At 63.3% G+C, this 55,316-nt stretch carries 59 protein-coding genes (1 of these 59 running past the window's edge); 30 read left to right on the forward strand and 29 right to left on the reverse strand.

Going from position 1 to position 55,316, the window contains the following annotated elements; genetic code table 11:
- The 3 genes from bamA to APH28_RS20015 form a co-directional block, all read left to right on the forward strand.
- The coding region (bamA, locus tag APH28_RS20005; RefSeq protein ID WP_082432349.1) for an outer membrane protein assembly factor BamA at positions 1-1,509 on the forward strand (1,509 nt) is incomplete at its 5' end.
- Positions 1,510-1,611: 102 nt separating this feature from the next.
- Positions 1,612-1,950 (forward strand): hypothetical protein, encoded by a 339-nt coding sequence (locus tag APH28_RS20010; protein ID WP_060512258.1) that lies wholly within the window; start codon positions 1,612-1,614, stop codon positions 1,948-1,950.
- A 136-nt stretch (positions 1,951-2,086) separates the two neighbouring features.
- Positions 2,087-2,473, forward strand: a complete 387-nt coding sequence (locus tag APH28_RS20015; RefSeq protein ID WP_060512259.1) for a hypothetical protein — start codon at positions 2,087-2,089, stop codon at positions 2,471-2,473.
- On the opposite strand, the gene APH28_RS20020 is transcribed toward APH28_RS20015, so the two are convergent.
- The 5 genes from APH28_RS20020 to APH28_RS20040 all read right to left on the reverse strand — a co-directional run bounded on the left by APH28_RS20020 (position 2,470) and on the right by APH28_RS20040 (position 6,224).
- Positions 2,470-3,246 carry a DUF2063 domain-containing protein gene (locus APH28_RS20020; RefSeq protein ID WP_060512260.1) on the reverse strand — a complete coding sequence of 259 codons (777 nt, stop codon included), beginning with the start codon at positions 3,244-3,246 and terminating at the stop codon, positions 2,470-2,472. The genes APH28_RS20015 and APH28_RS20020 overlap by 4 nt on opposite strands.
- On the reverse strand, positions 3,239-4,084 hold the full coding sequence (locus tag APH28_RS20025; protein ID WP_060512261.1) for a DUF692 domain-containing protein: 846 nt from the start codon (positions 4,082-4,084) through the stop codon (positions 3,239-3,241). The genes APH28_RS20020 and APH28_RS20025 overlap by 8 nt, the downstream gene beginning before the upstream one ends.
- A gap of 63 nt (positions 4,085-4,147) precedes the next feature.
- Positions 4,148-4,675 carry a hypothetical protein gene (locus APH28_RS20030; protein WP_060512262.1) on the reverse strand — a complete coding sequence of 176 codons (528 nt, stop codon included), beginning with the start codon at positions 4,673-4,675 and terminating at the stop codon, positions 4,148-4,150.
- 207 nt (positions 4,676-4,882) lie between these two features.
- Positions 4,883-5,647, reverse strand: coding sequence for a hypothetical protein (locus APH28_RS20035; protein ID WP_060512263.1), 765 nt, complete (start codon positions 5,645-5,647; stop codon positions 4,883-4,885).
- Between the two features lie 88 nt (positions 5,648-5,735).
- A complete protein-coding gene (locus APH28_RS20040) occupies positions 5,736-6,224 on the reverse strand; it encodes an isochorismatase family protein (protein ID WP_060512264.1) in 489 nt (162 codons plus the stop codon).
- A gap of 184 nt (positions 6,225-6,408) precedes the next feature.
- Here APH28_RS20040 and APH28_RS20045 point away from each other — a divergent pair, with 184 nt between their 5' ends.
- Positions 6,409-6,705, forward strand: coding sequence for a DUF3144 domain-containing protein (locus APH28_RS20045; RefSeq protein ID WP_060512265.1), 297 nt, complete (start codon positions 6,409-6,411; stop codon positions 6,703-6,705).
- A gap of 3 nt (positions 6,706-6,708) precedes the next feature.
- Here the strand turns inward: APH28_RS20045 and APH28_RS20050 are convergent, their stop codons facing one another.
- The 8 genes from APH28_RS20050 to APH28_RS29220 all read right to left on the reverse strand — a co-directional run bounded on the left by APH28_RS20050 (position 6,709) and on the right by APH28_RS29220 (position 16,756).
- Positions 6,709-8,334 carry a methyl-accepting chemotaxis protein gene (locus tag APH28_RS20050; RefSeq protein ID WP_060512266.1) on the reverse strand — a complete coding sequence of 542 codons (1,626 nt, stop codon included), beginning with the start codon at positions 8,332-8,334 and terminating at the stop codon, positions 6,709-6,711.
- A gap of 211 nt (positions 8,335-8,545) precedes the next feature.
- Entirely contained in the window at positions 8,546-10,507 is a 1,962-nt protein-coding gene (locus APH28_RS20055; protein ID WP_060512267.1) for a heavy metal translocating P-type ATPase, read from the reverse strand.
- A gap of 37 nt (positions 10,508-10,544) precedes the next feature.
- Positions 10,545-11,585: a protease modulator HflK gene (gene hflK, locus APH28_RS20060; RefSeq protein ID WP_060512268.1), complete on the reverse strand. Its 1,041-nt coding sequence runs from the start codon at positions 11,583-11,585 to the stop codon at positions 10,545-10,547.
- Positions 11,572-12,609, reverse strand: coding sequence for a protease modulator HflC (gene hflC / locus APH28_RS20065; protein WP_060512269.1), 1,038 nt, complete (start codon positions 12,607-12,609; stop codon positions 11,572-11,574). Before hflC ends, hflK (APH28_RS20060) begins: the two co-directional genes overlap by 14 nt.
- A complete protein-coding gene (gene hflK / locus APH28_RS20070) occupies positions 12,606-14,585 on the reverse strand; it encodes a protease modulator HflK (RefSeq protein ID WP_060512270.1) in 1,980 nt (659 codons plus the stop codon). Before hflK (APH28_RS20070) ends, hflC begins: the two co-directional genes overlap by 4 nt.
- A 213-nt stretch (positions 14,586-14,798) precedes the next feature.
- Complete coding sequence (locus APH28_RS20075) at positions 14,799-15,503, reverse strand: SDR family oxidoreductase (RefSeq protein WP_060512271.1); 705 nt, start codon at positions 15,501-15,503, stop codon at positions 14,799-14,801.
- Positions 15,504-15,604: 101 nt separating this feature from the next.
- Positions 15,605-16,498: a LysR substrate-binding domain-containing protein gene (locus tag APH28_RS20080; RefSeq protein ID WP_060512272.1), complete on the reverse strand. Its 894-nt coding sequence runs from the start codon at positions 16,496-16,498 to the stop codon at positions 15,605-15,607.
- Between the two features lie 126 nt (positions 16,499-16,624).
- Positions 16,625-16,756 carry a hypothetical protein gene (locus APH28_RS29220; RefSeq protein WP_256250157.1) on the reverse strand — a complete coding sequence of 44 codons (132 nt, stop codon included), beginning with the start codon at positions 16,754-16,756 and terminating at the stop codon, positions 16,625-16,627.
- Positions 16,757-16,799: 43 nt separating this feature from the next.
- Here APH28_RS29220 and APH28_RS20085 point away from each other — a divergent pair, with 43 nt between their 5' ends.
- Positions 16,800-17,732 (forward strand): LysR family transcriptional regulator, encoded by a 933-nt coding sequence (locus tag APH28_RS20085; RefSeq protein WP_060512273.1) that lies wholly within the window; start codon positions 16,800-16,802, stop codon positions 17,730-17,732.
- A gap of 10 nt (positions 17,733-17,742) precedes the next feature.
- On the opposite strand, the gene APH28_RS20090 is transcribed toward APH28_RS20085, so the two are convergent.
- From APH28_RS20090 to APH28_RS20100, 3 genes are all read right to left on the reverse strand, one after another.
- Positions 17,743-18,933 carry an MFS transporter gene (locus APH28_RS20090; RefSeq protein ID WP_060512274.1) on the reverse strand — a complete coding sequence of 397 codons (1,191 nt, stop codon included), beginning with the start codon at positions 18,931-18,933 and terminating at the stop codon, positions 17,743-17,745.
- 347 nt (positions 18,934-19,280) lie between these two features.
- Complete coding sequence (locus APH28_RS20095) at positions 19,281-20,621, reverse strand: MFS transporter (RefSeq protein WP_060512275.1); 1,341 nt, start codon at positions 20,619-20,621, stop codon at positions 19,281-19,283.
- A gap of 69 nt (positions 20,622-20,690) precedes the next feature.
- Positions 20,691-22,430, reverse strand: coding sequence for an IlvD/Edd family dehydratase (locus APH28_RS20100; protein ID WP_060512276.1), 1,740 nt, complete (start codon positions 22,428-22,430; stop codon positions 20,691-20,693).
- Between the two features lie 194 nt (positions 22,431-22,624).
- Here APH28_RS20100 and APH28_RS20105 point away from each other — a divergent pair, with 194 nt between their 5' ends.
- On the forward strand, positions 22,625-23,296 hold the full coding sequence (locus tag APH28_RS20105) for a GntR family transcriptional regulator (protein WP_060512277.1): 672 nt from the start codon (positions 22,625-22,627) through the stop codon (positions 23,294-23,296).
- An 18-nt stretch (positions 23,297-23,314) separates the two neighbouring features.
- Here the strand turns inward: APH28_RS20105 and APH28_RS20110 are convergent, their stop codons facing one another.
- Positions 23,315-23,731 carry a tetratricopeptide repeat protein gene (locus APH28_RS20110; RefSeq protein ID WP_256250158.1) on the reverse strand — a complete coding sequence of 139 codons (417 nt, stop codon included), beginning with the start codon at positions 23,729-23,731 and terminating at the stop codon, positions 23,315-23,317.
- Positions 23,732-23,844: 113 nt separating this feature from the next.
- On the opposite strand from APH28_RS20110, the gene APH28_RS28235 reads away from it, so the two are divergent.
- The gene (locus tag APH28_RS28235) at positions 23,845-24,018 is read left to right on the forward strand and encodes a DUF2986 domain-containing protein (protein ID WP_082432350.1); all 174 of its coding nucleotides are present in this window, start codon (positions 23,845-23,847) and stop codon (positions 24,016-24,018) included.
- A gap of 39 nt (positions 24,019-24,057) precedes the next feature.
- On the opposite strand, the gene APH28_RS20115 is transcribed toward APH28_RS28235, so the two are convergent.
- Positions 24,058-24,321 carry a DUF3077 domain-containing protein gene (locus APH28_RS20115; protein ID WP_060512279.1) on the reverse strand — a complete coding sequence of 88 codons (264 nt, stop codon included), beginning with the start codon at positions 24,319-24,321 and terminating at the stop codon, positions 24,058-24,060.
- A 96-nt stretch (positions 24,322-24,417) separates the two neighbouring features.
- The gene (locus tag APH28_RS20120; protein ID WP_060512280.1) at positions 24,418-24,660 is read right to left on the reverse strand and encodes a hypothetical protein; all 243 of its coding nucleotides are present in this window, start codon (positions 24,658-24,660) and stop codon (positions 24,418-24,420) included.
- 146 nt (positions 24,661-24,806) lie between these two features.
- On the opposite strand from APH28_RS20120, the gene APH28_RS28725 reads away from it, so the two are divergent.
- The 6 genes from APH28_RS28725 (at position 24,807) to APH28_RS20145 (ending at position 30,610) form a co-directional block, all read left to right on the forward strand.
- Positions 24,807-24,977, forward strand: a complete 171-nt coding sequence (locus tag APH28_RS28725; protein WP_156340928.1) for a hypothetical protein — start codon at positions 24,807-24,809, stop codon at positions 24,975-24,977.
- A gap of 171 nt (positions 24,978-25,148) precedes the next feature.
- On the forward strand, positions 25,149-25,646 hold the full coding sequence (locus APH28_RS20125; RefSeq protein ID WP_060512281.1) for a GNAT family N-acetyltransferase: 498 nt from the start codon (positions 25,149-25,151) through the stop codon (positions 25,644-25,646).
- A 28-nt stretch (positions 25,647-25,674) separates the two neighbouring features.
- Positions 25,675-26,028 (forward strand): hypothetical protein, encoded by a 354-nt coding sequence (locus tag APH28_RS20130; protein WP_060512282.1) that lies wholly within the window; start codon positions 25,675-25,677, stop codon positions 26,026-26,028.
- A gap of 720 nt (positions 26,029-26,748) precedes the next feature.
- On the forward strand, positions 26,749-28,494 hold the full coding sequence (locus tag APH28_RS20135) for an alkyl/aryl-sulfatase (RefSeq protein ID WP_256250167.1): 1,746 nt from the start codon (positions 26,749-26,751) through the stop codon (positions 28,492-28,494).
- Positions 28,495-28,599: 105 nt separating this feature from the next.
- Positions 28,600-29,898, forward strand: a complete 1,299-nt coding sequence (locus APH28_RS20140; protein WP_060512283.1) for an OmpP1/FadL family transporter — start codon at positions 28,600-28,602, stop codon at positions 29,896-29,898.
- 43 nt (positions 29,899-29,941) lie between these two features.
- Positions 29,942-30,610 (forward strand): DUF3313 domain-containing protein, encoded by a 669-nt coding sequence (locus tag APH28_RS20145; protein WP_060512284.1) that lies wholly within the window; start codon positions 29,942-29,944, stop codon positions 30,608-30,610.
- Between the two features lie 204 nt (positions 30,611-30,814).
- On the opposite strand, the gene APH28_RS28240 is transcribed toward APH28_RS20145, so the two are convergent.
- From APH28_RS28240 to APH28_RS20175, 6 genes are all read right to left on the reverse strand, one after another.
- Positions 30,815-31,828, reverse strand: coding sequence for a GNAT family N-acetyltransferase (locus APH28_RS28240; protein WP_082432352.1), 1,014 nt, complete (start codon positions 31,826-31,828; stop codon positions 30,815-30,817).
- A 61-nt stretch (positions 31,829-31,889) separates the two neighbouring features.
- Complete coding sequence (locus APH28_RS20155) at positions 31,890-32,408, reverse strand: hypothetical protein (protein WP_156340929.1); 519 nt, start codon at positions 32,406-32,408, stop codon at positions 31,890-31,892.
- A 91-nt stretch (positions 32,409-32,499) separates the two neighbouring features.
- Positions 32,500-33,135, reverse strand: a complete 636-nt coding sequence (locus tag APH28_RS20160; RefSeq protein ID WP_060512286.1) for a LysE family translocator — start codon at positions 33,133-33,135, stop codon at positions 32,500-32,502.
- Positions 33,136-33,188: 53 nt separating this feature from the next.
- Positions 33,189-33,389, reverse strand: coding sequence for a DUF1289 domain-containing protein (locus tag APH28_RS20165; RefSeq protein ID WP_060512287.1), 201 nt, complete (start codon positions 33,387-33,389; stop codon positions 33,189-33,191).
- Between the two features lie 90 nt (positions 33,390-33,479).
- Positions 33,480-34,226, reverse strand: a complete 747-nt coding sequence (locus tag APH28_RS20170) for a cache domain-containing protein (RefSeq protein ID WP_060512288.1) — start codon at positions 34,224-34,226, stop codon at positions 33,480-33,482.
- A 42-nt stretch (positions 34,227-34,268) separates the two neighbouring features.
- On the reverse strand, positions 34,269-35,018 hold the full coding sequence (locus tag APH28_RS20175; protein WP_060512289.1) for a FadR/GntR family transcriptional regulator: 750 nt from the start codon (positions 35,016-35,018) through the stop codon (positions 34,269-34,271).
- A gap of 216 nt (positions 35,019-35,234) precedes the next feature.
- On the opposite strand from APH28_RS20175, the gene APH28_RS20180 reads away from it, so the two are divergent.
- The 8 genes from APH28_RS20180 to APH28_RS20215 all read left to right on the forward strand — a co-directional run bounded on the left by APH28_RS20180 (position 35,235) and on the right by APH28_RS20215 (position 43,051).
- Positions 35,235-36,659 carry a gamma-aminobutyraldehyde dehydrogenase gene (locus APH28_RS20180; RefSeq protein WP_060512290.1) on the forward strand — a complete coding sequence of 475 codons (1,425 nt, stop codon included), beginning with the start codon at positions 35,235-35,237 and terminating at the stop codon, positions 36,657-36,659.
- A 142-nt stretch (positions 36,660-36,801) separates the two neighbouring features.
- The gene (locus APH28_RS20185) at positions 36,802-37,407 is read left to right on the forward strand and encodes a dimethylamine monooxygenase subunit DmmA family protein (protein WP_060512291.1); all 606 of its coding nucleotides are present in this window, start codon (positions 36,802-36,804) and stop codon (positions 37,405-37,407) included.
- The gene (locus APH28_RS20190; protein WP_060512292.1) at positions 37,404-38,372 is read left to right on the forward strand and encodes a PDR/VanB family oxidoreductase; all 969 of its coding nucleotides are present in this window, start codon (positions 37,404-37,406) and stop codon (positions 38,370-38,372) included. Before APH28_RS20185 ends, APH28_RS20190 begins: the two co-directional genes overlap by 4 nt.
- A 17-nt stretch (positions 38,373-38,389) precedes the next feature.
- Positions 38,390-39,436: a DUF3445 domain-containing protein gene (locus APH28_RS20195; RefSeq protein WP_060512293.1), complete on the forward strand. Its 1,047-nt coding sequence runs from the start codon at positions 38,390-38,392 to the stop codon at positions 39,434-39,436.
- Between the two features lie 72 nt (positions 39,437-39,508).
- Positions 39,509-40,714: an MFS transporter gene (locus APH28_RS20200; RefSeq protein ID WP_060512294.1), complete on the forward strand. Its 1,206-nt coding sequence runs from the start codon at positions 39,509-39,511 to the stop codon at positions 40,712-40,714.
- A gap of 148 nt (positions 40,715-40,862) precedes the next feature.
- The gene (locus APH28_RS20205) at positions 40,863-41,540 is read left to right on the forward strand and encodes a histidine phosphatase family protein (protein WP_060512295.1); all 678 of its coding nucleotides are present in this window, start codon (positions 40,863-40,865) and stop codon (positions 41,538-41,540) included.
- Positions 41,541-41,542: 2 nt separating this feature from the next.
- The gene (locus tag APH28_RS20210; RefSeq protein WP_060512296.1) at positions 41,543-42,361 is read left to right on the forward strand and encodes a phosphatase PAP2 family protein; all 819 of its coding nucleotides are present in this window, start codon (positions 41,543-41,545) and stop codon (positions 42,359-42,361) included.
- A gap of 27 nt (positions 42,362-42,388) precedes the next feature.
- The gene (locus tag APH28_RS20215; RefSeq protein ID WP_060512297.1) at positions 42,389-43,051 is read left to right on the forward strand and encodes a class I SAM-dependent methyltransferase; all 663 of its coding nucleotides are present in this window, start codon (positions 42,389-42,391) and stop codon (positions 43,049-43,051) included.
- A gap of 9 nt (positions 43,052-43,060) precedes the next feature.
- On the opposite strand, the gene APH28_RS20220 is transcribed toward APH28_RS20215, so the two are convergent.
- Entirely contained in the window at positions 43,061-43,939 is an 879-nt protein-coding gene (locus tag APH28_RS20220; protein ID WP_060512298.1) for an SMP-30/gluconolactonase/LRE family protein, read from the reverse strand.
- A gap of 193 nt (positions 43,940-44,132) precedes the next feature.
- Here APH28_RS20220 and APH28_RS20225 point away from each other — a divergent pair, with 193 nt between their 5' ends.
- The 4 genes from APH28_RS20225 (at position 44,133) to APH28_RS20240 (ending at position 48,148) form a co-directional block, all read left to right on the forward strand.
- A complete protein-coding gene (locus tag APH28_RS20225) occupies positions 44,133-45,104 on the forward strand; it encodes an aliphatic sulfonate ABC transporter substrate-binding protein (protein WP_060512299.1) in 972 nt (323 codons plus the stop codon).
- A 16-nt stretch (positions 45,105-45,120) separates the two neighbouring features.
- Positions 45,121-46,485 carry an LLM class flavin-dependent oxidoreductase gene (locus APH28_RS20230; RefSeq protein WP_060512300.1) on the forward strand — a complete coding sequence of 455 codons (1,365 nt, stop codon included), beginning with the start codon at positions 45,121-45,123 and terminating at the stop codon, positions 46,483-46,485.
- 132 nt (positions 46,486-46,617) lie between these two features.
- On the forward strand, positions 46,618-47,454 hold the full coding sequence (locus tag APH28_RS20235) for a bifunctional allantoicase/(S)-ureidoglycine aminohydrolase (protein ID WP_060512301.1): 837 nt from the start codon (positions 46,618-46,620) through the stop codon (positions 47,452-47,454).
- Between the two features lie 91 nt (positions 47,455-47,545).
- Positions 47,546-48,148: an START domain-containing protein gene (locus APH28_RS20240; protein ID WP_060512302.1), complete on the forward strand. Its 603-nt coding sequence runs from the start codon at positions 47,546-47,548 to the stop codon at positions 48,146-48,148.
- Between the two features lie 65 nt (positions 48,149-48,213).
- Here APH28_RS20240 and sodC read toward each other — a convergent pair whose 3' ends face one another.
- The gene (gene sodC / locus APH28_RS20245; RefSeq protein ID WP_060512303.1) at positions 48,214-48,729 is read right to left on the reverse strand and encodes a superoxide dismutase family protein; all 516 of its coding nucleotides are present in this window, start codon (positions 48,727-48,729) and stop codon (positions 48,214-48,216) included.
- A gap of 129 nt (positions 48,730-48,858) precedes the next feature.
- Between sodC and APH28_RS20250 the strand changes: the two genes are divergently transcribed.
- From APH28_RS20250 to APH28_RS20270, 5 genes are all read left to right on the forward strand, one after another.
- Positions 48,859-49,722, forward strand: coding sequence for a LysR family transcriptional regulator (locus tag APH28_RS20250; protein ID WP_060512304.1), 864 nt, complete (start codon positions 48,859-48,861; stop codon positions 49,720-49,722).
- A gap of 99 nt (positions 49,723-49,821) precedes the next feature.
- Positions 49,822-50,739 (forward strand): AEC family transporter, encoded by a 918-nt coding sequence (locus tag APH28_RS20255; RefSeq protein ID WP_060512305.1) that lies wholly within the window; start codon positions 49,822-49,824, stop codon positions 50,737-50,739.
- A 48-nt stretch (positions 50,740-50,787) separates the two neighbouring features.
- Entirely contained in the window at positions 50,788-51,396 is a 609-nt protein-coding gene (locus APH28_RS20260; protein ID WP_060512306.1) for a cell wall hydrolase, read from the forward strand.
- 165 nt (positions 51,397-51,561) lie between these two features.
- Positions 51,562-52,413: a CAP domain-containing protein gene (locus APH28_RS20265; protein WP_060512307.1), complete on the forward strand. Its 852-nt coding sequence runs from the start codon at positions 51,562-51,564 to the stop codon at positions 52,411-52,413.
- A gap of 75 nt (positions 52,414-52,488) precedes the next feature.
- Positions 52,489-53,100: a LysE family translocator gene (locus APH28_RS20270; protein WP_060512308.1), complete on the forward strand. Its 612-nt coding sequence runs from the start codon at positions 52,489-52,491 to the stop codon at positions 53,098-53,100.
- 4 nt (positions 53,101-53,104) lie between these two features.
- Here the strand turns inward: APH28_RS20270 and APH28_RS20275 are convergent, their stop codons facing one another.
- Together APH28_RS20275 and APH28_RS20280 are read right to left on the reverse strand one after the other, a co-directional pair.
- Positions 53,105-54,304 carry an MFS transporter gene (locus tag APH28_RS20275; RefSeq protein ID WP_060512309.1) on the reverse strand — a complete coding sequence of 400 codons (1,200 nt, stop codon included), beginning with the start codon at positions 54,302-54,304 and terminating at the stop codon, positions 53,105-53,107.
- A gap of 114 nt (positions 54,305-54,418) precedes the next feature.
- Positions 54,419-55,316, reverse strand: the 3' portion of a protein-coding gene (locus tag APH28_RS20280; protein WP_060512310.1) for a LysR family transcriptional regulator. The gene runs 2 nt beyond the window's last position; only the last 898 of its 900 coding nucleotides appear in the window; its start codon straddles the right edge of the window (only 1 of its three bases is visible, at position 55,316); its stop codon occupies positions 54,419-54,421.

The following is a 55,316-nucleotide window of genomic DNA, read 5'->3' on the forward strand; positions in this document are numbered from 1 at the left end:
CTGCTGCTGGTGCAGCCGGGCCAGGTGTTCTCGCGCAAGGTGATGACCACCACCTCCGAGCTGATCACCCGTCGTCTGGGCAACGAAGGCTACACCTTCGCCAACGTCAACGGCGTGCCACAGCCGAACGACCAGGATCACACCGTCGACATCATGTTCGTGGTCGACCCGGGCAAACGTGCCTACGTCAACCGCATCAACTACCGTGGCAACACCAAGACCGAAGACGAAGTGCTGCGCCGCGAAATGCGCCAGATGGAAGGTGGCTGGGCTTCGACCTACCTGATCGACCAGTCCAAGACCCGCCTGGAGCGCCTGGGCTTCTTCAAGGAAGTCAACGTCGAGACCCCGGCGGTGGCCGGTGTCGACGATCAGGTGGACGTCAATTACAGCGTCGAAGAGCAGGCTTCCGGCTCGATCACTGCCAGCGTCGGTTTCGCCCAGAGCGCCGGCCTGATCCTCGGCGGGTCGATCAGCCAGAGCAACTTCCTCGGCACGGGCAACAAGGTGTCCATCGGCCTGACCCGCTCGGAGTACCAGACCAAATACAACTTCGGCTTCGTCAACCCCTACTTCACCGAGGACGGCGTCAGCCTGGGTTACAACCTGTTCTACAGCAGCACCGACTACAGCGACTACTACGATGACGGCGTGTCCTACTACGCCATCAACAGCTACGGCGCGGGCGTCAACTTCGGCTACCCGATCAACGAGACCTCGCGCCTGACCTACGGCCTGACCCTGCAGCACGACGACATCAACCCAGGCACCTACAGCGCCGACGAGATCTACGATTTCATCCAGCGCGAGGGCAAGAGCTTCAACAACCTCAAGGCCTCGATCGGCTGGTCCGAATCGACCCTGAACAAGGGTGTGCTGGCCACCCGAGGCCATTCCCAGGCCCTGACCCTGATGGCGACCACGCCGGGCAGTGACCTGTCGTTCTACAAGCTCGACTACAACGGCCAGACCTTCCTGCCCCTGAGCAAGGACACCACCCTGCGCCTGCACTCAACGCTGGGCTACGGCAACGGCTACGGTTCCACCGACGGCCTGCCCTTCTACGAAAGCTACACCGCTGGCGGCCAAGGCTCGGTACGGGGTTTCAAGGACGGCACCCTCGGCCCGCGCAGCACGCCCGCCACCGGTACCTATTCAAGCGCCGGCCAGGCCTATTACTCCGACCGCGACACCGACGTGCTCGGCGGCAACATCCTGGTCACGGGCGGTGCCGAGTACATCTTCCCGATGCCGTTCATCAAGAACCAGAGCCAGCTGCGCAGCTCGGTGTTCGTCGACGCCGGCAACGTCTACTCCGACAAATGTTACCTGTCCACTACCCAGGGTTGCGGCAACGTCGACCTGAACCAGCTGGCCGTGTCGCTGGGCGTGGGGGTGACCTGGTACAGCCCGATGGGGCCGCTGAGTTTCAGCCTGGCGGCGCCGCTGAAGAAGCCGGACAACGCCGAAACGCAGATCTTCCAGTTCTCCCTGGGGCAGACCTTCTGATTCGGCGTGCACACATTACCGGCTTTTACCCTCGCTTAACCCAAGTTGACAGTCACCTTGCCTAAGCTGAGATCTATATGAACATGCCTTGCAGGTAACCCCATGCCTCCCTTCGCCCCCACCGCCCTGGCCTCGGCGCTGCACGACGACTGCCCCGCCTCGCTGCTGGACTTGGTAAAGCAGCGCCTCAGTTGCGTGCTGGGCCCTCGCTACACTGTGATTCTCGCCGCCAGCGGCGACAACGCCGGCCATTACCACCTAGCGATCCAGCACAGCCAGAGCGGCCTGTCGCTGGAAGACAACGGCGCCATCGGCCCGGGCTTCGCCGAGCGGCTGCTGGCCCTCGGTGAGCAGGTCAGGGCCATGCTCGAGTCTGATACGTTCGCCCGCATGGGCAGCGACGAGCCGACACGGCCGCTGGTCTGGCTCAGCGGGCTTTAGCCACTAAAGCGCTGAATGAACAGAACTTTTCCCCAATAACTTGTCTATCTGGACATGCTCACGCAGGCGGTGGGCGCGGCCCCAAGGCGCTGCGCAACCGCCTGTCCAATGACAACCTTGGGGGTTGCCTAAGCTCATGAAGTTCTCTATCCCGAAATACCTGCTCGCCGGCCTGTTCGCCCTGGCGGCCGTCGGTTCTGCCTCCGCCATGCCACTCCACGCCAGTCAGGCGGGCCTGGCGAGTGAAACCAACATTCAAGCGCCGGCCAAGCCTGCTTCGAACCCATGGCCAGACCTGGCCAGCGTCGCCGATGGCCAATCCGGGCCTTTGCTGGCCCACGACGACCGCTACTGGCGCGACGGCCGCTGGCATTACCACAGCGAAGACCGCCGCCGCGAAGAATGGCGCCGCGCGCAATGGCGCCGGGAACAGGCCCGCCGAGAAGCCGAACGCCGCCACGAATGGGAGCGCCGCAACGAGCGCGCCCACCATTACGATGATCACCGCTACTATCGCCGCTAAGCCTTGACGGCCATTTGTGCCCGAAACATCGGTTCCCTGCCACAGCGGGTGCCGAGCACGACGCCCTGGGCTTTCAGGCTGAGCAACAGCGCAAGGCCCGGTGCCTCGGTGGCGGCGGGTGCAACGCCGGCTGCTTCGGCCAGTGCCGCCAGGTGCTCACGACCACTCAGTGGCTGAGCTAGCAGCGATTCCAATAACGCATGGGCCAGCGGCGCAAGCCGCGAGAAGCTGACCTTGTGGCCGGCACCGCGATGGGCCAGCAGCAATGTCGGCTCGACGGGCGCCTCATCCGGCAGATGCTCCGGTCCGATATGGCTGACCGGCCAGGCATAGGCCAGCGGCACGGCGAGGCTGGACAGCACCGGCACGCCATCAACCAGATCACCTTGCGGGTCATGCTCAGGTTCGACGGCATCGCTCAGCAGCAAGGCCGTCTCGATCCATTCGTAATGGGCAAGTTCGGCAATCCAGCCGGGCTGGTCGTAGCGCCCCTGCAGGTACGCCACCCACTCACCGCCCACTTCGGTGAACAGCGGCGTGTGGCAACGGTGGTTGGCATAGAAGTCTTCGCACAAGCCCAGCCAGTGCTCGGCGGCGAGGCTGGCATGCAGCACAGGAAAGCTGCCGGCCAGCAGTGATTGCAGGTTGCCGAAGAACAACTGCCGGTACACCGCCAGGCGCCGCGCCTCAATGCCGGGCGGCGGCGGATTGGCCTGGGGGTCGCGGATATGGCTGGCCATACGCAGCTGTTGCTCACGCAGCGAGTCAGCCATGGCGCACCGCCAGGGCCTGCGCCATGGGTTGCAGGCTGCGAATCTGTTCAACCTCAGCCAGCAGTTCGGCCAGCGGTGGCAGGTTGAAGTCGCGTTCCAGCAAGGTCGGCACCGGGCCCAGGTGCTGGTAGGCACTGGCCAGCAGGCCCCAGACATCAGGCTTGACGCTGGCGCCGTGGGTGTCGATCTTCAAGTCCGGCGCTTCGTCGTAGTGCCCGGCCACATGCAGGCACACCACCCGCTCGGCCGGCACCTGGGCAAGGAACTGCGCGGCGTCGTAACGATGATTGCAGGCATTGACCACGATATTGTTGATGTCCAGCAGCAGGTCGCAGTCGGCCTCGCTCAACACCGCCTGGAGAAACTCGATTTCGCTCATCGCCTGGTACGGCGCGGCGTAATACGAGATGTTCTCTACGGCGATGCGCCGGCCTAGGGCATCCTGGACTTCAGCAATACGCCGGGCAGTATGGTGGACGGCTTCTTCGGTGAAGGGCATCGGAATCAGGTCGTACAGATGGCCGTCATCGGCGCAGTAGCTCAGGTGTTCACTGAACAGCGGTACCTGATGACGGTCGAGAAAGGCGCGGATCTGGCGCAGGAAGCCATGGTCCAGCGGTGCAGGGCCGCCCAGCGACAGAGACAGGCCATGGCAACTCAGTGGATAGCGCTCGGCCAGTTGCGCCAGGCCTTCGCCGAAGGCACCGCCGACACCGATCCAGTTGTCCGGCGCGCATTCGAGAAAGTCCACGGCACCGGAGTCCATGTTCAGCAGCTCAGGCAACAGTGCGCGGCGAAGGCCCAGGCCCGCGCCCTGCAGGGTGAATGAAGGGTTCATCGGCATGCTCCATGTGCTGCAGCCCCCTCCCCGAAACACGCCTAGGGAAGGGGCCAGCGAGGGTCAGTTCTTGGCCTGGCTCAGTTTGCTGTACAGGTCAGTCGGGAATGGATTGCCATTGGCGTCGAACTGGTGCTTGCGGAACTGGTAGACCTCAGCCTCGGAAAGGTAGCCGTCGTGGTTGGCGTCGATCGCATCGAACTCGGCACCGGCCTTTGGCGCCACCGCCAGCAGTTCGGCACGAGAAACGCGGCCGTCATGGTCGGTGTCGGTGCGGGCGAACGATGCGTCGCCACACTTGCCTTCACCGCATTTGCCTTCGGCCTGGGTGGCCTTGGCCTTGGCACCGCCGGCGCCGCACTTGCCTTCGCCGCATTTGCCTTCAGCCTCGGTGGCTTTGGCCTTGGCGCCGCTGGCGCCGCACTTGCCTTCGCCACACTTGCCCTCGCCGGCCTTTTCCGCGGCCGCCAGTTGGTAGCCTTGTGGCAGTGCCTCGACGGCGAACGCCGAAGACGCCAGGTTGATACCACCCACCAGGGCAATGCTCAGCAGGCCGAGACGGGTCTTGTTGGGGAACTGGATACGGGTCATGGTGTTTCTCCTGATTGTCGTACGGTCATGCCTCAAGGGCGTAAGAAGCCAGGGAACGCAGGCCGTAGGGCTTGTTCGTTCGGGCTGACTCATTTGGCCCCAGGGATGTATCCCGGGCGTATCAGGAGAGCGAAGGATTTGTAAGCAAGTAGGCGTGGCAGGCGCCTGGATACAGAACGATACAAGCGCCTGCCAGCGGGGAAGTGGTCAGCGGCGGTCCAGCAGCTTGGCCAGGGCAAAAGTGGCAACCACGGCCAGCACCACGGCAGCCGCAATGGCCGGCACGGTGCCCCACTGCTCGATGAAGTGGTTCACCGTCAGGTAGAAACCCAGCACGCCCACCCCGCCAATGGCGTTGCCGCGCACGATTGCGCCCAGCTCGTGGTGCCCGCCCTGAACATGAGCGAATACCGCCAGCGGCCAGGCGATCACCGGAATCGGCGCCAGCAGGCCGCTGGCCACCGGCCCGAGCCATTCGGCGCTGGCGGTGATGGCCACCAGCAACGCGGTGGCCGTGAGCATGCGCATCGGAATCACCCAGCGCGGCAGTTGCACCACCTTCGCATCGCCGGTGGGTGCAGGTTGTGAGGTGACGAAGATGATCAGGGTCAGCAGGACCAGCGTCACCAGCACCGACAACACCACCGACTCCAGGTGGCTCATCAGTGCCGCCATGGCCGCATAAACCGCCAGCGCGGTGATGCAGCCGGGCAAGGCGCCGATCCGCCGCGTCACCTGGTAATAGAACAGGTAGGTCGCCTGGACTGCCGCCAGGCCGGCCAATGCGCCGGGCACTGCCTGCAGGGCAAAACCCGGGCCCTGTTCAAGGCTGAGAAACAGCACGACCAAGGCCGAAGTGACCGGCAGGCCGGAAAGCAGGCCGCCAATCTGTGTGCCCCAGCGCTTGGCTGCCAGCGAAATGGCCAGCATGAGCGTGGGGGTGATGAGGAACTTGAGGTAGAAGGCAGTCATGGGGAGCTAGCGCGTTTCGACAAGGAAGGGAGCCAGGTGCATCGGTGTCCCCATGCTAAACGATGCGCGCTGGCTTTTCGCGGTTTTCTCAGTGGCCCGACTGCACAAGCTCGGCCATGACCTCGGCCCGCGTGGTCACGTTACCGAAGTGGTGCTTCCAGAGGTCAGTGCCCAACTTGCCGGAGCGGTCCAGCGATGAGCCGACGGTGAGGTCGGTCACCAGTGTCGGGCAGAGCCCGGCATCGAACAGCGCAAAGCCTGCCGCCAGCACGCAGGTCTCGGTCTGCATGCCGCACACCAGCACACGCTCCACGCCCAGTTGCCGGATGTGGGCAATGGCCTCGGCGGTCTGACCATAGCCATGCTTGACGAACACCTGGTCCACTTCGACCAGGCACTCGTCTTCGGCGGCCGGGTACCAGCCAAGCTGGCGCTGGAACGGCGTCACCTGCTCATCGTGCAGTTCGACCGAGGCAATCGAAGGAATGCTCGCTGATAACAGACGAATCCCGTCCACCAGCCATTCGGGTGGGCTGAAGGTGGACTGGACATCAACAATGAGCAGAACCTGCTGCATGAACGACTCCTGAATGCGCAAAACGGTCGCGGAGTATATCTGTTTGAATGGCCGCAGGTGGAACCAACCCTGCCCTGTGCAGGCTGGCGACGGCCAGATAAGCCACCACCGGTAATTGCTGCCGGCGAGGTACTGCTGTGGCATCCTTGCGCCCCGCACGACAAGCCCACACAGGTATCCTGCCATGACCCAAGCCACCGATCAGGCATTCTACGACCGCGCCGATGCGCATATCGATCTGGCCAACCAGCAGCTCGACACACTCGCCGACATCGGCAAGGTCAGCGCCTCGATGACCTTCGCCGCCAGCCGCTTCAGTGCGTGGCTCAGCGCACGCAACTTCAAGTCCGGCGCCGAAATGGCCGCTGCCCGCGAGGAAATCCTGAAGTACTTCAGCGACCAGTACCGGATGATGCTGGAAGACAACGTCGACGAGTACATCGAGCAGTTCGACCGCTACGTACTCGGCAAAGAAAGCTGAGCCTTAGACCCTGAACCGCCCCACAAGCGCCGTCATCTCCGCAACCAGCCCGGACAACGCCTGGCTGGCCTCGCTGGTCTGCTGCGCCCCCGCCGCCGAATGGCTCGACAGCTCGCGGATGTTCAGCAGGTTGCGATCCACCTCCCGCGCCACCTGGGCCTGTTCTTCGGCTGCACTGGCGATCACCAGGTTGCGCTCGTTGATCTCGCCGATGGCGCTGTAAATGCCCTCCAGCACCTGGCCCGAGGCCAGGGTGACGTCGAGCGTCGACTGGGCCCGACTGGTGCTGGCCTGCATCGAGGCGACCGCCGCTTCGGTGCCCTGCTGCACACGGCCGATCATCTGCTCGATCTCCTGGGTCGAGGCCTGGGTCCGGTACGCGAGCGTACGCACTTCATCGGCCACCACGGCAAAGCCGCGCCCGGCATCCCCGGCACGGGCCGCCTCGATGGCCGCATTGAGTGCCAGCAGGTTGGTCTGTTCGGACACCGATCGGATCACCTCCAGCACCTTGCCGATATCCCGCACTTGCCCCACCAACTGCTCCAGGTGAGCACTGCTGGTCTGGATTTCGCGGGTCATGGCCTGGGTACCATCGAGATTTTCGCTGACTTGCTGACGGCTTTTTGCCGCCAGCTGATTGGACTCATGGGTCGCCTGGGAGGTGGTGACGGCATTGCGCGCGACCTCCTCCACCGCCGTGGTCATTTCGGTGACGGCGGTGGCGGCCTGCTCCAGCTCCTGGCCTTGCTGGCGCAGGTTGTTCGCGCTCTCTTCGGTAATGGTGTTGAGCGCACCAGCCGCATCGGCCAATTGCCGGGTGCAGTGGCTGATCCTGCCCAAGGTTTCGCGCTGGCTCTGCTGCATGCGCTCGAGCTCATGGAACAGCTGGCCGATCTCGTTGCGCTGGCGCGCCGCCACCGGCACGCTCAAGTCGCCACCGGCAATCCGCTGAAAGTGCTGACCAGCCTCACGCAGCGGGTGCAGCACACGCTGCGCGATGAACGCCCAGCACAGGCCGGCGAGCAGCAATGTCACGGCTAGCAACCCCAGGCTCAGCAGCTGCGCACGCGCCAGGCGACGGTCGGATTCCAGCATGATCTGCTGGCCCCGTTCGCCCAGGGCAGCGACCAGTTGCTGACGCAGCGCCTGCAGCCGGCCCATGGCGTTGCCGGCTTCGGTGTTGACCTTGAAGTAGTGCTCCAGCGAGCGTTGACGCGTGGCTTCGCGCTGCCCGGCCACCGCCTTGGCGTACTCGCCGAAGGTGGCCTGCAGCGCTTCGGCCACCGCGTGCAATGCAGGGTCCTGCATATTCATGACGAATTCATTGATCAGCTGCTGGCTCTTGTCGTTCAGCTCGACCGACAGCGCCATGCGTTTGTTTGCACTTTCGTCGTGGCCGCCCAGTTGCTCGATGAATCCCGAAGACACGTTGGCACTGGAACGGATCGCCATCAGCAGCGCATTGTTCAGCCGGTCCGACTGATGCGCGGTCTGGTCCAGCTCGGTGATCTGCGCGTCGCTGCCCAGCGCTGCCCGCCAGGCACTGACGGTGGAAAACAGCAAGGTCAGGCTGAACAACAACAGCACCCAGAACATTCCGGTACGGATCTTCAGGTCGGCAAACATGCGGGCAGTACTCCTTGTTGGCGCCACTTCTGGTCGAGATTTCGACGGTGGGTGAGCAGCTATCGGAGTGGCCGTGGCAGGCTTGAGTGCGTGAAGGCGGCTTGTGTTCGGTAACCGAACGGATGTTGCTGGCGCCTTGCATCTACGGAGGCGTAAACGCAAGGGTAAGCAACGTGGCCAGGCACATGCCTGGCCCTGTCACCATGCTCAGCTAAGGCTGCAGCGCCTGTGCCGCAGTGCTCTGGCCAAGCCGTTCGTCATAGCGCAACAGGCGCCCGGCGTTGGTCAGCACCAGCAGCGTGCTGAGGTTGTGCAGCAGCGCGGCGATCATGGCCCCCGCCGCGCCCAGCAGGCCGAACGCGGCGGCGACGACAATCGCCAAGGTCCAGCCCAGGCCGATCAACACATTCACCTGGAGTGTGCGACGGCACTGGCGGCTGAGGCGGATGCAGGTGGCCAGGCGCCGCAGGTCGCCGTTGATCAGCACGATATCCGCCGCGGCCAGGGCGATGTCGGCACCGTTGGCGCCCATTGCCACGCCCACCACGCCAGCCTTCAGGGCCAGGGAGTCATTGATGCCATCGCCCACCACCAGCGGGCGGAAGCCCAGCTGCAGTTCCTGGTTGACGTGGTGCATCTTGTCTTCCGGAAGGGCTTGCGCCACCACGCGGGTCATGCCGACCTGCTCGGCAATGGCCTCTGCTACACGGCTGCGGTCACCGGTCAGCAACAACTGACGCTGCAGGCCGAGCTCGCGCAACTGCTGCATGGCCTCGGCAGATTCTGCGCGCACGTTGTCGGCCAGCAGCAGCCAGGCTAGGAACTGGCCGTTCAGGGCCAGGCCGGCAATCGGGCCGTCGTGCTCGGGCACCGGCGGCACTTGCATGCCCAGCTGGCCGAACAGCTCCGGGCGGCCAAGTGCCGCTTCACCTTCGGCCGTCTGCGCCACCACACCAAAGCCCTGGCGTTCGTGGATGTCCAGCAGTGCCAGATGCTGCTCATGGGGCACCAGCGCCGCGAGTGCCCGGCTGACCGGGTGGCTGCTGGCGGCGCCGAGGCTGGCCGCGAGATTGACGATTTCGGCCTGGGGCACTGCCGGCGCAATGCCGACCACGCTGCGCAGGCGCAGGTCGCCGTAGGTCAGCGTGCCGGTCTTGTCGATCACCAATGAAGACAGGTCGGCCAGCTCCTCGAGGAAGGCCGAACCGCGAATCAGGATGCCATGCCGGGCTGCGACGGCAATCCCCGCCACCGCCGTCGCCGGCGCCGACAGCACCAGGGCGCACGGGCAGGCCGCCACCAACACGGCCAGCATGGCCTGGGCGTCGCGGGTGATGAACCAGGTCACGGCGGCAATCAGCAGGACCAGCACCAGGTAGCGCCCGGCATGGCGTTCCAGCAGCCGGGTGATCGGCGGTTTGGCTTGCTCGGCGCGCTGCATCAGGGCGATGACCTTGCCCAGGGTCGAGTCATCACCGACCCGGGTAACCTCCACCCGCAGCAGACCGTCGAGGTTGATCGAGCCACCATGGATGTCCATGCCATTGGCCACTTCCAGCGGCACCGCTTCGCCGGTGATCGGCGCGGTATCGAGGCTGGCCTGGCCCTGCAGGACTCGGCCGTCGGCGGGCACACGGTCACCGGCGCGCACCTCGACTTGGTCGCCCGGTTTGAGGCTGGCGTTATCGACCTCACGCACCTGGCCATCAGCGTCGATCAACCGCGCATGGCTGCGGGTCAATTGCCCCAGTGCGGCAATCGCCTCTTGCGAACCCAGCACGCTGCGTTCTTCGAGCATGTGGCCAAAAATCATGATGATCGGCAGCAGTGCCGCAGTGGCCAAGTCGCCAGTGGCCCAGGCGCCCAGCATGGCCAGGGCGATGAGCTGATCGGTAAGGCCATGCAGGCTGGGGTGCAGCAGGCTGTACCAGGCCGAGCGCAATACCGGAACGGCCACCAGCAGCGAGGCACCGCCCAGCAGCAATTGACTGACCCCCTCCTGGGTCGGTGCCAGCCAGCGCCAGGCCAGCCCCAGCGCCAGCAACCCGAGGGCCAGCATCGCCAGGCTCAACTGGCGTGCAGCAGTACGCTGCTCGGCCTGGGACAGCAGGCCGGACGTAAGGTGGGTATGGGCATGGTGATGATGCGCGTGACCACAATGATGGGTACTCATCGCGAGCAGCTCCAGAAAGGGGAAAAAGGCGGGGTGCTCATTGTGTCGGCCCCTGCAGAATCATGTGCCCGGCGTCATCCTTGTTGACGGTGGTGACCGACCCGGCGCGCGCCAGTATCGCTGGCACCCGCTCACGGTAGAGGCGCAGCAGCAACTGCGGATCCTGTTGCTGGCTCAGGCCAACGATGGTCGCGGTAGCGGCCTGGGCACGGGACAGCCGCTCGCTGGCTTCGGCCTCGGCCACTTGCACGGTACGGTCGGCGGCCTGGGTGGCCTGCTGCAGTTGCCGAGCGGCCTCGTTATGGGCCTTGGCCACGGCCTGTTCAGCCTGCTGGCTGGCGGTGAGCACGGCGTTGAACGCGCTGACGGCCGACCATGGCAACGACGACTGGATGTCGACCCGCACCACCTCGATCCCCAGGCTGGCGCCCGCCGAACCCAGCCGCGCCAGGCTACCGTTGATGCCCTGCTGCAGGTCGCCACGCAGCCGCTCACGCTGGTCAGCAAGCCCGGCATCACCACCCACCAGTTCCGGGCGCGCGACCAGGATCGCATCCATGTCGCGCGAGGCGCAGATCTGCACGGCGTTGCGTTCCACCAGGCGGTCCAGCGCGGGTTGCACATGCTGCCCTTGGCGCGCGTAGGCGTAAGGGTCACTCACGGTATAGAACACTCGCACGTCCAGCTGCACGGCCCCGGCATCCCCGGTCAACAGATAGCCGGAGCCTGCCGTGGCATCGCTGGCCAGCGTGCCGTCCTTGTCGGACTTTTGCGCAAGTTCCGAGCGCAGCAGCAACGACACCCGGCGTTCGGTCACCCGCGCTGCCGAGGGCAGCATCACCACCTGCTCGAAGGGCTCAGGCCAGGCCAGCAGCAAGCCTGCGTTCTGGATGCGTTCCTCGGCACCCAGGCGCAAGACCACCGCGCGGTTTTCCGGGCCTATCTGCCGCACATTGCCGAACAGCCAACCCACCGCCGCCAGCAACGCCACGGCGTACAGTGCCAGGAAGCCGATGCGCCCCGCCTGCAGCCAAGGCCCGGCAGGCAGCCTGGCCACCAACTGCTCATTGCTGGCCATGGTCAGCCCCCGCTGGCAGCGCAGGCCCCTCCACCAGGGCGCGGAACGGCGCCGCGTCAGTGCGCAACACCAGCTTGGTGCCGGGGTTGATGACCGAACCGAGGGTGTCGAGCGAGCGCAGCAAGGTGTACAGCTGCGGCGCACCGGCATAGGCCTTGCCGTAGATGTCCGCCGCCTGTACCTGCGATTGCGCCTGGATCTGAGCGGCCTTCACGCTGGCATCGGCCTGCAGGATGCGGGCATCCCGCTCGGCGGCCGACTGGATCTCGGCGGCCTTGCGTTTGCCTTCGGCCGTGCGCTCGGTGGCGATGGTCTCGCGTTCGGCGCGCATGCGGTCAACCGTGGCTTCAAGGGTAACCTTGGGCAAGGTCAGGCGCTCGATGCCGACTTGCACCACGCGCACACCATAACTCTTGATCAGTTGCTGCTCGATCTGCTCGCGCAGGCGCTGCTCGAAATCATCGATGCGCACCCGGCTGGCATCGACGTTGACCAGGTCGGCCAGTTCGAAACCGCTGGCCGTGGTTTCCAGGGCCGAGCCCACCAGCGTGCGGATCTGCCGCGCCGCCTCGTCGGGCTGGTTCTGCACCGCGCGCATGAACAGCTGGATGCTTTGCGGGTCGGCCGCCACCTGCCAGGCGACGTAGGCCTGGACGATGATGCGCAGGCCATCCCGCGTGCCGACGTCCTGCAGCCCGCTGGAAGTGGTGCGCAGGCGCAGGTCGACCGGCACTGCGGCCTCGAACGGCACGGGCCAGCGCCAGTCGAGGCCGGGTTCGAGCAGCACCCGCGACGGGTTGCCGAAACGGGTGATGACCGTGGCTTCGCCGACACGAACCTGCACGAAACAGGCCGTGGCGGCCATGATCAGCACCAGAAGCAGCGCTACCCCGACACGCAGCCAGGCGGGACGGGCACGGCCTTGAGTATCGGCATGATCGTGATGGTGGTGGTCGTGGTCGTGGTCGTGGTCGTGGTCGTGGTCGTGGTCGTGGTCATGACCATGGGCGGTATGGGAACTCACGGGTTACGCTCCTGGGTACGGCCGGATGCGGGTTTCGGCTGCGAAGGGTCAATGGGCGCTGCATAGCTGCGCAGGTCCAGGGTCGGTGCCTGGTTCGCCGTCAGGCGGTGATCGATGATCAGGCTGTTCGCCTGCGCCATGCCTTGGGTCAGCCGCTCCAGGTACTGTTCGAGGATGAACGCCTGGCCGGCGTGCTGCCAGCCGGTGTGTTCGGCATCGAAGCGCAGTGACGCGGTATCGGCTTTGGTCTGGATTTCATGGGCTGCGGCAGTGGCCTTGTCGGTCACGCTGGTGGCGTTCTGCCTGGCCTCGGCCACCTTCAGCGTGGCCTGCCCACGGTCACGGGCGACCAGTGCCTGGGCGGTGATCTGCGCCGCCTGCACGGCATGGTAGGCATTGGCCGCACCGGCTGGCGGGTGGATCGCCTCTACCGAGGTCGCCAGCAGCTCCACCCCGGTCTCCATGCGGTCCAGGTCAGCCTGCACCGCCCGGCCGATGTCACGGCCCAGCGCGGCACGTTCGGCACCCAGCAGCCCATCCAGCGAGCGGACGGCAAAATCGTGCACCAGCACGCGGTTGGCAATGCTGCGCAAGAGCTGTTCGACGTCCGCCGTGTGATAGGCGCACGCCAGCGCGGCCGCATCGCTCAGGCCGATACGGTAGATGAAGCGCACGTCCATGTTGACGATCTGGAACCCTTGGCGCCCGCCATCGGTACCGGCAATCACCTGCGAGTTCTCGCTCAGGTGGGTGGCATCCCACAGCCGGTTGGCGGTTGTTGGTGGCGCACCGTCGGCAGCTGCCAAGGGTTCGCTGCCCCCCTGGGCAGTGGTGGTCGCCAATTCATGGATAATGCTGTTGTCCACCCACAGCACCTTGCCAAAGGGCCAGGGCAAGCCGACGTGAAGGCCCGGCGGATACACCGCCAGCGGATTGCCAAAGCGTTCGTAGACCGCACGATTACTGGTGGGCACCTCGACGACGCCGGTCAGCAACCAGCCGACCAGCGCCACCAGCGCTGCCACCGGCAGGAATGCCCGCCGCATGAAGGCGAATGCCCATACCTGGCGCAGGTCGATGCCCAGGCGCTGGTGCAGCTCGTCCTGCAGCACGGCCAAAGGCCGCGGCGGCCATTGCAGGAAGTCACCCACCAGGCTGCGCGCCACCAGCGCCGGCTCTTCAGCCGGGCGCGAGGGGCGGAACATCGCCAGCACGGCGCGTGTCAGCAGTTCGAGCGCTGCCAGGCCAGGCAACACGCCGATCAGCACCGCCAGCCGAGCCGGCCACAGCCGTTCGCCGTCCACGCACACCAGGCAGGCGATGGTCAGCACCTGCACGGCGATGGCCAGCCGCAACGTCGCGGCAAGCGCGCCGGCTTCGGGCCAGGTCGCCTCGTTTTCAGCCATCAGGTGGCGTTCGAGCACGACCAGGCTGAAGGCAAAAACGGCCAGCAGGCCGATGGCAACCCAAGTCACCTGCCCTGCCACCGTCGGGGTCGGCAGGTCAAAGCGCCAAGCGCCCCTGACCAGCAGCAGTGACAGGCCCGCCAGGCCTACCAGCCAAGGGGTCTCCGGGCCTAGTCTGTGCCATTGCCGCCGGCAAGCATCGGCGACCTGCTGGCACCAGTGGTCGAAACGGCTGAGCGACTCAGGCTCGACTGTTTTGCCGGCAGCGCGCCAGAACAGCAACGGGACAGGCGCCTGGCCCATGGCCGTCGCACGCCAGCTGGCTACCCGCCAGGCCGATTGCGCGGCGCCTGCCACCAAGAGCAGCACGGCGCCATTGGTGGCGAGCAGGACCAGCCAGTAGGAATCAGGGCTGAAGATACCGATCAGGCCTTGGATCACTGCCAGTAGTGCGGCAAGCGCCAGTGCCAGGTACATCAGCAGCATTAGCTGGCGGGCATGAACCTTTGCCCGCTGAAAACGCGGGAAACCATCGAGGTCGGCGGCCTCAGTGTCTAGATCGACTCTCATTAAGACTCCAGGAAATACCAGGCATTGCGCGTCTTGAGCCGAAGGAACTGATGGCCTTGAGGGACGAGCGGCGTAACGTTATAACGACAAAGGTAAAAAATTTGTCGCAAAACGTAAAATTGGCATTTGGGTCTTCAAGTGTAGGTCGGGAGGGATGCAGTGCCTATCAGATCGAGCGCCGCCCGCGCGGCGCTTCGCGGGTAAACCCGCTGCTCAGACGCTTCGCGTCACACCGCCATCAACCTTGATGTTCTGCCCGGTGATGTAAGCAGCACCCTCACTGGCCAGGAAAGCGATGGTCGCCGCAATCTCCTCACTGGTGCCATAGCGCTTGAGCGGTACGCTGTCGCGGCGCTGCTCGGTAGCCGGCAAGCTGTCGATCCAGCCCGGCAGCACATTATTGATGCGCACATTATCGCCAGCAAAATTGTCGGCGAAGATCTTGGTAAAGGCCGCCAGCCCCGAACGGAACACCGCTGATGTGGGGAACAGGTCAACAGGCTCGAACGCCCAGGCGGTGGAAATGTTGATGATCACCCCGCCCTTCTGTTTTTGCATGTAAGGCGTCACCAGCCGCGTCGGGCGGATGACATTGAGCAGGTAGGTGTCCATGCCCTTGTGCCAGTCTTCATCGCTGATTTCCAGGATCGGCGCGCGCGGGCCGTGGCCGGCGCTGTTGACCAGCACGTCGATGCGCCCCCATTTTTCGACCACGGCATCCACCAGCCGCTGCAGGTCTGCGACCGACTGGTTGCTGCCGGTGATGCCGATGCCGCCAAGTTCGGCTGCCAGCGCCTCGCCCTTGCCCGAAGACGACAAGATGCCGACCTTGAAACCGTCAGCTGCCAACCGACGCGCCGCTGCCGCCCCCATGCCGCTGCCACCGGCGGTGATGATTGCCACTTTTTCTACAGACATGTTGCCTCCTTCGGTCATGAAACTGCGCGGTTGCGAGTTACATCACACTAGCAGCCAGCACCTGGGCGAGGGAGGCAGGCGAAGCTTGCCAAGCCAGTAGATTATCTTTCGCCTACCTGACCTTTGAGCCATGCTCTGACGAGGCCCAGTGCTGGTGCCTCTTGCGCCTTGCGTGGCCATACCAGGTAGAACGCTTTGTCCAGTTTCAGCTGCTCGGGGAACACCTGCTGCAGCCTGCCAGCGGCAATGTCGTCCTTGACGAAGGCGTAGCTGGCAAGGGTGATGCCCTGCCCGCCTGCGGCGGCGTCGATGGCCAGCGATGCCTGGTTGAAGCGCACATTCTTCGCGGTCGGTTTCGGATGCCCGGGGAACAAGGCCGCCGTGAACTGCGGCCAGAAGTTGTGCCCATCGTGCAAGGCGACGAACCTCTGCAAGGCGGCAAAGCTCTCTGGCGCGCCCACCTCGGCCAGCAATGCCGGGCTCGCCACCGCGACGATTCGTTGCTCCATCAGCAACTCGGCGTTCAACCCGCCAGCGAACGGGGGCTGACCATAGCGCACCGCGATATCGACGCCATCGGTTTGAAAATGCGAGAGACGGTCGGTGGCCAGCAGGCGCAGGTCGATGTCGGGGTGGGCCTCGGCGAAGTGGCCGAGCCGTGGAATCAGCCACTTCGACGCAAAAGTAGGCGTCACGCTGACCGTCAGCTGTGACGGCGCCGGGCACAGCAATCGGGTGGCCTCGTCGATCATCAGCAGGGCGCTGCGGATACTCGCCGCATAGCCACGCCCGGCATCGGTCAGGCCAACGCCCCGTGGCAGGCGCTCGAACAGGCGCACCTGCAGGCTGGCTTCCAGCCCGCGCACCTGCTGGGCGACGGCCGCCTGTGTCACGCCCAGCTCCTCGGCAGCCAGGCGGAAGTTAAGCTGACGCGCCACCACCTCGAACACACGCAGGGCATTGAGTGACGGCAAACCGGGGAAACCTGCAGGCATGGGAATGGAATTTCTATCGGCTAGAACTGCCGAGGCTACCGCCATCGACCCGGGTTTGGAAGCAGTGCCAATCGATGATCCCTCGCAAAGGCCCCGACTAGGGGTATTCTCCCCCCGGGGCTGGGTTCAGGGTTTGCTGCGCCAATACAGCGTGAGCGCCACCATATCCACGGCCAGCACGATCGCGACGACGAGGAACATGAAGCAGTGATCTTCAACAAGCATTGGTGTATCCCCTGCTGGTCGCTTCATCAGCATTGCGAGCAATTCCTGTTCCAATGGCACTCAACAGGAGATACGCATGTTTTCATCTGAACGGCTGAAGGGGCTCGACGTGTTCGTCGCCGTCGCTGACCTGGGCAGTTTCACTGCCGCGGCCGAACGGCTGAACCTCACGGGATCTGCGGTGAGCAAGAGTGTGGCGCGCCTCGAGGAACGCCTGGGGATACGGCTGTTCAACCGTACCACCCGCACCCTGGCGCTGACCGAGGCGGGTATCACCTTCTACCGCACCTGCACTTCGGTACTGGCCGACCTGGAGCAAGTGGAACATGCGCTCAGCGCCGAGGGCGACGAGCCGCACGGCAAGGTACGGATAGATCTGCCAGCTTCGTATGGCCGCTTGCATGTACTGCCGCTGATCCTGGAGTTCATCCACCAGCATCCGCTGCTGCAACCGCACATCTCGTTTACCGACCGTTTTATCGACCCGCTGCATGAAGGCATCGACATTGTCGTGCGCATCGGCGGCCCCGATGCCTGGCCAGCCAGCCTGGGCCACCAGTATTTCGGCGCCCAGCGCCTGATCTTCTGCGCCGCACCCGGCTACCTGGCCCAGCACGGTGCCCCGCAAAGCGAGCGTGATCTCGATCAGCATCACTGTGTCGGCTATGGGCATGGCGACGGCCAGGTCAGTCCGTGGTTCTTCAAAGGCCGCCAACCGGGGGAGATGGAGCGGCGTACGCCGCAGGCGCGCATCGCCGTCGGTGATGGCGAGGGCGAAGTGGCCGCTGTGCTCGCCGGGCATGGCATCGGCCAGTTACCGACTTGGCTGACCCAGCGGCACCTCGACCAGGGCACACTGGTCGAGGTGCTGCCTGAGCTGGCAACGGACGGCCTGCCCATGAACCTGGTCTGGCTGAAGAGCCGCGAGAACCAACCCAAGGTCCGCGCCTTGCTGGACTATTTGCTGCCACGGCTGACGCCCCATGGCAGCCAGCCTGCCAACAGCTGAGCGCCCTGCCCTAACGCCGAGGCGCGAGGTTGCCAACGACCAGCGCCAGCAGCAGCGCGAGCACCGCGACGGCTGCGGCCACATACCCGAGGTAGCCGATGCCCAGGTTCGACAGGGTCATGCCGCCGACGATGGCGCCCACGCCAATGCCGGCATTGGCGGCCGAAACATTACTGGTGCCCGCCAACGCCTGTGCGTGGCTGACCGAACGCATGACCCGCACCTGGCTGACCGGGTAAAGCGCCGTATTGGCGATGCCCCACAGCCCAAGCGCAACACAGAACAGCCAGCCAACTTGAGCCAGCGGAATAGCCGCAGCCATGCCCAGGGCAAGCAGCACGAGAAAGCCGATGGTGGCCTTGATCGGCGAATGGTCGACGGCCCTGCCACCGATCCAGTTACCCACCAGGCCAATCGCGCCAAAGCCCATCATCCACCAGCCGACATCGGCCGGGGCCACGCCCGCGACACGTTCGAGGATGTCGGCCAGGTAGGTGTAGGCGATGAACATGGCACTGAACACCACCACCGAAAGCAGCACGTTGGCCAGGAAACAGGGTTCCTTGAAAATCCGTGCCTGCTTGAGGAAATCCACCTTGGCCGTGCGCGCAACGCTTGGCATGTAGACCCACATGGCCACCGCCATGATCAACGACAGCCCGGCGAGCAGCCAGAACGCCCCTCGCCAGCCGATCGCATTGGCCGCCACAGTACCCAGTGGAATACCCAGCAGCATGGCCGCCGAAATCCCCAGGTAAACCCTTGAAACTGCCTGCCCCGCCCGCTGCGGCCCGGCCAGTTGCCCAGCGGTTTCACTGGCCGTGCCCCAGAACACCGGCAAGGCCAAGGCTGGCACCACGCGGGCCACGGCAAGCAGCCAAAAGCTGTTCGAGGCGGCGGCAACGGCGTTGGCGACGGCGAACAGCAGCAAGATCCCGATGAACAGTTTTTTCCGCTCCAGGTGCGACAGCGCTGCCGTCAGCGGCGGGCCGAAGATCATGACGGTGAAGGCGAACAGCGTCACCAGTTGCCCGGCGGCGGTGATCGAAATGTTCAGGTCCCTGGCAAGCGCGGGGAGCAGCCCCACGATGAGGAATTCGGTGGTAACGATGAGGAAGGCAGAAAAGGCCAGGATCGCGATGCTGATTCCTGCGCTTTTGGAGGGGGAAGCAACCTGCGCGGTTGTTTCGTAAGCAGACATTGAGAAGCTCCGGTTGAGGGCCTCTCAGTTTATTCATTCCCTGATAATCAATTACTGGCCAATGCTCATATATCAATGGAACTGAATTCATCAATCGAGCAATGATTCGGCCTGAGCAGACGCAATACCTGAATGCCGTTTTTTCGTTTGCGTACGTACTGGGGTGAAACTGCCCGACCGCGCCACGGCTTTGAATTATACGAGCGGGCCGACCGTGGGCAGCGTTTTCGGCGCTTGTCCATCAGCGGCCCTTAGGTAGATACGATCAATCCACCTAAGGGCCACGGACAGTCAACGTGGCTTCGGGCAGCGAGCGGGCATCAAGGCATCTCACGCAGCAGTGTCACTCAAGCTGCAACTGCACGACCTTGATCATCATTCTGCCGCAGGTCCATGCGTTCGATCTTGCCGACGATCACCAAGTAGCAGAACATCGCCACCACGGCATTTGCAGCAACGAACACCAGCGCAGTTTCAAAGGAGCCGGTCGTCTGCAGGATCAGGCCGATGATGATCGGCGTGGTGATGCCTGCGGTATTGCCAAATGCATTGAAAACACCCCCGCACAGCCCGGCAATCGGTTTCGGCGCGGTATCGGCCACCACCGCCCAGCCAATGGCTCCAAACCCCTTGCCGAAGTACGCCAGCGCCATGATTGCGACGATCATCCACTCGGCATCGACGTAATTGCACGCCACCATGCAGGTCGACATGAGCATGCCCAGCACCAAGGGCGCTTTGCGGGCGAACGTGAGCGAGCGGCCATTACGAATCAGTGCATCGGAGATGACCCCGCCCAGCACGCCGCCGAGGAACCCGCACACGGCAGGGATCGAGGCGATGAAACCCGCCTTGAGGATCGACATGCCCCGCTCCTGCACCAGGTAGACCGGGAACCAGGTAAGGAAAAAGTAGGACAGTGTATTGATGCAATACTGACCGATGAAAACCCCCATCATCATGCGGTTGGTCAGCAGCTGCTTGAAGTTTACCCAGCTCGGCCTCGGTGCATCCTGCTTGAGACCGGATTGATCCATGTCGATCAGGCCACCGCCATCGGCGATATGCTGCAGCTCCGTCTCGTTGACGCGTGGATGCTGCTTGGGGGCATGGACAGTCTTCAGCCAGACCCCAGTCATCAGCACGCCCAGGCTACCCATCACCACGAACACGTAATGCCAACCGAACTGATAGACGATCCAGCCCATGATCGGAGCGAACAGCACCGTGGCGAAATACTGAGCGGAGGTGAAGATGCCAGCAGCGGTACCACGCTCCGCCGAAGGGAACCAGGCAGCCGCCATGCGACTGTTCCCCGGGAAGGATGGCGACTCGGCGAGCCCGACCATGAAGCGCAGGACGAACATCACCACGACGGCGACAGACACGCTGTACCAGCCGATGGTTGCCTGCAGGATGGTGAATGTGGACCAGAGGAAGATGCTCCAGGCATACACGCGCTTGGTACCGAAGCGGTCGAGCAGCCAACCGCCAGGAATCTGCCCGATCACGTAGGCCCAGGCGAACGCCGAGAACAACAGGCCCATCTGCACCGGCGTGATGCCGAGTTCTTTTTGCATCGAGGAACCGACGATGGACAGGATCGCCCGGTCGGCATAGTTGAGGGTGGTGACCAGGAACAACAGCAGCAGGATCAGATAACGGATGCGAGTGGGGCGCGCATTCATGGCGATGGTCTCTTGTTATTTTGCGAAGCTGGCAGCAAGGCGCGGCTGCCAGCGGGTCGTCTCGAATGCTTACTGCGCGGGCACGCGCGCGATCATCTGCGGTGGCCGCAGGAATTCGAAATCACAGCCCTTGTCAGCCTGGGTCATCTGTTCGTAGAACAACTTGCGGTAGCCGCGCTCGGCATCCACCGGTTTGGGCAACTGCACGTCAGTGCGACGGGCCTGCAGTTCCTGCTCGCTGACCAGCAACTCGATGCTGCGCTGTTGCACGCTGAGGCGGATGCGGTCGCCATTGCGCACCAGCGCCAGTGGGCCGCCGAGCGCAGCTTCGGGCGTCACGTGCAGGACGATGGTGCCGGCGGCGGTGCCGCTCATGCGGCCGTCGGAAATCCGCACCATGTCCTTGATACCCGCCTTTGCCAGTTTTTTCGGAATCGGTAGATACCCGGCTTCGGGCATGCCAGGAGCACCGATGGGGCCGATATTCTTCAGGACGAGGATGTCATCGGCAGTTACGTCCAGCTCAGGGTCGTCGATGCGGTTGGCCATATCCTCCGAGTTCTCGAAGACCACTGCGCGGCCTTCATGCTCCATCAGCTGTGGGTCGGCAGCCGACTGCTTGATGATCGCGCCATCCGGCGCCAGGTTTCCCTTGAGAAACGCGATACCGCCGGCCGGATAGATCGGGTTGGCAAAACTGCGCACCACGTCCTGCTTGTAGGCAGGAAAGTCTTCGAGCTCCTCGCCCAAGGTGCGACCACTGACGGTCAGGCAATCCAGGTGAAGCTGTGGCTTGAGCTCGCGCAAGACTGTTTGCAAGCCACCAGCCCGGTGCAGGTCTTCCATGTAGTGCTGGCCCGATGGTTTGAGATCGACCAGCACCGGCGTCTCGCGGCTCATGCGGTCGAAGGCCTCCAGGTCGATTTCATAACCCATCCGCCCGGCGATGGCCGTGAGGTGGACGATGCCATTGGTCGAGCCACCAATCGCCAGCAGCACGCGCAGGGCATTCTCGAAGGCTTTTTCAGTGAGAATCTTGTCCGGCGTCAGGCCATTGCGGGCCATGATCACCGCGCGGCGGCCACTCTCTTCGGCAATACGGATGCGGTCGCTAGTGACCGCTGGCGGCGTGGCGCCCCCCGGCAAGACGATACCCAACGCCTCGCCGATGCACGCCATGGTGCTGGCCGTGCCCATCACCGAGCAGGTGCCGATGCTGGCCACCAACCTGTTGTTGACTTCGTTGATTTCCTGTTCGTCGATCTCCTCGCCCCGGAAGCGCCCCCAGAAGCGCCGGCAGTCGGTACAGGCACCTACGCGCTCGCCCCGATGGCCGCCGGTGAGCATGGAACCGGTGACCAGCTGGATCATCGGCACATTGGCCGAGGCTGCCCCCATCAACTGGGCAGGCACGGTCTTGTCACAGCCACCGATGAGCACCACCGCATCCATCGGCTGGGCGCGGATCATTTCCTCGGTGTCCATGGCCATCAGGTTGCGCAGGTACATGCTGGTGGGCTGGGAGAAGCTTTCGGCAATGGAGATGGTCGGAAAGTCGATGGCCAGGCCGCCTTCCATCATCACGCCACGCTTGACGGCCTCAATCAGCTGCGGCGCATTGCCATGGCAAGGGTTGTAGCCACTGCCGGTGTTGGCGATACCAATGATGGTGCGGTCCAGCGCGTCGTCGCTGTAGCCAGCACCTTTGATGAACGCTTTGCGCAAGAACAAGGCAAAACCGGTGTCGCCGTAATTGGTCAGCCCCTTGCGGATGCCAGTGGGCTTGATGACGGGAGAGTTGTCAGGCATGGATCACCTACCGATCTATTATTGGATTTATCATTAACAGGATTATTAATAATCTGTTGAGCGGCATGAAAACACGATCAACGCTGAGGTGCAAGCACGCTTCGTCAATCAGCGGGCGGCTCTGCACCATGCGAATACGACGAATTTGTGGCAGTCTCAGCGTTTGATCAGCACGTATCCCAAGGCCCTACCCCATGCAACTCGTTGAACCCGCTAGCACCGTCACCGGCCTGGAAGAGGCAGTCCAGATTCTCGAAGAAGAGATCGTGCTGGGCTTTCTGCACCCCCGTGAGCGCTTGGTTGAAGATGACCTGCTTGAGCGTTTCGGGCTCAAGCGTCACGTGGTCCGCCAGGTGCTGGTCGAGCTCGAACGCATGGGGCTGGTCGAGCGCAAGCGCAATGTCGGCGCGTTGGTCAAGGCCTACACGGCCAAGGAAGTGGAAGACCTTTACGCCGTGCGTGAACTGCTCGAATGCCAATGTGTGCGCCTGATCCGGTTCCCGGTTTCGCAAACCGCCATCGACGCCCTGAGCGCTACGCAGAAGGTCCACGACGAGATGGTGCAGGCGGCGAACCTGCGCGGCGCCTTCCGCGCCAACATGCGCTTTCATGAACTGTTGTTCGGGCTGTCCGACAACCCGGTGCTGGTCGCGGCGATCCACGACCATGCGCAACGCGCGCATTCGGTGCGCTCATCATCGTTGGTGGTGTCCGATCAGCTCGAGCGTGCCCGGCGCGAGCACTGGCTGATCATCGAGGCCCTGCAACGTGGGGATGTCGAGGGTTTGGCCACGCTCTGCAGCGAACACCTGAAGCCATCTCGCGACAACTACGTGGCGGCCTATCACCGCAGAATCGGCAAGTAAATTAATGTATCCGGCTGCTTACCTGGCCTGCCCGGCCACTGGCACCATGCCAGATGCCCGAGCCTTCTGCGCAGCCTGGATCAGCTGGAAATTGCGATTGCGCAGCGCGCGGTTGTTGCCAACCCGCTGGTTGGAGCGCACGGCCAGCACTTCGGCCTGGTCATACTGCCCCTGTTCCAGGCGCAATACGCCAAGGTAGTGCAGCGTGGCGGGGTTGCCCGGCTGGATCTGCAGCGCGCGCTCCAGCGTGGCGGCAGCCTGGTCCAGCTTGCCTTCTTCATACTGGCGCGAGGCGGTCTCGATCAGCTGGGTCGAGGCTTTGTTGCTGCGCGACGGTGCCGAGTAGGCACCCGCCAGTACGCCCTGGCAGGTGACGGCGCTGAACAACAGGAGCAGTGCTGACAGCAGGCGCTGGCTTGGCATGGGACTGGGCACTCAAAAGGTCCGGGAAGGGTCCGGTGAATTCGGCGAGAGGCTACAGACCGGGCCCGCAGCATGAAGTTCCCGAGGTACAATGCGCGACCTATGCTGCACATCAGAGATGGACAATGAACCGCCAGAAGAAACTCAAACAGCTGCTCAAGGCCCACCAGAAAAAGGCCAATGCCAAGCTGGCGCCCAAGAGCAACAAGCCCAAGTACATCAGCAAGGCCGACCGGCTGAAGCTTGACGCCGAGCCCAATTCGGCTACTGCCACTGATACCTCTGTCGCTCAAGACTGACCTGCAGCATCCAGACTTTCCTGCTGTGGCTCTCTTGCCTTATTGGGTCATGCCCAGTTCGGCATCATCCATCAGCGCCTTGGCCATCGCGCTGAGGTAGTGCGAGGCCCAGATCATCATCGGCTTTTCATCCATCAGGCCCAGGATGGTCAGTTCGCGCACATAGCCCATCAGCTCCGAAGCCTGCTCTCGGGCATCGCGGCAAGGGATACCGGGCTCGATGCGGAACAGCGGGTGGGTCTGGTTTTCACCTTGGAAGAAGGTGGTTTTGCCGACGGTGCATGGGGTGTCGTCTGTAGTCATTGGTCAATCTCCCTGACGTTTTTCGGTTGCCAGGTCTGGCCTGTTGGCGGGTAAACCCGCGAAATAGGCCAGACCTGGCGGCACATCACCTGAGCCTTAGTGCAAAGTCCGAGGCCCAGCAGGCACCTGCACCTGAATCAACGCGGATTCGAGCAAGACCCGCAGTGCCTCCAGCTCATGCATAGAGGCCATCATCAGAATCGACGCCGGTGACTTGGGCTGCAGCAGCAGCGCCTGATGCACCACGGTGGACGCACACAACGCGTAGTCCGTCGCCTGGATCAGGGTGTCTTCGAGGGAATGAATATCGTGGGGTGGATCGGGGACAATCTTCAACATCGCATAGTACCTTTTGTGGGGCTTCCACCTGCCTGCTGTCAAACAGTCGGGTGGCAGCTGTACATGGGTTGACAGACCGGCGGACTATGCAAGTTCCGGCGCACGCAAGCGTGCCCCACGTACAGCCGCCATATGAGGCGAGCCACATGCATAATACCGTTACGGCCTGTCAAAGCCGTGTCGCCGATGAGCAGCGACAGGCCGAGACTAAAGCCCTTGGCAGAGCAGTCGCAACGGAAAATGTGCGGGAAGAGTATCTTTGGGAAATGGACTACAAGAAAGGGGCTAAATCTGATTTTTTTAATCGGTATGTATAATCCGCAGCGTTAACCGCACCCCATGCAGTCCCTTGTGAAAGGTTGAGGCGCCCTACCCGACTGAAGCTTTGGTGCGAACCTTCGCCTCGGCCCCCGGTGCCATTGCAAATGCGCCCGATGCTGCCATAGGCTGCCGTCTCATGAATCGATGCCATTGGCGCTGGAGAAATGATGAACGAGTTACAAGGATGTGTAGATTTCTCCGGTCTGGAGTGCCGGCCTGTCGGCCCTTGCGACTTGGAGATGATCTGCTCGCATCGCCAGCAAATGTTTCTCGAGGCAGGCGGTGACCCTGAAAAACTGCAGGTCATGACTCAGCACTTTCGCCCATGGCTGGAAGAACGGCTCGCTGATGGTCGGTATTACGGCTTTAAACTCCTCGATGGCGACCAGCCGGTCGCAGCCATTGGCCTGATGAGCATTGATTGGCCTCCCCACCCTTCGCACCCAACCCTGGACAAGCGTGGGTACGTGTTGAATGTGTACGTCCAGCCCGCCTACCGTCGCCGAGGTCTGGCCTCGGCATTGATGCAAGCGGCTGACGCCGAATTCGCGCGTCGAGGCATCACCTTCGCGGTCCTGCACGCGACAGAAACAGGCAGACCGGTCTATGAGCAAAGCGGTTGGGCTGCAACGGCGGAAATGGCCAAGCCCATTGCTTTGCAGTGATCATTTTCGAGCCTTTGCGGACGCCCCCATGAGCGAGATTGAAATACTGTCCTTGTCTCCAGACGGGCGCTACAAAGTCCAGGCAACCCCATGGGAAGCAGGCAACACGCACTGGCTATTCCCGCCGCAAATCATCGATACCCAGAACGCAAGCGTGGTGTTTGCCTTCGAGGATCGTCTGTGGTCAGCAGACCGCACCACTTGGTCAAGCCCGACCCGGGTTGAACTCAAGCTGCGCAAATACCCCGGCCATTGCGCACCTCAGGGGCTCACGGTGATCATTGAGTGTGCGTTGCGTATCGCTGAGTATGGCGCTGGCACGCACATCGAATTGGCCCGCCTGGAAAGCGCCCTTGAGGGGATGCTCGACCTGCTCGGCTGACGCCGATAGGGTATGTCACGTGGGTTGTTTGCTCGCCAAGACCCTTAGCGATCTGCAGTCAGCGGTTAAAAAGATAGTCCATGTTGCACACACACCTGTGATCGTCCTCACATTTTGTTACGTGCTTTTCAGCATGCGGCATTCTGTCGTGGGGAGATAAAAAACGACTTTAACAACATAGCCTTAGCATTACGGCAAAAAATATAGCGATAAAGCTATATCATTTCAGCAGATAAAAGCTCTATTGCCTAATAGAAAATGCCGCCTAAAGTTCATAGCTCACTGCAATCAAATACCAAATTCAATAGATTCCGTCATGTCGTGAAATGAGATTACAGCTTAATCAGCCAGCACAGGAATAACGTCTAGCCTGCGAATTCAATGGTCGTCAATTGCTGGAAGTTGCCGGTATCGGTACAGCGCGTCAATCAAAAGGAGCTTGTAATGAAATTGATCGCTAAATCGTCTCACCGAAACGCTCGGTGCAATTCTTCCGGAATATGGAAACTGAGTTCCTCCTTCCTTCTTGCGACAGCGGTCGCCTTCGGCTCCAGTGCATGGGCGGCGGAACAGGCCAAGCCGGCGACCGATGCAACTAAAGCTGCGAATGACACGCTACTGAAAGCGCTGCCTTTTAACGACAAAACCTCATTCGAACTAGCCCACAAAGGGTTCATCGCCCCTCTGCCTTCGGAACCTATCAAAGGGCCGAACGGCAACATGATCTGGGACCCCAGCAAGTACGGTTTCATCAAGGAAGGCACCGAAGCTCCCGCCACTACCAACCCCAGCCTGTGGCGCCAATCACAACTGATCAATATATCCGGCCTATTCGAGGTCACTGATGGCATTTACCAAGTGCGTAATTACGACCTGTCGAACATGACCATCGTTGAGGGTAAAGAAGGAATCACCGTTTTCGACCCGCTGATTTCCAGCGAAACGGCCAAGGCGGCATTGGAACTGTATTTCAAGCACCGGCCGAAAAAGCCCGTGGTTGCCGTCATTTATACCCATAGCCATGTCGACCACTACGGCGGCGTTCGAGGCGTCGTCGACGAAGCCGACGTCAAGGCCGGCAAGGTGAAGATCTACGCCCCCAAAGGCTTCCTTGAGCATGCTGTCGCGGAGAACGTCATGGCCGGTACTGCCATGAGCCGCCGTGCCAGCTACATGTACGGCAACCTGTTGCCGCCGAACGAGACCGGCCAACTGGGTGCAGGGCTCGGCACGACCACATCGGCTGGTACCGTAACCTTGATCCCGCCGACCGACATCATTGAGAAGACCGGCGAGAAACACGTGATCGACGGCCTGACTTATGAGTTCCTGTATGCACCCGGCAGTGAAGCGCCGGCAGAAATGCTTTACTACATTCACGAGAAAAAGGCGCTGAACACCGCTGAAGACTCGACTCACACCATGCACAACACTTATTCGCTGCGCGGTGCGAAGATCCGCGAGCCGCTGCCATGGTCGAAATACCTCAATGAAGCACTGAAGATGTGGGGTGACGACGTCCAGGTCATGTACGCCATGCACCACTGGCCGGTCTGGGGCAACAAGGAAGTCCGCGATCAGCTGTCGTCGCAGCGTGACATGTACCGCTACATCAACGACGAAACCCTGCGCCTGGCGAACAAGGGTTACACCATGACCGAAATTGCCGAGCAGGTGCAGCTGCCCAAGGGCATCGCCGATCGTTTCTCGAACCGCGGCTACTACGGTTCGCTGAACCACAACGTCAAAGCCACCTACGTGCTTTACCTGGGCTGGTTCATCGGCAACCCCGCTACCTTGTGGCAACTGCCGCCGGAAGAACAGGCCAAGCGCTACGTCGACATGATGGGCGGCTCCGAAGCGATCCTGAAAAAAGCCAAGGAGTACTACGACAAGGGTGACTTCCGCTGGGTCGCCGAGGTGGTCAACCATGTGGTGTTCGCCGAGCCAAGCAACCAGGCGGCGAAGAACATGCAGGCCGACGCGCTGGAGCAACTCGGCTACCAGGCTGAAAGCGGCCCATGGCGCAACTTCTATCTGACCGGTGCCAAAGAGCTGCGTGAAGGCGTCCAGAAGCTTCCGACGCCCGATACGGCAAGCCCGGATACCGTCAAGGCGATGGACCTGGACTTGTTCTTCGACTACCTGGGCATGCGCCTGAAGGGGCCGGAAGTGGCTGACAAGCACATCACCATCAACCTCGACTTCACCGACCTCAAGCAGCAGTACACGCTGGAAATGGTCAACGGTGTGCTCAACCACACCGAAGGCCTGCAGGCCAAGAACGCCGATGCCAAGCTGACCCTGACCCGTGACACCTTGAACAAACTGATGCTCAAAGAAACCACGCTCAAGGACGCGGTCAGTGCCGGTTCGATCAAGGTCGACGGCGCGGAAGGCAAGCTGGAAGAGTTGATGAGCTACATGGACAACTTCGACTTCTGGTTCCCGATCGTAACTCCCTGAATGCTCCTTGGCCGCGATTAGGCGTCGGGCGGGGCATCGACTTTGTCGGTGTCCTGCCACCTTTTTCTCGCAGGCACGTTACCTCGTCATTCAAAGGAGAGCGATATGAATACATACCAGCGCTCTGTCCATCGCTGGTCACTCCCGGCAACGGCTTGCTCGCTGTTGCTGGCCAGTTCTCAGGTAACAGCCGGCGGCATTTTCATCTACGAAGCCGGCCAGGAAGGAAACGGCCTGGCGAACGCAGGCTCTGCGGCATTGGCCAAAGACCCCAGCGTATTGATGAGCAACCCCGCAGGCCTTACCCAGCTCAAAGGCACACAGATCAGTGCGAACGCACAGGTCATTCTTGGCGATATCAAGTTCTCACGGGAGGCCAACAATCAGTTTGACGGGAATGAAGGCGGCAACGCGCTGCAATACTTGCCCGGTGCCAGCCTGTTCATCAGCCATCAAATCGACGACCGCTCGGCGATCGGCTTTGGCATGTACGGCAACTTCGGGCTGGCCCTGGACTATGACGATGATTGGGCCGGCCGCTACTTCACGCAAGAAGCGGCGATCATCGGTGTGTCCTTCCAGCCAACGCTGGCTTACAAGTTCACCGATGAGCTGTCGGTCGGCATCGGACCGCGCATCATGCTGGGCTACTACCGCACCGAGATGGCGATCAACAACAACCTGCTCGGCTTGCGCGATCGCCCGGACGGGCAGCTGGAATACAAGGACACGGACGTGGGTACCGGCGTCAACCTCGGCCTCCTCTACCACCTTTTGCCAAGCACCGCAGTCGGCCTTGCCTACACCAGCAAGGTCAAGCTGGAGTTCAAAGACAGCCCGCACGTTCGCAATATCACCAACCCCATCCTCAACGCAGGGCTCAATCGCCTCGATGTCGATTCGCTGGAGCTGGACCTGAATGTGCCACAAACGGTAACGGCGAGCATTGCCCACGACCTGAACGAACAGTGGAAACTGCTTGGCAGCCTGGCTTGGCAGGACTGGAGTGACTTCGGCGATATCGGGGTTGACGTCGATGCCAATGGTGGCGGGGTCAGCCGCACGGTGGATCGTAAATACAAAGACACCTGGCATGCGTCGGTGGGTGCGATGTATCAAGCGACGCGGCAAGTTCGCTGGAGTGTCGGAGTGGGTTATGACAGTTCCGCAGTCGATGACAAAGACCGGACCGTAGACAACCCCATGAGTGAAACCTGGCGCCTGGCCACCGGCGTGAACTACCAGGTCGAGGAAGGCCTGGACGTCCATCTGGCCTACACCCTGGTCTGGCTGGGCAACATGGACGTCGATCAGACCAAGTCACGCTCGGGCAATACGTTATCGGGCACATACAAGAACAGCGCCCTGCATATCGTGGGCGGCGGTGCGACCTGGCGGTTCTGAAGATTTGCGAATGACAGGATTTATAATCAAAGAGGGAGAACATATGAAACTGAAGTCGATCGCTGCAACCGTATGCCTGTCATCATTGCTGCTCGGTGGCTGCGCCAACAAGTATGTGGAGCCTGAGCAATATTCCGGCTTTTTGAAAGACTACAGCGTCTTGAAGGAAGAGAAATCGCCGAGCGGTGCAGCGGTCATGCGCTGGATCAAGCCCGGCACCAATGCCAGCACCTATAGCAGTGTCTTCATAGAACCGAGCCAGTTCTATCCGAAACCACAACCGACTGAAAAGGTCCCGCAGAACACCTTGACGGGCATTACCCAGTACTACGATCAGGCGTTGAAAAACGAATTTTCCAAAGTGCTGCCCCTGGCCACCAGTCCTGGCCCGAATGTACTGATCGTCCGTCCGGCCATTACCGCGGTCAGTGCGTCCACCAAAGGGCTACGTCCGTACGAGGTGATCCCGATTGCACTGATCGCTGCCGGCATCAGCACTGCCACTGGTATCCGCGACCAGGACACCAGCGTTGCCACTGAAGCCGCCTTCATTGACGGCAACTCGAACCAGGTCGTGGCTGAGGTGGTGCGCAAGGGTGCGGGCACCGACCTGGAAAACGCCTCCCAGGTCATGCAGGCGAAGGACGCCAAGGCAGTACTGGATGGATGGGCGCGAGACATGGTCAAGTCGTTCCAGTCGCTGAAGAAATAGCGGGACGGGCTCACTGCCAGGGATTGGCGGTGGGCCTGTCCACTTGGCACTCAAGCTCTAAAGAGGCCTACCGTCCACTATCATAAGGAGTTCGGTGAGCCTTTTATCAGCGAATTAGGCCAGGTGCGTTAAGTCAGCTTGCCGAAGACCGCTTTGGATCGAAAGCGGTCCGGCACGAATGGCAGCAGAGCCCATTTTAGACAGTTAAATGCATGCGGCCTTTTCGTGCCCACTTAGGCTGGCGTTTACTTCGATAACCTCGACAAACCCCTCGGATCTGCAAGGTGGCTCGAAGGCAGCCGCCACCGCCTCGATACTCGACCTCGGCACTTGATGATCGACCCGGCGCAAGGCATTACGTGTCAGCGCCTGCTCGAGCGTGGCCTGAACCCACACTGCCGTGACCGGTACACCATGACGCGCAGCCAACGTCAGGATTGGCGCACGGTGCACGCGCCGTGGCAGTGCTGCATCGAAATACAGACAACTGTGGTCGTTGTTAGCGGCACGATGCTGCTCGATCCAGTAGCTTTTCCCAGCCCCTTGCACGCCCACCACCAGCTGCAATCGCGCGTTTGGCCCCGCGTGCGCCAGTGCACGCTCCAGAGCCAGCAGCACGAGCCGCCAGGCTTCGGCGTTGCGCGGCTGGCTGAACACGCGCCCGCCAAGCGTTTCAAGGTAGTCGTCAGGATTGAACACGCACGTATCAGCTGCAGGAGCCGCCGACCAACGATAGCCCACTAACAGCCGTGATTGCCCCGCCAGCTCGATAGGCTGCACGGCTACCTCCCGGCCAACGCAGCACGGATAGAAATGCCGATGCGGGTTATCCGCCAGCACCCAGGCGAACAGACCTTGCCGGCCCGGCGTTTGCAACTGCATCGCCACGGCCAGCAGCAGTTGCCGCCCGATGCCCTGACCTTGCCAGCCCGGCAGCAGATACAAGCCATAGAGTTCGTTGGCCTCATCGGACGCTGGGTCTCGATTCGGCCCGCCCGACGAAAAGCCGACGATCTCTCCCGCTACCTTGGCCACGTGGTACACCACGCCCCTGCCGCCGAACAGGGCCTGGTGCCGTTGTTGCTGAGCCTCGATGGTCAACCCGGCGAGAAAAGCCTCCGGCAGGATGCCCTTGAACGTTGCCTGCCAGGCCTCTACCGTCACTTCCGCGATACCGGCGAGGTCTTCCGGGGCTGCCAGGGTGATGAGCACGTCCATGTCCAATCTCCTAGGTCTCGCTAGGGTGAGCCTCAGGCATTTGCCAAAAGCCGTGGCGCCGCTAGTTCATCACCAGCAAACAGACCTTGCCAATCAAGACAAGCACGGCCAGCACCAGCATCGTGATGCTGAACCATGGCTTTGCGGGCGGCGTGCCGTCTGGAAACTCGTCCTCACGGGTGGGTGGCAGCTGGCCGATGCGCTGCAGGCGCATTTCCACCAGGCGCCGACGCATGCCGCGATGGCGCTCGCTGTTCAACACCAGCAAGCCCACCAGGGAAATCACCAGGATGATCACCTGCGAGGTTCCGGCATGGCGGCTACCGAACAGACTGGCTGCCGTGAGTGCAGGCGCTATCAAGCTCGGCAGGATCAGCCATATGGCCCAGCGAAAACCGCGGATCATTGCAAACTGGCCCGCGCAGAGCAGCAAGACCATGGCAACACCCGTGCTAAGTGCGTAAATCGCACTGTCTGGCTGATGACGCAGGTAGCTGCTCTGCAGCAGGCCAATGCCCATCCCAGCTGCCACCATGCAGAGCAAGATGCCCAAGCCGAAGACTGGGCCATAGCGTGTCATGAACGCTTCGTGTTGATCGGGTGAGAGCCGTCCTGGGTACTGCATTGCAACGCTCCTTGTCAGTCTCAATCCTGTGGGCGCGAAAACGCTCTTAAGCAGCCTGCCGGCGCATGGTGAGAATCGCCGCTCCGAACCCAATGAACGTGGTCCCCACCACACGGCTCACCCAGCGCGACAGCGCCGGGCGGGTCAGCACACCTTTGGCCCGTGTGGCCAACGCGGCATAGAGGCTCAACGAGCTCAGCGACAACGCCACGAAGATCCCGGTCAGCGTCAGAAACTGCGGCAGCAGCGCCACGCCCTGGTCGATGAACTGCGGGAACAGTGCGGTGAAGAACATGGTCGCCTTGGGGTTGGTGACGGCAGTCAGGAAGGCCGCTTTGTACAACTTCATCGGGGTGGGTTTACTGACCTTCGCCGTTGCCTGGTCTACCAGCATCGGGCCTTTCTTGAGCAACTGCCGGGCACCGAGGTAGAACAGGTAACCGGCACCGATCAGCTTGACCGCGTTGAACAGCATTTCGGAACTGGCCAGCAAGGCCCCGAGCCCGAGCATGGCCGCCGCCGACAGGCAGAACAGCCCGGTGGCATTGCCCAGCGACGACCACAGGGTACTGCGCTGGCCATGGTTGAGGCTGTTGTTGATGGCCATCAACGTGGCAGGCCCTGGGCTTGCGACGGCGATGGCCGCGACCAGGGTAAAGGCGAGTAGCGAGTGGGTTTCCATGGGGCAGGCTCTAGAACGGTACGAAGGCCACATCTTACACAAGCGCAGCGGCTTCAGTCGCTGCCCAGGCGCTTGGCGTTCTTCTTGCTGATGGCCTTCATCCGCGTGGCCGCGCGCTGCACGGCGGCCATCTTCTCCGGGCGCTTCATGCCGCGCCACTTGCGGATTTCCTCACGGGTGCGGCCGCAGCTCACACACAGCTCGCTGTTGAGCTGGCAGAGCGAGACGCAGGGGTTTTCGATGTCTTTGGCCATGGCGGGCTCCAATCACGGCCGCGGATCATACCCTGTGGCAGCAGCCGGGCATACGGGTTTACCCGCGAAGAGGCCGGAGCAGGCAACCGGTCACTTGCGCCTGAGCACCGGCAAGCGCACCAGCGACCACCCCGCCTCGGACTCGGCCAACGCCAGGCGAATGCCGTCACGCGGCAAGGTGTTCAGCAAGGCTTGCGCCAGGTCACCGACCATCCAGTTCGCCGTATTCGAGGCAATCACCCGCCCGTCCGCCGAAACCAGCACCGCTTCATGCTCCAGGCGCATCAGGCTGCGCACCAGCAGGCGCTCGACGTTGTGCAGCGACAGGTCCAGCCCGGCCACCCCGATGAACCGGCCTTGCACCTCGATCGGCATGGTGAAGGTCAGCACGTACAGATTGGTGCCGTACAGGTCCACGTACGGCCCTTCGACCACGCTCTTGCCGGTCTTCATCGGCCGGCTGTACCAGGGCATCTCGGTGTAGTCGTAGTAGTTCTCGCGGCGCCGGTCGAAGTTCGGGCGCAACGGCAGGGTCTTGCCGCCGTCGGCCAGGTACCACCACTCAAGATGCATTTCGCGGTCGGCCAGGCCGTTGGGCTCGACGATAACGCCACCGCCACAGCCAAAGGCACCGGTAGTCAGCAGCTGCTGGTCAATGGCCGGGCGCAGGGTCGCCAGGTCCTTGGCACTCGGCTGGCGGCCTTCGGCCAATACCCGCTCCCATAACGCTCGGGTCTCTTCCACCAACTGGCGGACCTGGCCAAAGATGGTTCCCAGGGTCTGGTCCAGCTGCTGGGCACAGGCTGACAGCGGGTCGTTGTCGCTCAGGGCAAACATGGCATTACCTCACGCAGGTACAGCTTTGTTGTTATGGATGGCTCAATCCTGCCCGTCGGCCAGCAGCTCCAGACGCAGGCTGATCAGACGCTTGATGCCACGGCTGACATGGGCCTCGGCCAACGCGCCGGCCAGCACCGCATCGCCGGCCATCAATGCCTCCAGAATTGCCCGGTGCTCGTGCTCGACCACTGTCACGTCACCGCCGCCGGCAGCCTCCATCCACAGCAGTTCGCCGACTTCCGACTGCAGGCGCATCTCTGCGCTGGTCAGGCGCAGCGACTGGGCAGCGGCGGCCACTTCAATATGAAAACGCGCATCGGCGCGGTGCCGGGCCAGGCGCGAACTGGCCTGGCTGAGGGTTTCGATATGCTGGGCGATACGTGCCTGCTGCTCGGGCGAGCTGCGCTTGGCGGCCAGGCGCGCGGCAGTACCGGAAATCGCGGTTTGTTCATCACCCAGGTCACGCAGGTCGGGGCCGCTCATGTCGCGCAGGCGTTGCAACAGCAGCGCTTCGGGCAGCTCCACCGGAGCGCAGACGAAGCTGCCGCCGTTGCGCCCTCGGCGGGTCTCGATCAAGCCCCGCTGGCGCAGCACCACCAGCGCTTCACGCAAGGTCACCGTGGCCACACCCAATTGCAGGGCCAGCTCCGACTCACTGGGCAATTGCTGCCCTTCGGCGAACATTCCCAGCTCGATCGCCTCCACCAGGCGGCGCGCCACTTCATCGGTTCGCCCTTCCTGGCGCAACCGAATGAAGGCGGTGTTACGAGCACTATTCAGGGCAGTCATTGCCTCTCCCTATCGAGCATTGCCAGGCTTGGCGCGGGCCCCGGCTAAAAGGTTCAGTTTCGCATCTTATAGCGAACGGGCCAGCGCCCGATACCGATTGGCCGGCCATTCTACCGCCTGGAAGCGGCTTTTCGCAGTGGTTGGCAAACTAAAAATATTAAGATATGGTTTCATAGGTTTAGATTTCTACCAATAAGACCGACCAAGGAATCCGCCATGCAAACCAAACTCCTGATCAACGGCCAGTTGGTCGACGGGCAAGGCAGCCCGTACGCCGTGTACAACCCGTCCGAAGGCACGGTGCTGGTGAATATCACCGAAGCCAGCGCTGCCCAGGTGGATGCCGCGGTACAGGCTGCCGACCAGGCCTTCGCCGGCTGGTCGCAGACCCCGCCCAGGGATCGCGCCCAGTTGCTGCTCAAGCTGGCCGACCGCATCGAAGCCGAAGCCGCCACCCTCGCCCGCCTGGAGTCGCAGAACTGCGGCAAGCCTTACCAGGCCGCGCTGAATGATGAGATCCCGGCCATCGCCGACGTGTTCCGCTTCTTTGCCGGTGCCAGCCGCTGCCTGTCGGGCTCGGCCGGTGGCGAGTACCTGCCGGGCCACACCTCGATGATCCGCCGTGACCCGCTGGGTGTGGTGGCCTCCATCGCGCCGTGGAACTACCCGCTGATGATGGTCGCCTGGAAGCTCGCCCCGGCGCTGGCCGCCGGCAACTGCGTGGTGCTCAAGCCCTCCGAGCAAACCCCGCTGACCGCCCTGGCGCTGGGCCAGATCATGGCCGAGCTGTTCCCGGCCGGCGTGGTCAACATCCTGTTCGGTCGTGGCCCGAGCGTCGGCGAGCCGTTGGTTAACCACCCCAAGGTGCGCCTGGTGTCGCTGACAGGTTCGGTGGCCACCGGCGCACGGATCATCGCCAGTACCGCCAGCAGCGTGAAGCGCACCCACATGGAACTGGGCGGCAAGGCGCCGGTACTGATCTTCGACGACGCCGACATCGATGCCGCCGTCGAGGGTATCCGCGCGTTTGGCTTCTACAACGCCGGCCAGGACTGCACCGCAGCCTGCCGCCTGTATGTCCAGCAAGGCGTCTACGAGCAGTTCGTCAGCAAGCTGGGCGCGGCCGTGGCCAGCCTGCGCATGGGCCTGCAGGACGACCCGCAGACCGAACTCGGTCCGCTGATCACCCGCGAGCACCTGGAGCGTGTGGAAGGTTTCGTCGAGCGCGCCAAGGCCCAGCCGCATATCCGCCTGGTGACCGGCGGCCAACGGGGCGCAGGCGACGGCTTCTTCTTCGAGCCGACCGTGCTGGCCGATGCTCGCCAGGAGGATGAGATCGTCCAGCGAGAAGTGTTCGGCCCGGTGGTCAGCATTACCCCGTTCACCGACGAAGCCCAGGCCCTGGCCTTCGCCAATGACTCCGACTACGGCCTCGCCTCGTCGGTGTGGACCCGCGACGTCGGCCGCGCCAACCGCCTGGCTGCGCGCTTGCAATACGGCTGCACCTGGGTCAACACGCACTTCATGCTGGTCAGCGAAATGCCCCATGGCGGCATGAAGCAGTCGGGCTATGGCAAGGACATGTCCATGTACGGCCTGGAAGACTACACCTGCGTGCGCCACGTGATGTTCAAGCACTGATTGTCGAATTTGGTCATAAAACATATAAAACCATAGGCAATATGGCATGGGTTCTGCTTTTACCCGTGCCTAAGCCTGGAAACAGCCGTCAACGTTACCTTCCGGCACACGCCGGAGGTTCGGGCTTACGAGGTGTGTCACCATGCTTATCACCGGCATCAAAAGCCGTCCGGTCTATGACCAGCTACGGCCCATGACAGGTGGCCTGCGCCACCTGATCGCGGGCCAGGGCAGCGGCGGCGCGGCCATGCTGCGCCTGATCGCAGACATGTCCCCCGCGCAGCGCGCGCACAGCACCCTGCTCTACTCCACCGAGTCGTTCTCCGGGCACGACCACCTGCAGGCCTTGCAAGCCGCAGAAGCGGCCGGGCTGGAGGTGTTCCCCAGCAACCAGGCACTGATCGGGGCCCTGCGCGAACGGCTGGGCCAGGCCCACATGGGCACGCGCCTGTACCTCAGTGGCTCGGAAAGCTTCATCGGCACCGCCATGCAGGCCGCCAATGCGGTCGACCTGAACCGCGACGAAGTGCTGCGCGAACACAGCGGCACGTTGGTCCGCCGTGTGTGGTGCGCGCACTGCGACACCTACACCGAAAACGTCACCCAGCGTGTGTTCAGCTGCCCCGGTTGCCAGCTCGACCTGGTGGTGCGCGACCACTATTCCCGCCGCCTGGCCGCCTTCCAGGGCATCAAGGCCGATGGCGAAGTGCCGGGCGAACTGCCCGCAGCCGAGGAGCTCGACACATGAATACCCATAACGGCACCCTCAGCGTGCGCGTCGCCCGCATCGAAGCGCTCACCCCGGAAATCACTCGCTTCACCCTGGTCGACCCGGCCGGTAAGCACCTGCCGGCGTTTTCCGGCGGCAGCCACGTGGTGGTGGTGGTCGAAGACGGCGACAAGACTCACCGCAACGCCTACTCGCTGATGAGTTCCCCCTACGACTCCAGCGCCTACCAGATCGCCGTACGCCGGGTCAGCGACGGCCGGGGCGGCTCGCGCTACCTGCATGACCGGGTCGCTGAAGGCGACCTGCTGCAGATCCTGCAGCCCGCCAACCTGTTCCCGCTGGCCAAGCATGCCCGCCAGCACGTGTTCATTGCCGGCGGCGTGGGCATTACCCCGGTCTATTCGCAACTGGAAGAACTGCAACTCAAGCAAGCTACCTTCGAACTGCACCTGGCCGTGCGCGGCCCCGAGCACACCGCCCTGGGCCTGGAGCTGCAGGCTCGCTACGGCGAGCGCGTGCACCTCTACGTGCAAGGCGTCGAGGCGCGCCTGGACATACGCCACATCCTCGAAGGCCGCCCGCTGGGCAGCCACGTGTATGTGTGCGGCCCGGACAGCATGATCGACGACACCCTCGACAGCGCCCACGCCCTGGGCTGGACCGACAGCCACATCCACTACGAGCGCTTCGTCGAGCAAGGTTCCAGCGGCCAGCCGTTCAGCGTCACCCTGGCCCGCCAGGGCGTGACCATCGAAGTACCGGCCGAACAGTCGCTGCTCGAGGCCGCCGAACAGGCCGGCTACAAGGTGCCCTACCTGTGCCGCGGCGGCGCCTGTGGTTACTGCGAGACCGAAGTACTGGACCTCGATGGCGAACTCGACCATCGCGACGACTGGCTCAGCGAGGAAGACAAGCTGAGCAAGCGCAAATTCATGCCCTGCGTATCCCGCGCCAACTGCAGCCGCCTGGTCGTAGACCTCTGAGACAGGAAAACAACAACATGACCGTATTCAAGCCAATCGAGACCTACGCCGACGCAGGCCAGGGCCACACCTACAAAAACAGCCGCGAAGCCGTGCTGCGTCTGCCCTTCCCTTACCCGGAAGACCAGTACATGTACTCGATGAACGTCGAGCCGCACGTACCCTTCGGCACGGGTGCGCTGCGCGGGCAATTCGACATCGACGAGCATTACATCTCCGAATGCCACCACCGCGCGCACACCCTCGACAGCCAGCCGGGCGTGCATTACGCCGCCCTGCCGCACATGATGGAAGCCCAGTGGGACCTGCTGGAGCTGCTGATGGAGTCGTATTCGCGCGACTACCCCGAGCACTTCACCCTGGAAAAGAAAGGCAGCCAGTGGCACTGGATCAACCGCCCACTGCAGATCGACCAGACCTTCACCTTCGGAGACGCCAGCACCCTGCCGATGGAGCCGATGGAGTACATCACCCGCCAGGCCCAGGGCGAGTTCATTCTCCTCGAAGAGCGTGACGACACCTTGGTGATGGGTGCCGGCATGGCCACCCAGCGCGCTGACTACTCGCTGCGTTTCAATCTCGGCATGAGCTTCATGGAGTTCCATGGCCCGGTACCCAAGCTGCATGAAATGGGCATCCTGCAGCGCGCACTGAAGTTCCTCCTGCGCCTGCGCCCTGGCCACCCGGTGCGCCGCACCAACTGGTCGATCACCGTCGACCCACGCCTGGAGACCTCCGCCGAAACGCTGCCTGACTGGGCCCCGGAGCGCACCTCCGTGACCGCCGAAAACGCCGGCGAACGGGTCAACCTGCGCATCGAGCTGCAACCGCTGCACCGCCTGCCACGCAGCAACGCCGTGCTGTTCCCGGTGCGCACCTACCTGGTCAGCCTGCAAGAGCTGGCCGAGTTCGCGCCACAATGGGCCAAGCGCATGCACCGGGTGATCCGTGACCTGGACCAGGAGCTGGTCGACTACAAGGGCTTCACCCGCTACCGCGACGCCATGGTCAGCTGGCTGTCGCAGTACGACGACGGCACGCCGGTCGACGAAAGCCAGCAATAACACTACCCTGCGCGCGCCGGCCACCGGCGCGCGTCTACCCAACGCTGTGCATGCCACTCAGGGGTCACCCCAATGAAAACAATAAAACACTGCTTGCCCGAGAGCTGGAGCCTGGTGTTCTCCGCTGCTGCGTCTGCGTACGGCGTCGGCCTGCTTGGGCTGTGGGCCTTGCCGTTCCTGATCAGCGCCATCATTCACGATTTGCAACTCAACGAAGCCCAGGCCGGGTTGTTGATGTCGGCCGAGTTCGGCTTCACCATGCTCGCCTCGCTGCTGGTCGCCCCGTTCATGGGCCGTGCACCCCGGCGCACCCTGGCGATTGCCGGCACCCTGCTGGCGATCGCCGCCAACCTGCTCAGCGCCAATGTCGACGGCCTCTATGCACTTGCGGCAGTACGCTGTGTTGCGGGTATTGGCGCCGGCCTGGCGCTGGCCTGTGGCAACGCCGCCGTGTCCAGCGCCAAGCACCCGGACCGGGTTGCCGGGCACATGAACGTGTTGTCGGTGGTGCTGATGATCGTGGTGATGCTGGGTTATGCCAACGTCATGGCCAGCCATGGTTTGCACGGTTTGTATTACGCGATGGCGGCGACCATGGCGGTGATGCTGCTGGCCATCCCGGCGATGGCGCAACGCGCACCGATTGCCGAACCTTCACTCCAGGCGCCAGCCGGCAAGCCAGGGGCAGGCAATATCCTGCTGAGCCTGCCGGCCATCTGCATGATGCTGGCGATGTTCGTGTTCCAGGCCCGCGACACCATGGGCTGGGCCTTCGTCGAGCGGATCGGCACGTTGGTCGGCTACAGCGGCGATGAACTGGGCGTGCTGCTGTCGTTCCAGTCCATCATCGGCCTGATAGGCCCCTTGATCGCCGCCATGGTCGGCAAGCGCTTCGGCATGAGCACGCCGGTGATCCTGGCGATTCTGCTGACCGGCGCAACCAGCCTCAGCTATGTGCTGGGCGAGCATTCCAAGACCCTGTATACCGCCGGGGTAATGACCATCTGCATCACCTACTTCTACGCCCTCAGTTACCTCACCGGCCTGGCCGCAGCGCTGGACCGCGAAGGCCGCGTGGTGGCTGCCGCCGGCAGCTTCCTCAGCCTCGGGCTAGCAGTGGGCCCGGCGATTTCCGGCGGCCTGATTTCGCTGGGTGGCTTCAGCCTCGCGGCTTGGGGCATCGGCGTGACGGTGGTGCTGACCTTGCTGCTGGTGGCGGTGCCGCTGGCCAGTGTTCGTCGTGAGCAGCCACACTTGCCGGTGGCTGCAATAGCCTGATTCACCTCCCGCATGGCATGGGCTACGTCCGTGCCATGCGGGGGACCGGCGGCGGCTGGCAGGGATAAGACAATTTTCACATCCGCTTCACCATTGGGCCACAAAGCCGAGGATAAGGTGCAGCCAGCCTTGTCCTCGGAGTGGCAGCATGCTGGAAAATGTAATTGCGACGCACCCGCGCCTTTTGCGCCTGAAACGCCGGAAAGTGCCTGCCATCTGGCTGTTGGCGGTGCTGCTGGCCATGACGGCGTTCGGCCTCTGGCACGTGTTTCGTACGCATGTCACCAACCTGGGCAGCTCGCAACTGATGAGCGAGCATGGCGTCTACAGCGCCTGGAACAGCAATAACGTGATTGTCCTGATCCGCCATGCCGAACGCTGCGACCGCTCCAACCATGCCTGCCTGGGTGACCCTGCCGGCATTACCGTGGACGGCAACCAGGCCGCAGCTGCTGTCGGCGATGGCATCCGCCGCCTGGGCTTGGCCAATGCCGACATCCTCAGCAGCCCGGAAGTGCGTACCCAGCAGACTGCATCGACCGTTTTCGGCAAGGGTATCGAAACCCAGGACTGGTTGGCACGCTGTGACAGCACCTTTGCCAACGCCGCCCTGGCGCACAAGCGCGAAGGCCACAACCTCGTACTGGTCACTCACAGCGGCTGCATCGACCACCTCGAACGGCAGCTGGGCGTGGCGGGCGGTGAGCGCGTTGCTGGCTATGCCAGCGCCCTGTTCGTCAGCAAAGACAGCAACGGCAAGGCCCACTTGCTCGGCCAGCTCAACGCCAACCAATGGCAAACACTCAACAGCAGCACAGGGAAGTAAGCATGCCCGCATCACGTACCACGTTCTACGTCTACAACCTGCTGTTGCCACTGCTGCTGGCAGCGATCACGTTCCTGCTGTTCGACCTGACCGAGCTGGACCGCTGGATCAGCAACCTGCTGCTGGACCCCGTTACCGGGCAGTTTCCGCTGTTGCATGACCAGCTGTTCGAAAAAGTGACCCATAAATGGCCGCGCATCCTGCCGAACTGGACCGGCGAGGCGGCTATCATCGGTTCGCTGCTGTCGTTCATCTGGCCACGCCTGGCAAACCACCCCGACGCGATGATTACCCGCGGCCTGAATGCGGCCCGCATCAGTCCGGTGCTGCGCTTCACCAGCCGTCATCGCCGTGATTTTCTGTTCGTGGTGGTGGCCTTTGCCCTCAGCACCACGGTCATTCATTACCTGAAAAGCCACACCAGCGTGTATTGCCCGGTGGAAACCTCGCTCTACGGCGGCCCCGAAGCGCGCGTGGAGTGGTACGAAAACTTCACCTGGTTCAGCAAGGCCGGTGAAGGCCGCTGCTGGCCCGGTGGCCACGCATCCAGCGGCTTCACCCTGCTGGCGCTGTACTTCGTGGCGCTGCGCCACCGCTGGCAGCATGCGCACAAGCTGCTGGTGGCCATCCTGCTGATCGGCTTCGTCTACGGCACCACCCGCGTACTGCAAGGCTGGCACTACATGTCGCACACCTTCTGGGCCGGCATCTTCGTGTGGTTGACCACCTGGGCCACCGCCCTGGGCTTCTACGGCCGCGAGGCACTGCAGGCACCGGTGCGGGAAACCGCAGACAGCAAACCGGTGAGTGCCTATGCTTGAGCAGTCCTACTGCTCAGGAGCACCGGCATGCCCACCCCAGATGACGCCCTGCTGCACAGCTGGCAGCACAACGCCCAAGCCTGGATAGATGCGGTGCGTGGCGGCGCCATCGAGAGCCGCCTGCAGGTCACCGACCAGGCAATCCTGCTGGCGATCCTCGGCCGCCAGCCTGGACGGGTGCTGGACCTTGGCTGCGGCGAGGGCTGGTTGCTGCGGGCGCTGGCCGATCGCGGCATCGAGGCGACCGGCGTGGATGGCGACGCCGCGCTGGTCGAGGCATCGCGAGCTGCCGGCTCAGCGCCCGTGCACCAGGCCAGCTATGTCCAGCTGGCCGAAGGCGAGGTGGATATCGGTAGCGACTACGACCTGATCTGCGCCAACTTCGCCCTGCTTCAACAAGACATCATTCCCTTGCTGGCGGCCATGAAGGCACTGCTCGCACCTGAAGGCGTGCTGGTGATCCAGACCTTGCACCCTTGGAGCGTAGCGGGCGCAGATTATCAGGATGGCTGGCGGGAGGAGTCGTTTGCCGGGTTTGCCGGGGACTGGCGACCGATGCCGTGGTACTTCCGGACCTTGACCAGCTGGCTAAATGCCCTGGAGATGTCGGGGTTCCGGTTGCTCAGCCTGCACGAACCGCAGCATCCGCAGAGCCCGGTGCCACAGTCGTTGCTGATGGTGGCTGGTTAGCCTGCCCGGTTAACGCTGGGCGGTGTCTTGGTCGGCAGGCGGGGTCAGCTGCAACACGCGATTGCGCCCGCCTTCAGCGAGCAGGTAGCCGCCCTTGCCATCGGCGACGATCGACTGCGGCGCCTTGAGGAAGGTCAGCACCACATGCTGGGTGCCATCGGCGTCAACACGCAGCAAGCGTGCGCGGTGCGTGTTGTCTTCGCTGATCCACAGGCCGCGCGGGTCGCACATGAGGAAGGTGGGATTGCGCAGGCCTTCGACCACTACCGGGTCTTTACCGTCGTCGGACAACGCACGCACGATGCCGGTGCCTTTTTCGGTATACAGCAGGCGGCCGTCGGCGCAGCGGGTCAGGCCTTCGGTTTCGGTCAGCCCTGAGCGCAGCACGTCGAGTTGGCCGCTGGCCCAGTCATAACGCATCAAGCGCCCATTGCCCTTGCGGTCTTCGATCGCATAGAGGTGATCGCCGTCGTTCCACAGCCCCTGCACGCTGTCACCGTCGAACAGGCGGGTGACCTGCCCATCGCGCGACAGGCTGACCGGTGCGTGGCCGCCTTCCTGGCTGAACACCCAGCCACCTTGGGCCGGGACCATACCGTCGGGTTTGGACAGGTTGTCGATCAGCACCACGCGGTCGCCGTTGGCGATGATCTTCAGGATGCTGCCCTTGCCGTCATCCAGTTCGCGGCTGACCAGCAGGCTGCCGTCGGCCTGGGGCAGCAGCGAGGCCGCCTTGGCCACGTCGCGGTGAAGCACCTCCACGCTCCAGCCACGGGCGGCCTGCACCGGGTAGAACGACTGCCAAGCGAAAAAACCCAGGGTTGCGGCAACCAGACCCGTGGTGGCGGTCAGGGCGATGCGGGTGCTGCGCCGGCGCAGGATGGGCATGAACGGGGCTCCTTTTTTGATTGGCCCGAATCCTAACAAGAGGATGTGAAAATTTCGTCATCAGACGACATGAAAACAAAAGGATATAAAAAGAACAAAAAAATCTAACCAAATGGAATTAAAAAATTGAAAGCCAAACGCCATCTCCTTAGGCTGGAAACACCGTTTTCCACCCTCTTCAAGGAACGCCCCCATGCCCTTCTCCCCCCTGCGCCGCCTGCTGGTCGGCGGTATCCTGGCGACTGTCGCCAGCAGCCTGTTGCCTTGGTCCAGTGCCTTGGCCGACGACACAAAGACCCTGCGCATCGGCTATCAGAAATTCAACAGCCTCAACATTCTCAAAGGCAGTGGGGCACTGGAAAAGGCCCTGGCACCCGAGGGCGTGAAAGTCAGCTGGCACGAATTCGCTGCTGGCCCGCAGCTCCTAGAAGCACTGAGCACCGGTGCCATCGACGTGGGCCATGCGGCCGACGCGCCCTCGGTATTCGCCCAGGCCGCTGGCAAGCCAGTGGTGTACCTGGCCGCCGAACAACCCTACCCGCGCGGCATCGGCCTGGTGGTGCGCGAGCAGGATCACCTGACTGCCGTGCAGGACCTCAAAGGCAAGCGCGTGGCCACTGGCCGCGGCTGGAATGCCCAATACCTGCTGGCCGTGGCCCTGGAGCAGGCCGGCCTGAGCTACCAGGACATCACCCCGGCCTATGTCAACAACGCCGCCGATGCCGTCGCCGCCCTGCAATCAGGCAGCGTGCAAGCCGTCACCTTGTGGGACCCGTTCCTCGCTGCGGCCGAAAGCCAGCCAGGCCTGAAGAACCTGCGCGATGGCAGCGGCCTGACCAACAACCGCACCTTCTACCTGTCCACCGCCACCTTCGCCGACCAGCACCGCGACCTGCTCAAGACCTTCTTCAGCGAGCTGGGTAAAGTCAGTCAGTGGGCAAACGCCCGGCCTGCCGAGGTCGCGCAATTGCTGGCACCGCAACTGGGCATCAGCGCCAATGTGCTGGAAGTGGCCAGCGAGCGGCGCAACTATAACGCCGTGGCCATCACCCCACAGATCGTCGCCGAGCAACAAAAACTGGCCGATACCTTCCAGGGCCTGGGCCTGATCCCGCACAAGTTGCAGGTGGCTGATGCCATCTACCCGGCTTCTGTTTTGCCGTGACCAGGGAGTAAAGGCAATGCCCCGCCACATCCGCTTCAACGCCTTCAGCATGAACGCCGCCAGCCATCAGTCCCCGGGCCTGTGGCGCCACCCGCGCAACACCAGCGTGGCATTCAACCGCCTGGACTACTGGACCGACCTCGCGCGCCTGCTGGAGCGCGGGCTGTTCGACGCGCTGTTCATCGCCGACGTGCTGGGCATCTACGACGTCTATCAGGGCAGCCCGCAAGCTGCCCTGCGCGGCGGCGTGCAGGTACCGGTCAACGACCCGCTGCTTGTGGTGCCGGCCATGGCCGGGGTCACCGAGCATCTGGGCTTCGGCGTGACCTTTTCGCTGACCTACGAGCACCCTTATCCCTTCGCTCGGCGCATGTCCACGCTGGACCACCTGAGCAATGGCCGGGTCGGCTGGAACATCGTCACCGGCTACCTCGACAGCGCCGCGCGCAATCTGGGCCTGGCCCGCCAGCTGGGCCATGATCAGCGCTACGACCTGGCCGAGGAATACCTGGAGGTGCTGTACAAACTCTGGGAAAAAAGCTGGGAAGACGATGCCGTGCAGCTGGAACGCGGAACCGGCCGCTACATCGAACCGTCGAAAGTGCATGCCATCCACCATGCCGGCGAACACTTCCAAGTGCCCGGCATGCACCTCTGCCAGCCTTCGCCCCAGCGCACCCCGGTACTGTTCCAGGCCGGTGCCTCGGCGCGTGGCCAGCAATTCGCCGCCCGGCATGCCGAGTGCGTGTTCATCAGTGGCCCGACACCCACCGTGCTGCGCCGCTACGCCGACGGTATCCGTCAGGCCAGCGAGGTGGCCGGGCGTGGCCGTGACGAGGTGCTGATCTATGCCCAGGCGCTGCTGATCGTCGCGCCGACCCCGCAAGAGGCTCAGGCGCGCTTTGCCGAATACCGTCGCTACGTCGACCTGGACGCCGCCCTCGCCCTGCTTTCGGGCTGGACCGGCATCGACTTGGCCGGCCTCGACCCGGATGCGTACATCGAGTACGTCGAGAACAACGCTGGCCGTGCCGCCCTGGCGGCGTTCACTGCCGCCGACCCGAACCGCCGCTGGACCGTGCGTGAGGCCGCAGAATTCGTCGGCCTGGGCGGACGTGGCCCAGTGCTGGTCGGTTCACCCGGCGAGATTGCCGACCAGCTGGAGCACTGGCTCGACCAGACCGGCATCGACGGTTTCAACCTTACCTATGCCGTGCAACCGGACGACCTGGCCAACGTCGTCGAACTACTGGTGCCGGAACTGCAGCGCCGTGGCCGCTATCCGCTGAACTACACCGATGGCACCTTGCGCCACAAGCTGTTCGGCCAGGGCGACCGGCTGCCCGAGGCCCACGCGGGGCGCCAGGTTTGCATTCAGTAACTGAATGTCGAGTATTTCAACATTTAATTTGTGGATGATGCGGGCTGCCCCCTATGCTGTCCGCACATCCCCTGCACGCACCGGCCGGTGTGGTCCAAAGCACGGGGAGAGAACAACAAGTCGAGACCGCTCATGTCGAACCACTCCTACTTCGCCCCCCACGGTGGGCACCCAGCTCAGACCGAGCTGCTGACTGACCGTGCCATGTTCACCGAAGCCTATGCCGTCATCCCCAAAGGCGTAATGCGTGACATCGTCACCAGCCACCTGCCGTTCTGGGACAAGATGCGCATGTGGGTCATCGCCCGCCCGCTGACCGGTTTCGCCGAAACCTTCTCGCAGTACATCGTCGAAGTGGCCCCGGAAGGCGGCAGCGAGCGCCCTGAACTGGACGCGAACGCCGAAGCCGTGGTGTTCATCGTCGAAGGCGAGCTGGACATCACCGTTGAAGGCAAGCACCACACCCTGACCCCAGGCGGCTATGCCTTCCTGGCCCCGGGCGCCGAGTGGAGCCTGCGCAACAACAGCAAGGCCAACGTCACCTTCCACTGGCTGCGCAAGCACTACCAGAAAGTCGAAGGCCTGGCCGTGCCTGAGTCGTTCGTCACCCACCGTGACAACGCCACCGTCATCGAAATGCCAGGTACCGAAGGCCGCTGGGTCACCACCCGCTTCGTCGACATGGCCGACATGCGTCACGACATGCACGTCAACATCGTTACCTTCCAGCCGGGCGGCGTGATTCCGTTCGCTGAAACCCACGTCATGGAACACGGCCTGTATGTGCTGGAAGGCAAGGCGGTGTACCGCCTGAACCAGGACTGGGTCGAAGTGGAAGCCGGCGACTTCATGTGGCTGCGCGCCTTCTGCCCGCAAGCCTGCTACGCCGGCGGTCCAGGCAAGTTCAGCTACCTGCTGTACAAAGACGTCAACCGTCACGTGCACCTGACCCTCAACCCACAGCGTTGAGTTCAGGCTGATGCTCGAAAGCCCGCCACCTGGCGGGCTTTCTGTTTGCCGCTCATACTGAAAGGCCCTGCCCCATCGCGCGGTACTCGCCATGAACCGCTGCCTGCTGCTTGCCGTACTGCTTGTTGCCACCGCCAGCCAGGCGGCTGATGACTGGAAGATCGCCTACGACCGCGAAGGTATCCGGGTCTACCTGGCCGCGGCTGCTGATTCGCCCTACCAACAGTTTCGCGGCGTCAGCACCATGAAAGCCAGCGTGCGCACCCTCACCGACCTGCAGGAAAACCTGCGGGTCGCGTGCAAATGGCTGTATGCCTGCGAGCAGATGCGCCTGCTTGATGTGGATGGCGACAGCACCTGGGTCTACCTGACCACCGACCTGCCGTGGCCGACCCTGCCACGCGACATCATTCTCAAGGTCCGCACCGAGCGCCTGGAGGACGGCACCCTGGTGCGGCACCTCAGCGCCGAACCGAAGCGCCTGCCAGAAGAGCCGGGGTTGATCCGCGTCCAGCACCTGTCGGGCGAATGGGTCATGAAGCCGCTTGGGGAGCGGGAAACCGAGGTGACCTACCAGTTGCAGGCCGACCCCGCCGGGGATGTACCAGGCTGGCTGGCCAACCGCTTCGTCGTCGATGCCCCGGTGGTGACGCTGCGCACGTTGCGTGCGGTAGCCGAGCGCCAACAACCCTGAGGAGCCCTATCGCCCTGGCCCCATCACTGGCTCGCCGGCGATGAGGCCATAAGCGTCTGTCGCGTTTACTCAACCACGCCACAGGCCACACGGGCACCACCACCGCCCAGTTTCTCAGGGTGGTCGCTGTGATTGTCGCCACCGGCATGCACCATCAGTGCATGGCCTTTGAAATCCGTAGCCTTCAGACGTGGTGCCAATACCGGGTAGGTGGCTTTGCCGTCGGCGCCGACATACAGCGCCGGCAGGTCGCCCCGATGGCCGCTGTCATCGTAGGGGCCTTTGTGTGAATTGGTGGAATCCGGGTCCCAGTGCCCACCGGCAGCGCCCGCTGGAACCGGCTTGCCGTTTTCCTCAGCCGGTGCGCAGGAGGCCTTCTGGTGCAGGTGGAAGCCATGCACACCCGGCGGCAGGTCCTTGAGGTCAGGGGTGAGCACGGTGCCGTACTTGTTCTGCTCGATGCTGATAGTACCGATCGACTTGCCTGAGCCATCAGGCCCGGCCAGCTTCAGTTCTACCGTCTGTGCGGCCTGGGCGAGACCGGCCGAGGCCAGCAATGCGGTAAAGACTACTGCTTTCATGTCGCTTCTCCATGGCTTGGGACAGGTGGGTTTCATACCACGTAATGAATGGGACTGCACAGCTTGCCAGCCATTCCATCCAGCCACAGACTGAAACACTTCCCCTATCCCGCCCCGGAGCCCGTCCGCGTGTCCCTCAAAGCCCTGCGCACCCTGGTGACCATCGCCCGCCACGGCACCTTCGCCCGTGCCGCCGACCTGCTTAGCCTCACCCCTTCAGCGGTGAGCCTGCACATCAAGACCCTCGAGGACGAGCTCAAGGTCGCACTGTTCGATCGCAGCCGTCGCCAGGTGGTGCTGACCGAGGCCGGGCAACTGGCAGTGGCGCGGGCCGAGCATATCCTCGGCGCCTACGACGAACTGGCCGATGCCCTGGCCAGCGGGCCAAGCCTGCGTGGCCGGCTACGCCTGGGCGCAATCCACACTGTTCTGGCCAGGCGCCTGCCCAAGGCCCTGGTCTGGATCAAGGCGCACCACCCGGAACTGCACATCAGTGTCAACTCAGGGATGTCGGCGGAGCTTGCACGGCGCGTCGAAGATGGCGAGCTGGACGCGGCGATCACCACGGAACCGGTCAGCCCCTACCCGCAGAGCCTGGATTACACACCGCTGTTCGAAGACCGCTTCTGGGCCATCGCCAGCCCCGACCTGGCGGGCCAGAGCCTGCCACAGCTGTTGGCCAGCCAGCCGTTCCTGCGTTTCGACAAACGTGCCTGGGCCGGGCGGCAGATCGAGCAGGAGCTTCGCCGCCAGCATTTGCAGGTCAGCGAACAGATGGAGCTGGACAGCCAGGAAGCGCTGGCACGCATGGCGGTGATGGGGCTGGGTGTAGCGATCATCCCCATGGCCGATGACGACCTGCAACGCTTGCCCGCCGCCACCTGCCTGCCATTTGGCGAGCCGCAGCTGGTACGGCGGGTGGTGTTGCTGGAACACGAGAAGAGCCAGCGGCGGCATCTGACTGCCGTGCTGAGGACGGCCATGGACGCCTGAATGTGCAATTTTTCTCAACAGTCACTGCAGAAATCAACGTTTTTCCCTATCGGTCAGCCACGCTAACCTGTGGCCGTACCCGACCACGGAATGACACCCATGCTCCACCTGCTGCTGACCACGCTGGTGCCCATCATCCTGCTGATCGCGCTGGGCACCTTCCTGCGTGTGCGCGGCTTTCTCGCCGAGTCGTTCTGGCCCGGTGCCGAACGCCTGAGCTACTACGTGCTGCTGCCTTCGCTGTTCCTGCATGGCCTGGCCACGGCCAACCTTGATGGCGTGCCGGTGCTGGGCATGGTTGGCGTATTGATGCTTTCGACCTTGCTGGGCGCCGTGCTGCTGTTGCTGTACCAGGGCGCGGCAAACCACGAAGGCGCTGACTTCACCTCGGTATTCCAGGGCGGCGTGCGCTTCAACAACTACATCGGCGCCACCCTCGCCGCCGGCCTCTACGGCAGCGCCGGGATTGCCCTGGCAGCCGTGGCCAACGCGGCCATCGTACCCTTGGTCAACCTGCTCTGCGTGCTGGTATTCGCCCGCTTCAGTGCACGCCACAGTTCACCCGCGACCGTGCTGCGGGCCATCTTCGCCAACCCGCTGATCGTCGGCTGTGCCGGGGGCCTGTTCCTACGGGTCAGCGGCCTGGGGCTACCGGCAGGCCTGGAGCCCACCGTCAAGGCGCTGGGCCAGGCCGCACTGCCCCTGGGCCTGCTGTGCGTGGGTGCCGCGCTCGGCGGCGCCAGCCTCGGCCAACAAGTGCGCCCCTTGCTGGCAGCATCGGCCTTCAAGTTCCTGGTCATGCCGCTGACCACCTGGGGCCTGTGCCGCCTGCTTGGGCTCAGTGGCCAAGCGGCGGTCGTGGCCGTGCTGTTCCAGGCATTGCCGACGGCTTCATCGTCCTATGTGATGGCGCGGCAGATGGGTGGCAACGCGCCGCTGATGGCCACCATCATCGCCCTGCAGACCGTGCTTGCCGCCGTGACCTTGCCTTTGGTGATAATGCTTGCGCTGAAGTGAATCCGCTTGGCTAGACTGTGACTCAGCCCACACTTCGGAAATTCGCCCATGCGCCTCTCGTGGATGGTGATCGGCCTGACCGCCCTGCTCGCAGGCCCCTTGCATGCCGCCGAAAGTGCCAAGGCCGCCGTCGCCGAAGAGAAGGCAGAAAAACTGGAAAAAAAGGTGGTGGAAGATGCTCCAGCGCCGAAAAAGACCGAGACCATTACCCCTGGCGAGGTGCAGGCAGTGGACCCGGCCGGCCAGGCGCCGATGGACGACAGCATTACCTGCCTGGCACGGACCCTCTACTGGGAAGCCAAGGGCGCCGACGCCCAGGACATGAGCGCGGTGGCCAGCGTGGTGCTCAACCGGCTGGGCCATGACGGCTTCCCCGACACCATCTGCGGCGTGGTCAAGCAGGGCGTGGAGTCCAAGGCTTGCCAGTTTTCCTGGTGGTGCGACGGGCGCCCCGACCAGGTCGAGGAAGCGCAGCGCTACGACGTGGCCAAGGAAATCGCCCGCAAGGCCTTGAACCAGCAGCTCAAGGACCCGACCGGGGGCGCGCTGTATTTCCACGATCGTAACGTGCATCCGGACTGGGCCAAGGCGTATCGCAAGACGGCCGAGACCCGGCACTTTCTGTTCTACAAGCCAAACCAGGCACTGGCGCGTTGAGCGGCCATTGCACTTTTCTGACGCTCACCGGTCTACTCCCTCTTTTGCCGCTTGCAAGTCTTTGCCGGCGTTTAATTGCTTTGCACGAGACCGGGGCCAAAAGCCTCGGGCTTGTGTAGGATGAGCAGCGCATACCAAGACGCTGCCAGTCACAGGGAGATCCACATGCGCGTCCTGTCATCCATTGCCGCCTTGTCGCTGGGCCTGGTCCTGTCGACCGGGGCCCTGGCCGTCACTGGCGAAGAGGCGCAGCTGATCGATTCGATCAACACCTACCGCAGCCAGGCCCAGCGCTGCGGTGACGAGGTGTCGGTGGAACTGCCGCCGCTCAACAGCGACACGCGCCTGGCGCTGTCGCCGGAAGGCACTCGCGACCTGCAGCAAGCCATGAGCCGCGCTGCCTACCCGATGGTCAACGTACAGGCGATCAGCCTGTCTGGCCCACGTGATGCAAATGCGGCCATGAATGCCGTCAAGGAGAGCTTCTGCCAGGTGGTCCTCGACCCGCAGTTCGTCGATATCGGCGTCAGCCAGGAAGGCCGCGACTGGCGCATCGTGCTGGCCCGGCCCTTGCTCAGCGGGCGCCTGGGCGACTGGCAGGCCGAAGGGCAGAAGCTGCTGCAGGCCATCAACAGTGCGCGCAAAGCGCCACACCAATGCGGCGGCCAGCCATTCCCCGCAGCACCGGCGTTGAGCTGGAATACTGCGCTGGCGGGTGTGGCGGCGAATCATACGCGGGCCATGGCCAACCAGAACTTCTTCGACCATCTCGACAAGGAAGGGCGCACCCCGGGCGACCGGGCAGAGCTGGCCGGCTATCTGTATCGGCAAATTGGCGAAAACATCGCTGCAGGGCGTGACACGGCACAGAAGGTAGTGGACGGCTGGATGGACAGCCCGGGCCACTGTGCCACCCTGATGAACCCGGACTTCCGCGAAATGGGCGCGGCCTATGCGGTGGACCCGAAGAGCGATGCGGGCATCTACTGGACCGGTTTGTTTGGCACGCCGCAATGACCCTGCAGGAGCGTGAAGCACTCATGCAGTGCCGTCGCGTAGACTGACCGCTCGTGAACAACTGAGACGCACCTCATGGCTCTGGATACCTGGTTCATCTACCTGCTGGCAAGCATGGGCCTGTCGCTGACCCCCGGCCCGAACAGCCTGCTGGCCCTGACCCACGGCGCACTGTATGGTGCGCGCCGTACATTGTTCACCATCGTCGGCGGGGTGTTCGGCTTCAGTGCACTGATTGCCCTGGCGATGTTCGGGCTGACGGCGCTGCTGCAAACGTCGGCTTCTGTACTGACCGTGCTCAAGTGGGTCGGTGGCGCTTATCTGGTGTGGCTGGGCATTCAGCTCTGGCGCAGCCCTGCCCTGCATCTGGAGATGACCGAACGCGGTGCTCGCCTGAGCAATCTGGGGATGTGCCGCCAAGGCCTGCTGTCTGCTATCGCCAACCCTAAGGTGCTGTTGTTCTATGGGGCTTTCTTGCCACAGTTCATCGACCCGCAACGCGGGCTGTTGCTGCAGTTCGTGATCATGGCAGCGACCTTCGCCAGCGTGGAGTGCGTGGTCGAATACGTGCTGGCGCGCCTGGCGTTTCGTATCCGGCCATGGCTGGCCAAGGGCGGCAAGGGCTTCAATCGCTGCTGCGGCAGCCTGTTCGCGTTGATTGGCGTGGCCTTGCCGCTGGGCCGTTAATTTCCTAACCTCGCCGTGAAGCCAGCAGGAAGACCACCAGAGCCAAGCCCGGCAGAGCTGCCCCCACCAGCGCCACACCGTGCCAACCCTGTTGGGCAAACACCGCACTGGCCACCGCCGACCCTGCTGCACCGCCAAGGAAGATGCTGGTCATGTACAGCGCATTCAGCCGCCCGCGGCTGGCCGGGTCCAGTGCATACACCTCGCGCTGGCCGATGACCATGTTCATCTGCACCGCAAAATCCAGCAGCACCCCGGTCAGCCCTAGACCGATCACGCTGTAGCCGGGCGTGGTCAGCCCCATCAGCAGCGCCGCCGGCGCCAGCACCAGCGCCAGCAGCGAACCGGCACGGGCATGGCCGGCATCGGCCAGGCGGCCCGCCATCGGTGCGGCGATGGCACCGACCGCGCCCACGAGGGCGAACAAGGCGATCTGGCTTTGCGACAGGCCATGCTCGCCAGCCAGGGCCAGCGGCACCGCAGTCCAGTACAGGCTGAACGCTGCGAACATCAAGGCCTGGTACAGCGAGCGCTGACGCAGCACCGGGTATTGGCGCAGTAGGGCCACCAACGACAGCATCAGCCCGGCATAACTGGCCTTGTGCTCAGGCACCCGGCGCGGCAAGGTCAGCGCCAGCAACAGGATGATTGCCAGCATCAGCCCCGCTGCTCCGATGAACACCGTGCGCCAGCCAAAGTGGTCGGCGACCAGGCTCGACAGCGGCCGCGCCAGCAGGATCCCCAGCAGCAGCCCCCCCATGATGTTGCCGACCACCCGCCCGCGCTGTTGCTCGGGCGCAAGGTGCGCTGCCAACGGAATGAGCATCTGCACAGCCACCGAACTGAAACCGATCAGCAAGGCATAAGCCAGGAACAGCGGCCCCTGGCCGCTGCTGCTGGTTCCTGCCAGCAGCAGACTGACGCAGGCGAGCACGGCGGTAATGATCATCAACCGGCGGTTTTCCACCAGGTCGGCCAGCGGCACCAGCAGCAGCAAACCCAGCGCGTAGCCCAGCTGGGTCAGCGACACGATCAGGCTGGCGTGCTCGGTGGACAGGCCCAGGTCTGGGGCGATCAGCCCGACGATGGGCTGCGCATAATAGATATTGGCGACAATCGCGCCACAGCAGAACGCCAGCAGCGCGACCAGGGCACGGCTCAGGCCGGCATGGGCTGGCTGGGCAGCAGCTAGGGAGGAATTCATGCGAGGTACCTCGGCATCGGGTTGGAATATGCCTGGCACCTTACCGGGCACTTGCCAGCGAGAGAATCCAGCCTGGGCGCAACAGGGCTTTGCGCCAGGCGCAACGGCAGCGGGTCAAGGCTTGAGCAAGGTTTCGCAAAAGCCGATGAACGCGTTGACCCGGCGTGAACCGCGATGGTTGGGCAAGTACAAGGCATTGATACTGTCGTTGGCGGTGCCGGGGCTGACCTGCCAGTCCGCGAACAGCCGTTGCAGGCGCCCGGCCGCGACATCCTCGCCTACCAGCCAGTCGGCCAGCAAGGCGATGCCGCTGCCGGCCAGCGCCGCTTCACGCAACAGGTCGGCATTGGCGCTGCGCAGCGGCCCGCTCACTTCCAGCTCCAGTGCCTCATCAGCCCGCTGCAGGCGCCAGGCGCGTGCTTTTTGCCCATAGCGAAAACGCAGGCAGGCATGCTGCAGCAGTTGCTCGGGGTGCAACAGCGGATCACGCGCAGCCAGGTAATCGGGGCTTGCCACCAGCCAGCGCTGGAAGCGGCCGAGTTGCCGACACACCAGCTCGTCGTTCGGTGACGGGTCACCGAGGCGAATGGACAGATCGTAGCGGCCGTCGAGCAGGTCATCGAGCCGGTCGCTCATGTCGATGTCCAGCTCCAATGAGGGATGCTTTGCCAGGAATGGCCCCAGGTGCGGTGCGATCACGCGACGGCCGAATTCCACCGGCAGGCACAGGCGCAACACACCGACCGGCTCGTCGCCACGGTCGGCGACGCTGGCATCGGCTTCCTCCAGTGCGTCGAAGATTTCCCGTGCCCGCGCATAGTAGCGTGCGCCCCCTTCGGTCAGGCTGACCTGGCGCGTTGAGCGGTTGAGCAAGGTGGTGCCGAGTTCCGCCTCCAGCGCATCGACCAGGCGCGTCACCGACGAGGTGGCTACGCCGAGCCTGCGCGCCGCTGCGGAAAAGCCCTGGGCATCGACTGTCGCGGTGAACATCTTCATCGCCAGGAGCTTGTCC

It is taken from the genome of Pseudomonas sp. NBRC 111124 (assembly GCF_001320245.1).
GTDB lineage: Bacteria > Pseudomonadota > Gammaproteobacteria > Pseudomonadales > Pseudomonadaceae > Aquipseudomonas.

Bases quoted from the DNA above. Each gene is read 5' to 3' on its own strand.
- APH28_RS20010 (WP_060512258.1), top strand. From the start codon at position 1,612: ATGCCTCCCTTCGCCCCCACCGCCCTGGCCTCGGCGCTGCACGACGAC.
- APH28_RS20015 (WP_060512259.1), top strand. From the start codon at position 2,087: ATGAAGTTCTCTATCCCGAAATACCTGCTCGCCGGCCTGTTCGCCCTG.
- APH28_RS20020 (WP_060512260.1), bottom strand. From the start codon at position 3,246: ATGGCTGACTCGCTGCGTGAGCAACAGCTGCGTATGGCCAGCCATATC.
- APH28_RS20025 (WP_060512261.1), bottom strand. From the start codon at position 4,084: ATGAACCCTTCATTCACCCTGCAGGGCGCGGGCCTGGGCCTTCGCCGC.
- APH28_RS20030 (WP_060512262.1), bottom strand. From the start codon at position 4,675: ATGACCCGTATCCAGTTCCCCAACAAGACCCGTCTCGGCCTGCTGAGC.
- APH28_RS20035 (WP_060512263.1), bottom strand. From the start codon at position 5,647: ATGACTGCCTTCTACCTCAAGTTCCTCATCACCCCCACGCTCATGCTG.
- APH28_RS20040 (WP_060512264.1), bottom strand. From the start codon at position 6,224: ATGCAGCAGGTTCTGCTCATTGTTGATGTCCAGTCCACCTTCAGCCCA.
- APH28_RS20045 (WP_060512265.1), top strand. From the start codon at position 6,409: ATGACCCAAGCCACCGATCAGGCATTCTACGACCGCGCCGATGCGCAT.
- APH28_RS20050 (WP_060512266.1), bottom strand. From the start codon at position 8,334: ATGTTTGCCGACCTGAAGATCCGTACCGGAATGTTCTGGGTGCTGTTG.
- APH28_RS20055 (WP_060512267.1), bottom strand. From the start codon at position 10,507: ATGAGTACCCATCATTGTGGTCACGCGCATCATCACCATGCCCATACC.
- hflK (WP_060512268.1), bottom strand. From the start codon at position 11,585: ATGGCCAGCAATGAGCAGTTGGTGGCCAGGCTGCCTGCCGGGCCTTGG.
- hflK (WP_060512270.1), bottom strand. From the start codon at position 14,585: ATGAGAGTCGATCTAGACACTGAGGCCGCCGACCTCGATGGTTTCCCG.
- APH28_RS20075 (WP_060512271.1), bottom strand. From the start codon at position 15,503: ATGTCTGTAGAAAAAGTGGCAATCATCACCGCCGGTGGCAGCGGCATG.
- APH28_RS20080 (WP_060512272.1), bottom strand. From the start codon at position 16,498: ATGCCTGCAGGTTTCCCCGGTTTGCCGTCACTCAATGCCCTGCGTGTG.
- APH28_RS29220 (WP_256250157.1), bottom strand. From the start codon at position 16,756: ATGCTGATGAAGCGACCAGCAGGGGATACACCAATGCTTGTTGAAGAT.
- APH28_RS20085 (WP_060512273.1), top strand. From the start codon at position 16,800: ATGTTTTCATCTGAACGGCTGAAGGGGCTCGACGTGTTCGTCGCCGTC.
- APH28_RS20090 (WP_060512274.1), bottom strand. From the start codon at position 18,933: ATGTCTGCTTACGAAACAACCGCGCAGGTTGCTTCCCCCTCCAAAAGC.
- APH28_RS20095 (WP_060512275.1), bottom strand. From the start codon at position 20,621: ATGAATGCGCGCCCCACTCGCATCCGTTATCTGATCCTGCTGCTGTTG.
- APH28_RS20100 (WP_060512276.1), bottom strand. From the start codon at position 22,430: ATGCCTGACAACTCTCCCGTCATCAAGCCCACTGGCATCCGCAAGGGG.
- APH28_RS20105 (WP_060512277.1), top strand. From the start codon at position 22,625: ATGCAACTCGTTGAACCCGCTAGCACCGTCACCGGCCTGGAAGAGGCA.
- APH28_RS28235 (WP_082432350.1), top strand. From the start codon at position 23,845: ATGAACCGCCAGAAGAAACTCAAACAGCTGCTCAAGGCCCACCAGAAA.
- APH28_RS20115 (WP_060512279.1), bottom strand. From the start codon at position 24,321: ATGACTACAGACGACACCCCATGCACCGTCGGCAAAACCACCTTCTTC.
- APH28_RS20120 (WP_060512280.1), bottom strand. From the start codon at position 24,660: ATGTTGAAGATTGTCCCCGATCCACCCCACGATATTCATTCCCTCGAA.
- APH28_RS28725 (WP_156340928.1), top strand. From the start codon at position 24,807: ATGCATAATACCGTTACGGCCTGTCAAAGCCGTGTCGCCGATGAGCAG.
- APH28_RS20125 (WP_060512281.1), top strand. From the start codon at position 25,149: ATGAACGAGTTACAAGGATGTGTAGATTTCTCCGGTCTGGAGTGCCGG.
- APH28_RS20130 (WP_060512282.1), top strand. From the start codon at position 25,675: ATGAGCGAGATTGAAATACTGTCCTTGTCTCCAGACGGGCGCTACAAA.
- APH28_RS20135 (WP_256250167.1), top strand. From the start codon at position 26,749: ATGATCTGGGACCCCAGCAAGTACGGTTTCATCAAGGAAGGCACCGAA.
- APH28_RS20140 (WP_060512283.1), top strand. From the start codon at position 28,600: ATGAATACATACCAGCGCTCTGTCCATCGCTGGTCACTCCCGGCAACG.
- APH28_RS20145 (WP_060512284.1), top strand. From the start codon at position 29,942: ATGAAACTGAAGTCGATCGCTGCAACCGTATGCCTGTCATCATTGCTG.
- APH28_RS28240 (WP_082432352.1), bottom strand. From the start codon at position 31,828: ATGGACGTGCTCATCACCCTGGCAGCCCCGGAAGACCTCGCCGGTATC.
- APH28_RS20155 (WP_156340929.1), bottom strand. From the start codon at position 32,408: ATGACACGCTATGGCCCAGTCTTCGGCTTGGGCATCTTGCTCTGCATG.
- APH28_RS20160 (WP_060512286.1), bottom strand. From the start codon at position 33,135: ATGGAAACCCACTCGCTACTCGCCTTTACCCTGGTCGCGGCCATCGCC.
- APH28_RS20165 (WP_060512287.1), bottom strand. From the start codon at position 33,389: ATGGCCAAAGACATCGAAAACCCCTGCGTCTCGCTCTGCCAGCTCAAC.
- APH28_RS20170 (WP_060512288.1), bottom strand. From the start codon at position 34,226: ATGTTTGCCCTGAGCGACAACGACCCGCTGTCAGCCTGTGCCCAGCAG.
- APH28_RS20175 (WP_060512289.1), bottom strand. From the start codon at position 35,018: ATGACTGCCCTGAATAGTGCTCGTAACACCGCCTTCATTCGGTTGCGC.
- APH28_RS20180 (WP_060512290.1), top strand. From the start codon at position 35,235: ATGCAAACCAAACTCCTGATCAACGGCCAGTTGGTCGACGGGCAAGGC.
- APH28_RS20185 (WP_060512291.1), top strand. From the start codon at position 36,802: ATGCTTATCACCGGCATCAAAAGCCGTCCGGTCTATGACCAGCTACGG.
- APH28_RS20190 (WP_060512292.1), top strand. From the start codon at position 37,404: ATGAATACCCATAACGGCACCCTCAGCGTGCGCGTCGCCCGCATCGAA.
- APH28_RS20195 (WP_060512293.1), top strand. From the start codon at position 38,390: ATGACCGTATTCAAGCCAATCGAGACCTACGCCGACGCAGGCCAGGGC.
- APH28_RS20200 (WP_060512294.1), top strand. From the start codon at position 39,509: ATGAAAACAATAAAACACTGCTTGCCCGAGAGCTGGAGCCTGGTGTTC.
- APH28_RS20205 (WP_060512295.1), top strand. From the start codon at position 40,863: ATGCTGGAAAATGTAATTGCGACGCACCCGCGCCTTTTGCGCCTGAAA.
- APH28_RS20210 (WP_060512296.1), top strand. From the start codon at position 41,543: ATGCCCGCATCACGTACCACGTTCTACGTCTACAACCTGCTGTTGCCA.
- APH28_RS20215 (WP_060512297.1), top strand. From the start codon at position 42,389: ATGCCCACCCCAGATGACGCCCTGCTGCACAGCTGGCAGCACAACGCC.
- APH28_RS20220 (WP_060512298.1), bottom strand. From the start codon at position 43,939: ATGCCCATCCTGCGCCGGCGCAGCACCCGCATCGCCCTGACCGCCACC.
- APH28_RS20225 (WP_060512299.1), top strand. From the start codon at position 44,133: ATGCCCTTCTCCCCCCTGCGCCGCCTGCTGGTCGGCGGTATCCTGGCG.
- APH28_RS20230 (WP_060512300.1), top strand. From the start codon at position 45,121: ATGCCCCGCCACATCCGCTTCAACGCCTTCAGCATGAACGCCGCCAGC.
- APH28_RS20235 (WP_060512301.1), top strand. From the start codon at position 46,618: ATGTCGAACCACTCCTACTTCGCCCCCCACGGTGGGCACCCAGCTCAG.
- APH28_RS20240 (WP_060512302.1), top strand. From the start codon at position 47,546: ATGAACCGCTGCCTGCTGCTTGCCGTACTGCTTGTTGCCACCGCCAGC.
- sodC (WP_060512303.1), bottom strand. From the start codon at position 48,729: ATGAAAGCAGTAGTCTTTACCGCATTGCTGGCCTCGGCCGGTCTCGCC.
- APH28_RS20255 (WP_060512305.1), top strand. From the start codon at position 49,822: ATGCTCCACCTGCTGCTGACCACGCTGGTGCCCATCATCCTGCTGATC.
- APH28_RS20260 (WP_060512306.1), top strand. From the start codon at position 50,788: ATGCGCCTCTCGTGGATGGTGATCGGCCTGACCGCCCTGCTCGCAGGC.
- APH28_RS20265 (WP_060512307.1), top strand. From the start codon at position 51,562: ATGCGCGTCCTGTCATCCATTGCCGCCTTGTCGCTGGGCCTGGTCCTG.
- APH28_RS20270 (WP_060512308.1), top strand. From the start codon at position 52,489: ATGGCTCTGGATACCTGGTTCATCTACCTGCTGGCAAGCATGGGCCTG.
- APH28_RS20275 (WP_060512309.1), bottom strand. From the start codon at position 54,304: ATGAATTCCTCCCTAGCTGCTGCCCAGCCAGCCCATGCCGGCCTGAGC.